This window comes from Afifella sp. IM 167, from assembly GCF_020144925.1.
In the GTDB taxonomy this organism is placed as follows: Bacteria; Pseudomonadota; Alphaproteobacteria; order Rhizobiales; family Afifellaceae; genus Afifella.
This window is the reverse complement of the sequence record NZ_NSLC01000012.1, coordinates 1-56,664: the sequence shown is the minus strand read 5'-3', so window position 1 is coordinate 56,664 and position 56,664 is coordinate 1. Positions and strand designations below refer to the sequence as shown.

General features: G+C 66.5%; 51 protein-coding genes and 1 other RNA gene (1 of these 52 only partly in view). 18 read left to right on the top strand and 34 right to left on the bottom strand.

Going from position 1 to position 56,664, the window contains the following annotated elements:
* From CLD20_RS18465 to CLD20_RS18450, 4 genes are all read right to left on the bottom strand, one after another.
* On the bottom strand, positions 1–120 hold the start of the coding sequence (locus CLD20_RS18465; RefSeq protein ID WP_224408144.1) for an ATP-dependent RecD-like DNA helicase. The gene continues 1,017 nt to the left of window position 1, outside the view; 120 of the gene's 1,137 nt are visible here — the first part of the coding sequence; its start codon is at positions 118–120; its stop codon lies beyond the left edge, outside the window.
* 145 nt (positions 121–265) lie between these two features.
* Positions 266–859: a LysE family translocator gene (locus tag CLD20_RS18460; RefSeq protein WP_224408143.1), complete on the bottom strand. Its 594-nt coding sequence runs from the start codon at positions 857–859 to the stop codon at positions 266–268.
* Between the two features lie 61 nt (positions 860–920).
* The gene (gene ilvN / locus CLD20_RS18455) at positions 921–1,517 is read right to left on the bottom strand and encodes an acetolactate synthase small subunit (RefSeq protein ID WP_370636940.1); all 597 of its coding nucleotides are present in this window, start codon (positions 1,515–1,517) and stop codon (positions 921–923) included.
* Positions 1,518–1,587: 70 nt separating this feature from the next.
* Complete coding sequence (locus CLD20_RS18450; protein WP_224408142.1) at positions 1,588–3,348, bottom strand: acetolactate synthase 3 large subunit; 1,761 nt, start codon at positions 3,346–3,348, stop codon at positions 1,588–1,590.
* Between the two features lie 320 nt (positions 3,349–3,668).
* On the opposite strand from CLD20_RS18450, the gene CLD20_RS18445 reads away from it, so the two are divergent.
* Positions 3,669–4,526 (top strand): hypothetical protein, encoded by an 858-nt coding sequence (locus tag CLD20_RS18445; RefSeq protein WP_224408141.1) that lies wholly within the window; start codon positions 3,669–3,671, stop codon positions 4,524–4,526.
* Here CLD20_RS18445 and CLD20_RS18440 read toward each other — a convergent pair.
* On the bottom strand, positions 4,523–4,906 hold the full coding sequence (locus CLD20_RS18440) for a response regulator (protein WP_224408140.1): 384 nt from the start codon (positions 4,904–4,906) through the stop codon (positions 4,523–4,525). The genes CLD20_RS18445 and CLD20_RS18440 overlap by 4 nt on opposite strands.
* A gap of 170 nt (positions 4,907–5,076) precedes the next feature.
* Between CLD20_RS18440 and CLD20_RS18435 the strand changes: the two genes are divergently transcribed.
* The gene (locus CLD20_RS18435) at positions 5,077–6,474 is read left to right on the top strand and encodes a CHASE3 domain-containing protein (RefSeq protein ID WP_224408139.1); all 1,398 of its coding nucleotides are present in this window, start codon (positions 5,077–5,079) and stop codon (positions 6,472–6,474) included.
* A 27-nt stretch (positions 6,475–6,501) separates the two neighbouring features.
* On the opposite strand, the gene miaA is transcribed toward CLD20_RS18435, so the two are convergent.
* The gene (gene miaA / locus CLD20_RS18430) at positions 6,502–7,446 is read right to left on the bottom strand and encodes a tRNA (adenosine(37)-N6)-dimethylallyltransferase MiaA (protein ID WP_224408138.1); all 945 of its coding nucleotides are present in this window, start codon (positions 7,444–7,446) and stop codon (positions 6,502–6,504) included.
* Here miaA and serB point away from each other — a divergent pair.
* Positions 7,445–8,356, top strand: a complete 912-nt coding sequence (gene serB, locus CLD20_RS18425; protein WP_224408137.1) for a phosphoserine phosphatase SerB — start codon at positions 7,445–7,447, stop codon at positions 8,354–8,356. The two genes, miaA and serB, sit on opposite strands and share 2 nt — an antisense overlap.
* Complete coding sequence (locus CLD20_RS18420; RefSeq protein WP_224408136.1) at positions 8,353–8,922, top strand: GNAT family N-acetyltransferase; 570 nt, start codon at positions 8,353–8,355, stop codon at positions 8,920–8,922. Before serB ends, CLD20_RS18420 begins: the two co-directional genes overlap by 4 nt.
* On the opposite strand, the gene CLD20_RS18415 is transcribed toward CLD20_RS18420, so the two are convergent.
* From CLD20_RS18415 to CLD20_RS18390, 6 genes are all read right to left on the bottom strand, one after another.
* The gene (locus CLD20_RS18415; RefSeq protein ID WP_370636939.1) at positions 8,909–10,468 is read right to left on the bottom strand and encodes a DegQ family serine endoprotease; all 1,560 of its coding nucleotides are present in this window, start codon (positions 10,466–10,468) and stop codon (positions 8,909–8,911) included. The genes CLD20_RS18420 and CLD20_RS18415 overlap by 14 nt on opposite strands.
* A gap of 62 nt (positions 10,469–10,530) precedes the next feature.
* Positions 10,531–10,716 (bottom strand): DUF2065 domain-containing protein, encoded by a 186-nt coding sequence (locus tag CLD20_RS18410; protein WP_224408135.1) that lies wholly within the window; start codon positions 10,714–10,716, stop codon positions 10,531–10,533.
* A complete protein-coding gene (gene hflC / locus CLD20_RS18405; protein ID WP_224408134.1) occupies positions 10,713–11,801 on the bottom strand; it encodes a protease modulator HflC in 1,089 nt (362 codons plus the stop codon). Before hflC ends, CLD20_RS18410 begins: the two co-directional genes overlap by 4 nt.
* Positions 11,798–12,943 carry an FtsH protease activity modulator HflK gene (gene hflK, locus CLD20_RS18400; RefSeq protein ID WP_224408133.1) on the bottom strand — a complete coding sequence of 382 codons (1,146 nt, stop codon included), beginning with the start codon at positions 12,941–12,943 and terminating at the stop codon, positions 11,798–11,800. The genes hflC and hflK overlap by 4 nt, the downstream gene beginning before the upstream one ends.
* Before the next feature lie 195 nt (positions 12,944–13,138).
* The gene (locus CLD20_RS18395; RefSeq protein ID WP_224408132.1) at positions 13,139–13,651 is read right to left on the bottom strand and encodes a dihydrofolate reductase; all 513 of its coding nucleotides are present in this window, start codon (positions 13,649–13,651) and stop codon (positions 13,139–13,141) included.
* The gene (locus CLD20_RS18390; protein WP_224408131.1) at positions 13,648–14,442 is read right to left on the bottom strand and encodes a thymidylate synthase; all 795 of its coding nucleotides are present in this window, start codon (positions 14,440–14,442) and stop codon (positions 13,648–13,650) included. The genes CLD20_RS18395 and CLD20_RS18390 overlap by 4 nt, the downstream gene beginning before the upstream one ends.
* Before the next feature lie 322 nt (positions 14,443–14,764).
* Here CLD20_RS18390 and ssrA point away from each other — a divergent pair.
* From ssrA to CLD20_RS18360, 6 genes are all read left to right on the top strand, one after another.
* Positions 14,765–15,157: a transfer-messenger RNA gene (gene ssrA / locus CLD20_RS18385) on the top strand.
* Positions 15,158–15,271: 114 nt separating this feature from the next.
* A complete protein-coding gene (locus CLD20_RS18380; protein WP_224408130.1) occupies positions 15,272–15,856 on the top strand; it encodes an SspB family protein in 585 nt (194 codons plus the stop codon).
* Between the two features lie 93 nt (positions 15,857–15,949).
* Positions 15,950–17,344 carry a class II fumarate hydratase gene (gene fumC / locus CLD20_RS18375; protein WP_224408129.1) on the top strand — a complete coding sequence of 465 codons (1,395 nt, stop codon included), beginning with the start codon at positions 15,950–15,952 and terminating at the stop codon, positions 17,342–17,344.
* 56 nt (positions 17,345–17,400) lie between these two features.
* Positions 17,401–17,610 (top strand): DUF4169 family protein, encoded by a 210-nt coding sequence (locus CLD20_RS18370; protein WP_224408128.1) that lies wholly within the window; start codon positions 17,401–17,403, stop codon positions 17,608–17,610.
* A gap of 8 nt (positions 17,611–17,618) precedes the next feature.
* Positions 17,619–18,401 (top strand): DUF1176 domain-containing protein, encoded by a 783-nt coding sequence (locus tag CLD20_RS18365; protein WP_224408127.1) that lies wholly within the window; start codon positions 17,619–17,621, stop codon positions 18,399–18,401.
* Between the two features lie 20 nt (positions 18,402–18,421).
* A complete protein-coding gene (locus tag CLD20_RS18360; protein WP_224408126.1) occupies positions 18,422–18,643 on the top strand; it encodes a ribbon-helix-helix domain-containing protein in 222 nt (73 codons plus the stop codon).
* A 21-nt stretch (positions 18,644–18,664) separates the two neighbouring features.
* Here the strand turns inward: CLD20_RS18360 and CLD20_RS18355 are convergent, their stop codons facing one another.
* The gene (locus CLD20_RS18355) at positions 18,665–22,480 is read right to left on the bottom strand and encodes an AsmA family protein (RefSeq protein WP_224408210.1); all 3,816 of its coding nucleotides are present in this window, start codon (positions 22,478–22,480) and stop codon (positions 18,665–18,667) included.
* A gap of 43 nt (positions 22,481–22,523) precedes the next feature.
* Positions 22,524–23,927: an FAD-binding oxidoreductase gene (locus CLD20_RS18350; RefSeq protein ID WP_224408125.1), complete on the bottom strand. Its 1,404-nt coding sequence runs from the start codon at positions 23,925–23,927 to the stop codon at positions 22,524–22,526.
* 114 nt (positions 23,928–24,041) lie between these two features.
* Here CLD20_RS18350 and CLD20_RS18345 point away from each other — a divergent pair, with 114 nt between their 5' ends.
* Positions 24,042–24,530: a thioesterase family protein gene (locus tag CLD20_RS18345; protein WP_224408124.1), complete on the top strand. Its 489-nt coding sequence runs from the start codon at positions 24,042–24,044 to the stop codon at positions 24,528–24,530.
* Positions 24,531–24,587: 57 nt separating this feature from the next.
* Here CLD20_RS18345 and CLD20_RS18340 read toward each other — a convergent pair whose 3' ends face one another.
* Positions 24,588–26,417 carry a chloride channel protein gene (locus tag CLD20_RS18340; RefSeq protein ID WP_224408123.1) on the bottom strand — a complete coding sequence of 610 codons (1,830 nt, stop codon included), beginning with the start codon at positions 26,415–26,417 and terminating at the stop codon, positions 24,588–24,590.
* Between the two features lie 496 nt (positions 26,418–26,913).
* Here CLD20_RS18340 and CLD20_RS18335 point away from each other — a divergent pair, with 496 nt between their 5' ends.
* The gene (locus CLD20_RS18335) at positions 26,914–27,579 is read left to right on the top strand and encodes a PRC-barrel domain-containing protein (protein ID WP_224408122.1); all 666 of its coding nucleotides are present in this window, start codon (positions 26,914–26,916) and stop codon (positions 27,577–27,579) included.
* Between the two features lie 93 nt (positions 27,580–27,672).
* Here the strand turns inward: CLD20_RS18335 and CLD20_RS18330 are convergent, their stop codons facing one another.
* From CLD20_RS18330 to CLD20_RS18320, 3 genes are all read right to left on the bottom strand, one after another.
* Complete coding sequence (locus tag CLD20_RS18330) at positions 27,673–28,314, bottom strand: cupin domain-containing protein (RefSeq protein WP_224408121.1); 642 nt, start codon at positions 28,312–28,314, stop codon at positions 27,673–27,675.
* Positions 28,315–28,391: 77 nt separating this feature from the next.
* On the bottom strand, positions 28,392–28,865 hold the full coding sequence (locus CLD20_RS18325; protein WP_224408120.1) for a GFA family protein: 474 nt from the start codon (positions 28,863–28,865) through the stop codon (positions 28,392–28,394).
* Positions 28,866–29,002: 137 nt separating this feature from the next.
* On the bottom strand, positions 29,003–29,893 hold the full coding sequence (locus tag CLD20_RS18320) for an alpha/beta fold hydrolase (RefSeq protein WP_224408119.1): 891 nt from the start codon (positions 29,891–29,893) through the stop codon (positions 29,003–29,005).
* Positions 29,894–30,181: 288 nt separating this feature from the next.
* On the opposite strand from CLD20_RS18320, the gene CLD20_RS18315 reads away from it, so the two are divergent.
* The 4 genes from CLD20_RS18315 (at position 30,182) to CLD20_RS18300 (ending at position 36,752) form a co-directional block, all read left to right on the top strand.
* Positions 30,182–32,578, top strand: a complete 2,397-nt coding sequence (locus CLD20_RS18315) for an ATP-dependent helicase (RefSeq protein WP_224408118.1) — start codon at positions 30,182–30,184, stop codon at positions 32,576–32,578.
* Between the two features lie 125 nt (positions 32,579–32,703).
* The gene (locus tag CLD20_RS18310) at positions 32,704–33,858 is read left to right on the top strand and encodes an FAD-dependent monooxygenase (protein WP_224408117.1); all 1,155 of its coding nucleotides are present in this window, start codon (positions 32,704–32,706) and stop codon (positions 33,856–33,858) included.
* A 69-nt stretch (positions 33,859–33,927) separates the two neighbouring features.
* Positions 33,928–35,895, top strand: a complete 1,968-nt coding sequence (locus tag CLD20_RS18305) for a sodium:proton antiporter (RefSeq protein WP_224408116.1) — start codon at positions 33,928–33,930, stop codon at positions 35,893–35,895.
* Positions 35,892–36,752: a 50S ribosomal protein L11 methyltransferase gene (locus tag CLD20_RS18300; protein ID WP_224408115.1), complete on the top strand. Its 861-nt coding sequence runs from the start codon at positions 35,892–35,894 to the stop codon at positions 36,750–36,752. The genes CLD20_RS18305 and CLD20_RS18300 overlap by 4 nt, the downstream gene beginning before the upstream one ends.
* A gap of 25 nt (positions 36,753–36,777) precedes the next feature.
* On the opposite strand, the gene CLD20_RS18295 is transcribed toward CLD20_RS18300, so the two are convergent.
* The gene (locus tag CLD20_RS18295; protein ID WP_224408114.1) at positions 36,778–37,002 is read right to left on the bottom strand and encodes a hypothetical protein; all 225 of its coding nucleotides are present in this window, start codon (positions 37,000–37,002) and stop codon (positions 36,778–36,780) included.
* Between the two features lie 186 nt (positions 37,003–37,188).
* Between CLD20_RS18295 and CLD20_RS18290 the strand changes: the two genes are divergently transcribed.
* A complete protein-coding gene (locus CLD20_RS18290) occupies positions 37,189–39,036 on the top strand; it encodes an aminopeptidase P family protein (RefSeq protein WP_224408113.1) in 1,848 nt (615 codons plus the stop codon).
* Between the two features lie 28 nt (positions 39,037–39,064).
* Here CLD20_RS18290 and CLD20_RS18285 read toward each other — a convergent pair whose 3' ends face one another.
* A complete protein-coding gene (locus tag CLD20_RS18285; RefSeq protein WP_224408112.1) occupies positions 39,065–40,006 on the bottom strand; it encodes a LysR substrate-binding domain-containing protein in 942 nt (313 codons plus the stop codon).
* Positions 40,007–40,152: 146 nt separating this feature from the next.
* On the opposite strand from CLD20_RS18285, the gene CLD20_RS18280 reads away from it, so the two are divergent.
* Positions 40,153–40,401 carry a DUF1127 domain-containing protein gene (locus tag CLD20_RS18280; RefSeq protein ID WP_224408111.1) on the top strand — a complete coding sequence of 83 codons (249 nt, stop codon included), beginning with the start codon at positions 40,153–40,155 and terminating at the stop codon, positions 40,399–40,401.
* A gap of 2 nt (positions 40,402–40,403) precedes the next feature.
* Here the strand turns inward: CLD20_RS18280 and CLD20_RS18275 are convergent, their stop codons facing one another.
* The 14 genes from CLD20_RS18275 to CLD20_RS18210 all read right to left on the bottom strand — a co-directional run.
* Positions 40,404–40,712, bottom strand: a complete 309-nt coding sequence (locus CLD20_RS18275) for an AzlD family protein (protein ID WP_224408110.1) — start codon at positions 40,710–40,712, stop codon at positions 40,404–40,406.
* Entirely contained in the window at positions 40,709–41,452 is a 744-nt protein-coding gene (locus CLD20_RS18270) for an AzlC family ABC transporter permease (protein ID WP_224408109.1), read from the bottom strand. The genes CLD20_RS18275 and CLD20_RS18270 overlap by 4 nt, the downstream gene beginning before the upstream one ends.
* Positions 41,453–41,521: 69 nt before the next feature.
* Positions 41,522–43,687: an NAD-dependent DNA ligase LigA gene (gene ligA, locus CLD20_RS18265; protein ID WP_224408108.1), complete on the bottom strand. Its 2,166-nt coding sequence runs from the start codon at positions 43,685–43,687 to the stop codon at positions 41,522–41,524.
* A gap of 18 nt (positions 43,688–43,705) precedes the next feature.
* A complete protein-coding gene (gene recN / locus CLD20_RS18260; RefSeq protein WP_224408107.1) occupies positions 43,706–45,379 on the bottom strand; it encodes a DNA repair protein RecN in 1,674 nt (557 codons plus the stop codon).
* Positions 45,380–45,394: 15 nt separating this feature from the next.
* Positions 45,395–46,255 carry an outer membrane protein assembly factor BamD gene (locus CLD20_RS18255; RefSeq protein ID WP_224408106.1) on the bottom strand — a complete coding sequence of 287 codons (861 nt, stop codon included), beginning with the start codon at positions 46,253–46,255 and terminating at the stop codon, positions 45,395–45,397.
* Positions 46,256–46,406: 151 nt separating this feature from the next.
* Positions 46,407–47,363, bottom strand: a complete 957-nt coding sequence (gene lpxC / locus CLD20_RS18250; protein WP_370636944.1) for a UDP-3-O-acyl-N-acetylglucosamine deacetylase — start codon at positions 47,361–47,363, stop codon at positions 46,407–46,409.
* 258 nt (positions 47,364–47,621) lie between these two features.
* Positions 47,622–49,427, bottom strand: coding sequence for a cell division protein FtsZ (gene ftsZ, locus CLD20_RS18245; protein WP_224408104.1), 1,806 nt, complete (start codon positions 49,425–49,427; stop codon positions 47,622–47,624).
* An 86-nt stretch (positions 49,428–49,513) separates the two neighbouring features.
* The gene (gene ftsA, locus CLD20_RS18240; RefSeq protein WP_224408209.1) at positions 49,514–50,827 is read right to left on the bottom strand and encodes a cell division protein FtsA; all 1,314 of its coding nucleotides are present in this window, start codon (positions 50,825–50,827) and stop codon (positions 49,514–49,516) included.
* A 5-nt stretch (positions 50,828–50,832) separates the two neighbouring features.
* Positions 50,833–51,747 carry a cell division protein FtsQ/DivIB gene (locus tag CLD20_RS18235; protein WP_224408103.1) on the bottom strand — a complete coding sequence of 305 codons (915 nt, stop codon included), beginning with the start codon at positions 51,745–51,747 and terminating at the stop codon, positions 50,833–50,835.
* Positions 51,735–52,667: a D-alanine--D-alanine ligase gene (locus CLD20_RS18230; protein ID WP_224408102.1), complete on the bottom strand. Its 933-nt coding sequence runs from the start codon at positions 52,665–52,667 to the stop codon at positions 51,735–51,737. The genes CLD20_RS18235 and CLD20_RS18230 overlap by 13 nt, the downstream gene beginning before the upstream one ends.
* A gap of 113 nt (positions 52,668–52,780) precedes the next feature.
* Positions 52,781–53,776, bottom strand: a complete 996-nt coding sequence (murB, locus tag CLD20_RS18225) for a UDP-N-acetylmuramate dehydrogenase (RefSeq protein WP_224408101.1) — start codon at positions 53,774–53,776, stop codon at positions 52,781–52,783.
* Positions 53,725–55,137 (bottom strand): UDP-N-acetylmuramate--L-alanine ligase, encoded by a 1,413-nt coding sequence (gene murC, locus CLD20_RS18220; RefSeq protein ID WP_224408100.1) that lies wholly within the window; start codon positions 55,135–55,137, stop codon positions 53,725–53,727. Before murC ends, murB begins: the two co-directional genes overlap by 52 nt.
* Entirely contained in the window at positions 55,134–56,246 is a 1,113-nt protein-coding gene (gene murG / locus CLD20_RS18215) for an undecaprenyldiphospho-muramoylpentapeptide beta-N-acetylglucosaminyltransferase (RefSeq protein WP_224408099.1), read from the bottom strand. Before murG ends, murC begins: the two co-directional genes overlap by 4 nt.
* A partial coding sequence (locus CLD20_RS18210) for an FtsW/RodA/SpoVE family cell cycle protein (RefSeq protein WP_224408098.1) occupies positions 56,243–56,664 on the bottom strand: 422 nt, incomplete at its 5' end. The genes CLD20_RS18210 and murG, both read right to left, overlap by 4 nt.

Genomic DNA, 56,664 nt, shown 5'->3' with positions numbered 1-56,664 from the left:
GGCGAGCGTCGTCTTGCCGGTGCCGGCATAGCCGAACAGCCGGAAGATCTGCTTGTCAGGCTTTTTCAGCCATTTGGAGACGGCCTTCAGCGCCGCATCCTGCTGGGGAGAGAACTGCATGGCCGTTCCCTAGGCGAGCCGTGCGAGGAACGCCAGCCTAGGGTTTTCACGGTCGGAACACAACAGGAACGAACGCCGCCATCCCCTCGACAGGACGACACCTTCCATCTGCCCTCCGCACCGCATGCCCGCGAGAGCCCTGCCCTCATTTCAGCATAGGCCAGAGCGAGGCGACAAGCGCCACCGCCATGGCGATGTTGAACCATTTGAGGCGGACGGGATGGTCGAGCCAGTCCTTCAGCGCCGAGCCAAAGCCGGCCCAGATGGTGGTGGAGGGAATCGTCACGAGGAAGAAGACCCCGACGACGATGGCGAGCGTCAGCGAATAATGCTCCGGGTCGGTATAGGCGGCCATCGCCGCCAGCCCCATCATCCAGGCCTTCGGATTCACCCACTGGAAGAGCGCCGCTTCGGTGAAGGTCAGCGGACCCCGCCCGGTGCTCTCCTCGTGCAGGGCACGCGAGGCCGCGATCTTCCAGGCGAGATAGAGGAGATAGGCCCCGCCCACGACCTTCAGCGCCAAATGCAGGGCCGGAAAGCGCTCCACCAGCGCGCCGACGCCGAGCCCGACCGCCGTCAGCAGCACGGCGAAGCCGATGAGAATGCCGAGAAGATGCGGGATGGTGCGCCGGAAGCCGAAATTCACGCCCGATGCCAGGAGCATCAGGTTGTTCGGGCCCGGCGTCATCGAGGCGACGAGGGCAAAGACGACGAGGGCGGAGACGATTTCCGTCGACATGGCGAAATTCCCGAAAGAACGTCAAAAGGTGACGTCCGCGGCCCTTCGCCCGCGGACGAGATCAGGAGGCTTCCGCGCCCCGCGACAGGGCGGCGACGCCTGTCCGGCATACCTCGACCAGCCCCATCGGCTGCATGATGGAGATGAATTGCTCCACTTTGGCCGAGCGCCCGGTCATCTGGAAGACGAAATGCTCCGTCGTCGCGTCGACCACCTCGGCCTTGAAGGCGTCGGCAAGGCGCAGCGCCTCCAGCCGGTTCTCGCCCCTGCCGGCGACCTTCACCAGGGCAAGTTCGCGCTCCAGCGGCTTTTCCTGGTTGCGCTCGCGGGCGACCTCCGAAAGGTCCGTCACCCGGTGCACCGGCACGATGCGGGCAAGCTGGTTCTTGATCTGCTCCAGCACGGCACGCGAGCCGCGCGTGACGATGGTGATGCGCGACAGGTGCTTTTCATGCTCCGTCTCGGAGACCGTCAGGCTCTCGATGTTGTAGCCGCGGCCGGAGAAGAGGCCGATGACACGGGCAAGCACGCCTGGCTCGTTGTCGACGAGCACGGTCAGCGTGTGCGCCTCTTCCGGATCCTGCCGGTCCTCGAAGAAATACGCCGAGGCAGGCGGTGTAACGGCGGGCTTGCCGGTAAGGGTGGCGGGTTGGCTCATGGTCTTCGTCTCGTCCTTGCGGCCCGGCGCTGCCGTCCGGGCGGTTGCTTCTGTGCGGCGGCAGCCGGCGTCACACGAGGGCCTTGCCGCCCGCAAAGGCGGCTTCGGCCTCGCTCTCGGCCTCGGCCGGCAGGATCATCTCATTATGCGCCTTGCCGGACGGGATCATCGGGAAGCAGTTCTCAAGGTTCGCCACCCGGCAGTCGAAGAGGACCGGCTGCTTGACGGAGATCATTTCGGCGATCGCGTCGTCGAGATCTCCCGGCCGCTCCGCCCGGATGCCGACGCAGCCATAGGCTTCGGCGAGCTTCACGAAGTCCGGCAGGGATTCGTTGTACGAATTCGACAGCCGGTTGCCGTGCAGGAGCTGCTGCCACTGCCGCACCATGCCCATGTAGCAATTGTTCAGGATGAAGATCTTGATCGGCAGGTTGTGCTGCACCGCCGTCGACATCTCCTGCATGGTCATCAGCACGGAAGCATCCCCCGCAATGTCGACGACGAGGCTTTCCGGATGCGCCACCTGCACGCCGAGCGCGGCGGGCAGGCCATAGCCCATCGTTCCGAGCCCGCCGGAGGTCATCCACCGGTTCGGCTCGTCGAAATGGTAGAACTGCGCCGCCCACATCTGGTGCTGGCCGACTTCCGTGGTGATGTAGGTGTCGAGCCCCTTGGTGGCCTGGAACAGCCGCTCGATCGCGTATTGCGGCATGATCACGTCGGCGTTCGGCCGGTAGGCGAGCGAACGGCGCGCCTTCCAGGTCTCGATCTGGTTCCACCAGGGCTTCAGTTCCGGCTTCGGCGCCTTCTCGCGCCACAGCCGCAGCATCTCGCCCATGACGTTGCCCACATCGCCGATGATCGGCACGTCGACGCGAACGTTCTTGTTGACCGACGAGGGGTCTATATCGACGTGGATCTTCTGCGATCCGGGCGAGAAGGCGTCGGTACGCCCGGTGATGCGATCGTCGAAGCGCGCCCCGATGCAGATCATGACGTCGCAATCGTGCATCGCCATGTTGGCCTCGTAGGTGCCGTGCATGCCGAGCATGCCGAGCCAGTTCTTGCCCGAGGCGGGATAGGCGCCGAGCCCCATCAGGGTCGAGGTGATCGGAAAGCCCGTGGAAGCGACGAGCTCGCGCAACAGCTGGCTCGCCTCCGGTCCGGAATTGATGACCCCGCCACCCGTATAGAAGACAGGCCGGCGGGCATTCGCCATCAGCTCCACGGCATGGGCGATCGCCTGCTCGTCGCCCTTGATACGGGGCTCGTAGCCCTTGTAGCTGGAGCGCCCCTCCCCGTCCGGCCCGTGATAGGTGCCGGTGGCGAACTGCACGTCCTTGGGAATGTCGACGACGACCGGACCCGGCCGCCCGGTCGTGGCGACCGTGAAGGCGTCGTGCATGATGCGCGGCAGATCGTTCACGTCGCGCACCAGCCAGTTGTACTTGGTGCAGGGCCGCGTGATGCCGACGGTGTCGCATTCCTGGAAGGCGTCGGAACCGATGAGATGCGTCGGCACCTGCGCGGTGATGCAGACGAGCGGGATGGAATCCAGCATCGCGTCCGTCAGCGCCGTCACCATGTTGGTCGCGCCCGGACCGGATGTGACGAGGACGACACCCGGCTTGCCGGAGGAGCGCGCATAGCCCTCCGCCGCATGGCCCGCGCCCTGTTCGTGGCGGACGAGGATGTGCTGGATGTCTTCCTGCTGGAAGAGCTCGTCGTAGATCGGAAGCGCGGCCCCGCCCGGATATCCGAACAGGTGCTTCACGCCATGGTCTCTCAGCGCCTGGAGGACCATTTCCGCGCCGGTCATTTCTTTACCCATCATCCTCTCCGATCAGCCATCTTCGGCCTACGCTTCCTTTCGGCAATAAAAAAGGCCCCCGAAGGAGCCTGAGAGCGCGCACCACCATGCCTCGCGGCGACCTACAAGGCCGCCCCGGCGGTGCGCAACGTTACGATAAGCGAGGCTTTCAACATGCGCCCGCTTCTATTCCGATCCCCCGAACCGGTCAAGCCGGCAGAATATATGGCGGCGCGACATTGCGGGCGCGGCACTCTGAAACGGGTTGTCGAGCCATTGCACAGGCTGCGGCCGATGATAGTAAAGCCTTCTCTCGCGCGCGGCGAGATGCCGGGGCAGGAATGGCGATCTTCGATTGCTTCATCTTCAATAACGAGTTCGATCTTCTCGATATCCGCTTGCGCGAAATGAGCGATGTGGTCGACCGTTTCGTCCTCGTGGAGACGAACGAAACGCACACCGGCTGTGCCAAGCCCTTCCATTTCGAGATGCACAGGGAACGCTTTTCGCCCTGGGCCGCGAAGATCGTCCATGTGAAGGTGACCTTCCCGAAGGAGCTGCCTCCCGCCCGCGGCAAGCGTGCCCGCGAAGGCGGCTGGGAGCGCGAGCATTTCCAGCGCGAGCAGATCCTGAGCGGCCTTGCCGAGGCAGCTCCCGACGATCTGGTCCTCGTTTCCGATGTCGACGAGATCGTGCGCGCGGACAAGCTGCGCGAGGCGGTCGGACGTGACATCGCCCGCGGCCGGCTCGTCATCTTCGAGGTGAGCTCGCACCGGTTCTTTCTCGACCGCTACTATCCGCAAGAAAATACCCTGCTCTGCTCGCGGATGATGGAGCGCCGGCACCTCGCCTCGCCACAGCTGATGCGCATGACGCAGGCGCGCGTCTCCAAGCGCCGGAAGTACCCGACCGTCATCGGTTCGGCTCTCGTGCGCGCGAAGAACTTCATCGCCACCGGCATCCCTCTGCCGGTCGCAATCGTGCCGGATGCGGGCTGGCATTTCTCCTCGATGGGCGGCATCGAAGCTTTCCGCGAGAAGCTGGCCTCGATCAGCGAGGGCAACATCGTCGCGCGCAACGGTGTGGAACTCGTCTGGCAGCGCTATTGGGAGAACCTGGCGCCTTATCCCCGCGAGCGCCTGCCGGCCTGCGTCGCTGGCGGCGGCTTCGACCACCTCCTGGCGAAAGATCCCGACTAGATTCCGGCCCTTTGCGGGATGCGCGCCGTCATCGCCGCGACCGCACCGGCAAGCACCTGAGGCGAGAGCGGCTTGTTCATCCGCGGCAGGCCGCGCAGGCGTCGCGGCCAGAGCCGGTCCTCCGAGGCGCGCCCGGAAAAGAAGGTGATCGGAACGCCCTTTTCGTGAAGCCGGCGCGCCAGCGGAAACACCTCGCCGTCCCGCAGCTTCACATCGAGCAGCGCGGCATCGGGAGCCTCGCTGCCGAGGGCATCAAGCCCTTCCACCACCCGCTCGAAGGGGCCGATGACCCGGTAGCCCGCTTCCTTGAGCGCGAGCTGAAGTTCCAGTGCCAGCAATCCCTCGTCTTCGGCAACGAGGATCGAGTGTGCGTCCTTCATGCGTGCATCCCGGCACGGCCCTTGCGGTCCGCATCGCTTTCCATCAGTGATAAGGGATCGAGAGCCGAAAAAACTGTACGCCCCGTCCTCGTCATCTTTGTCTGCATTAAAGACAAATGGCGTCGAAGCGTGTTGAGTTCCGCCCCAACATTGAACGGAACGAGGCTCGTGTGAGCGCTGAAGGAATCATGGACGCAACCATCCCGCCAAGTCGCTACCGGCGCCTGCGGGCAGCGTTTGGGCGCACGCGCAAGCGCATCCTGCTGACCAGGATGGGTCTCTTCTTCCTGCTCCTCGGCTCGGTCGCCGCGATTCTCTTCCTGACGCTCCGCGCCGACCGCACGGACGACTGGGTGGAGCATACGCTCCGTGTGCGCAGCGAGATCGAGGGCCTGCTCGGCTCGCTCCGTGAAGCGGAGGGTGCCCAGCGGGGCTACCTCCTCACCGGTGACGCGACCTATCTCAATCCCTACCGCCCGGCGGTGGCGCTACTGCCCGACCAGATCGACAAGCTGCATGCGCTTCTCTCCGACAATGTTGCCCAGACGGCTCGCCTCGAAGCGGCCGACGCTCTGATCCAGACCCGCATCGATCAGCTGGACGAGACCATCGAGCTCTACGCCGCCGGCCGGCAGGCCGAGGCGCGCAGCGAGCTCGAGCGCCAGGGGCGCTCGGTCTCCAACAGCATCGTCCAGCGCCTCAACGAACTCGATGCCGAGGAGGTGCGCAATCTCGTCCAGCGCGAGCAGAACCGGCGGGAGAATCGGGATCTCCTGCTCATCGCCATCATCGCCGCCCTTGTCGCGACGGGCGGTCTGGCGACCGCGCTCCTGCGCGCGGAGAAACTGCATGTCGCCGAGCTCAACGCCGCCAACGCTTCGCTGGAAGGACGCGTCAGCGCGCGCACGGCTGAGCTGGAAAACGAGCGCCAGCGTGTCGAGGCGCTCCTCAGCGACGTCAATCACCGCGTCGGCAACAACCTGTCGATGGTCTCCTCGATCCTCGCCCTGCAGGGCCGCAAGAGCGACAATGCGGAGGCGCGTGCCGTACTCGACGCCGCCCGCGAGCATATCGGCGCCATCGGCTCCGCGCAGCGCCGGCTGCATCTTCTCGCCGGCCGCGATTCGGTCAGGCTCGACACCTATCTGGAGCCCCTCCTGGAGGATCTGGAGGAGCTCCTGCCCGACGACCGCATCGCGCTGGAGCTCGATGCCGGACCGATGGAACTGCCCAGCAAGGACGCCGTCTCGATCGGGATCATCGTCAACGAACTCGTCACCAACGCGGTCAAGCACGCATTCCCGGACGAGATGCGCGGCACCATCCTCATTCGCGCGCAGCCGGACAGCAAAGCCGGCGGCATCGCGGTCGAAATCGTCGATGATGGCGTCGGCTATCACGTCGACAGCGCCGACGAGGAGATGGAGAACGAGGGCCTCGGCCGGATCATCGTCGCGTCCATGTCCCGCAGCCTCGGCTCGGAAATGAAGACCGCACCGGCCGATCCCGGCGCGGGCAGCGGAAGGCCGGGCACGAAGCACCGCCTCGTCATCCCGATCAAGGCATGAAGCCGACTGGCCTGACCCCGTCTCGCCCTAAGCTGTCTCGCCCGAAGCCGTGTGGGCCGCCGGCTCCAGCCGCTCCCAGCCCTCGCCGAGCTGGTGGCGCAGCCAGGTGAGCTGGCGCTTGGCATAGCGGCGGCTCTCGGTCTTCGCCGCCTCGACGGCCTCGCCAAGCGAGATGTTTCCCCGCAGATGTTCCGCCAGCGGGCGAACGCCGATCGCCTTCATAGCCGGCAGGTCGGAAGAAAGCTCCCTTGCAAGGAGCGAGCGCACCTCTTCGAGTGCTCCCTCCTCCACCATCGCTTCGAAACGCCGGTCGATCGCCGCGTAGAGCGCCTCGCGCGCCGGCAGGAGGACAAAGCGCGGTCCATCCGGCACGAGCGCCCTCTCGCGTCCTTCGCGCTGAAAGGCGAGGATGGAGCGCCCGCTCGCCCGGTTGACCTCCAGGGCTCGCACGAGCCTTTGCGTATCGCTCGGCCGGATCGCCGCGGCCGCCTGCGGATCGCACTCAATGAGCCGCCGCGCCAAGCCCTGCGCGCCCTCCCTGGCGGCAAGGGCCCGCACTTCCTCGCGCACGGCTTCCGGCACGTCGGGCATCGACGAAATGCCTTCGCTGAGCGCCTTGAAATAAAGCCCGGTGCCACCGACGAAGATCGCGGTCTCTCCCCGCTGGCGCACACCGGCGAGCACCTCTTCCACCTCCGCGATCCATCGTCCGACGGAATAGGCCTCGCCCGCATCGACATGGCCGAAAAGGTGATGCGCGACGCCGGCAAATTCCTCCCTTGCCGGCCGCGCGGTAAGGATGCGCAGATCGCCATAGACCTGCATGGAATCGGCGTTGACGAGACATGCGCGGCGACCGCCAGTGGCGAGGGCCGCGGCGAGATCGAGCGCAAGGCGCGTCTTGCCGCCTGCCGTTGGCCCGGCTATCAGCACCACCTCCCCTTCGCCGATTTTTGCTGGATCGATCCGCATGTCATCCGTCCTAACCCTGATCGCTTCGAAGGCGAAGGCGCCGCTTCCCGAAAGCCTCGTCGACGCTGTCGCGCAGGCGATGCGCGCCGAGGGCCTGGAACCCGGAAAGACGGACTGGCTCGCGCCGGAGGAGGCCGCCGACATCGCCTTTACCGGCGAGCGGGGCGCCGCGCTCGCTGCCGCCCGCAGCATCATCGGCGAAGCCCCGATCGACGCGGCCGCCCTGCCGGCCGAAGGAAGGCGCAAGCGCCTCCTCATCGCCGACATGGATTCCACCCTGATCGATCAGGAATGCATCGACGAACTCGCCGCCGAGGCCGGTATTGGCGAGAAGGTCGCCGAGATCACAGCCCGGGCGATGGCCGGCGAGATCAGCTTCGAGCCGGCGCTGCGCGAGCGGGTCTCGCTGCTGAAGGGGCTGCCGGTTTCCGTGGCACGTCGCCTGCTCGATACCCGCATCACCCTGAAGAAGGGCGGCGGGACGCTGGTGGCCACGATGAAGGCTGCCGGCGCGCATACGGTTCTCGTTTCCGGAGGCTTCACCATCTTCGCCGCCGAGATTGCCCGCCGGCTCGGCATCGACGAGTTCCACGCCAACCGTCTCGAGGAGAGCGGCGAGACATTCACGGGGTCGGTCGCCGAACCGATCCTCGGCCGCGACGCCAAGGTGAGCACGCTTCAGGCGACACTTGCCCGCCTCGGCCTTGAGGCGAGCGGCGCCCTCGCCGTCGGAGACGGAGCCAACGATGCGGGCATGGTGGAGCTTGCCGGGCTCGGTGTCGCGCTGCATGGCAAGCCCGCACTGTCGCGGATCGCCGACGCCGACATCCGGCACGGCGACCTCTCCTCGCTGCTCTACCTGCAGGGTTTCAGACGCGAGGAATTCACCGTCCCGGGCGCGCGCGCATGAGCCGGCTTCAGTCCGAGCGGCTGATCCTCCGCCCCTGGGAAGAGCGCGACCGGGACTTCTGGGCAGATCTCAACGCCGACCCGGAAGTCATGCGCTTCTTCGAGGCGACGCGCGATCGCAGGGAATCCGACATCGTCTTCGAGCGGCTGCGGGAGCATTTCGCGCGCAACGGCTTCGGCTTCTGGGTTCTGGAGAAGAAGGAGGACGGGACCCAGATCGGCTTCACCGGCCTGCATGTCGCCGATTTTCCGGCCCAGTTCACACCGGCGATCGAAATCGGCTGGCGGCTGAAGCGCCAGGAATGGAAGAAGGGCTATGCGAGCGAAGCGGCCCTCGCCTCACTCGCCCATGCCTTCGGCCCGATGGGTCTGGAGGAGGTCGTCTCCTTTGCCGTGGAAGGCAACGAGGCTTCCTTCGCGGTGATGCGCCGGATCGGCATGCGGCGCCGGCCGGACCTCGATTTCGACCACCCGTACCTGCCCGCCCACTCGCCGCTCCGGCGACACCTCACCTACGCCATCACCGCTGCCCAGTGGCAGGAATCGGAGGCGCCTACTGGGGCTTAGTGTCGTCCGGGCTCGTCTCTTCCGGCGTCGTCTGCGGGATCGTGTCCTCGTCCATGGCGTCGAGCCGAAGCGCCACGAAACGAAGATCCCCGGACGGGCTCGCAATCAGCATGAGGGCGGATTGCCGGTCCTGCCGGCGCAGCTCCGTCAGCCGCGCGGAGACGTCTTCCGGCGTGGAAACGGCCTCCTGGCCGACCTCCATGATGACATCGCCGGCCTGGATCTGGTGCTCTTCGGCAGCGCTGCCGGTCTCCACCTCGGCCACGAGCACACCCTGCGTCTCGTCGGGAATGCCGAAATCGGTGCGGGCCTCGGGCGTCAGCGGCTTCAGCGTCAGACCGAGCGCAGAGACGCTGCTGTCGGGATTTTCCTCCGGAGCGGCCTGCTCGTCGCCGCCCGTCTCGCCGGCCACAAGCTGCTCATCCTCTTCCAGGCGACCGAGCTTGGCCGTCACTTCCAGCTCCTGGCCCTTGCGCAGTACCGTCACCTTGACGTCCTTGCCGACCGGCGTGTCGGCGACGATGCCCGGCAGGTCACGCATCGAAGGCACGTCCCGGCCGTCGAACTTCACAACCACGTCGCCGGGCACGATCCCCGCCTCCGCCGCCGGTCCGCTTTCGGTGACGCCGGCGATCAGTGCCCCGCGCGCGGTATTCATGCCGAGGCTCTCGGCGATCTCGTCCGTCACCTCCTGGATGCGCACCCCGAGCCAGCCGCGGCGCGTCTCCCCGTACTGGCGCAGTTGATCGAGCACCGGCACGGCAATCTCGGCCGGCACGGCAAAGCCGATGCCGATCGAGCCGCCCGTCGGGGAAATGATGGCGGTGTTGATGCCGACCACCTTGCCGTCGAGATCGAAGAGCGGTCCGCCGGAATTGCCGCGGTTGATGGAGGCGTCCGTCTGGATGAACTTGTCGTAGGGCCCGGAATTGATATCGCGCTCCAGGGCCGAGACGATGCCGACCGTGACCGTGCCGCCAAAGCCGAACGGATTGCCGATCGCCATCACCCAGTCGCCGATCCTGAGCGCTTCGGAATCGCCGAAACTCACGGCCTTGAGGGGCTTCGGCGGATCGACCTTGAGGAGCGCGAGATCCGTCTTCGTGTCCCGGCCGATCACCTCGGCCTTCAGTTTGGTGCCGTCGGCGAAATTGGCGATGATCTCGTCGGCGTCGGCGATCACATGGTTGTTGGTCGCGATGATCCCCGACGGATCGATGACGAAGCCGGAACCGAGCGACTGAACCCGGCGCGACGGCTGTTCCGAATCGCCCCGGTTGCGGTTGAAGAAGTCCTCGAAGAACTCCTGGAAGGGCGAGCCGTCCGGCACCTCCGGCACGGGGATACCGCGCGAGACCTTCACACGCTGGGACGTCGAGATGTTGACGACCGAGCCGAGGAGCCCCTCGGCAAGATCGGCGAAGCTGTCGGGTGCCGGCCGCGCCTCAGCGGCGCCGAGGCCCATGCCCACGACGAGGATGCTCGCCAGGAAAAGCCTGCCCCCCGCCTCCCTGAGCCGGCCGATACGGGTGAGTGCCTCGCTCATGCGCAACCTCCTCGTGCCCGGATCGCGCCGGGCGCCTGATACCGCCATGCGGCCCGCGCCTCTCAGCTGCGGGCCATCCATACGATCGCTACCCCGAAGACGGCAGACACCAGCCCCACCGTCCGAAGCGTCTCGGCGGGGCTGGCGACGGCCTGTTCGGCGACGCGCTTCATGAACTCGGGAAATAGCGCGTAAAGCGCGCCTTCCAGTGCCAGGACGAGACCGAGGGCGGCAAAAAAGTCGGTCATTGCGCGCCGGTCGTGTCAGCCTCGCTCGGTGTGCCCGTCTCCGGAACGTTGGATTCCACCGGCGGCGGGGGCGGCTGCATCTCGGAAGGATCGGGCGCGCCCGGCTGGACGTTGGGATCCCGCCCGCCCAGCGGAGGAAGCGGCTCGGCCTTCACCTCCGGCGCGATCCGCGGCAGCGTGCTGGCGGCCGGCCCGGTCGGGGTGGCAAGCTGTCCGCCCGGCACGGCATCGCGGAAATAGCGGAAGAATTCCGAATCCGGCTTCAGCACGAGCGTCGTTCCGGTCCCCTCGATGGCGCGCCCGTAGGCCAGCATCGAGCGGTAGAATTCGAAGAATTCCGGATCGATGGTGAAGGCCTTGGCGAAGACGTTCGTGCGGGTGGCATCGCCCTCGCCTCGCAGGACCTCCGAATCGCGGTTTGCCTCGGCAACCGTGACCTGCGCCTCGCGATCGGCCTCGGCCCGGATACGGGCCGCTTCCTGCGTGCCTCGGGCTCTCAGCTCTGCCGCCTCGGCAAGGCGTTCCGCCTTCATCCGGTCGAAGGTCTGCTGGGAGACTTCCGGCAGAAGGTCCGTCCGCTTGATGCGCACATCGACGATCTCGATACCGAGATCGGCGGCGAGCGGGCGAAGCTGGTCGCGCACGTCCCGCATCATCTCGATACGCTGGTCGGACAGAGCCGCTTCGAAGGAGCGCTGGCCGTAGACCCGGCGCAGCGAGGCGTCGAGCCGCGTCTGCAGGTTCTGCTGGGCGATTTCCAGCGAGCCGGAGACGTTCTCGCGGAACTTCGTCGGCTCCACGATCCGGTAGGCGACGAAGGCATCGACGAGATAGCGCCTTCCGTCACGCACCTGCACGCGGATGTCCTCGATCTCGAAGGAAAGGATGCGATCCTCGATGATCTGCACCGTCTCCACGAAATTGGTCGGGACCTTGAAGTAGAGGCCCGGCTCCTTGATCACCCGCGTGATCTCGCCGAACCGCAGGACGAGCGCCTGCTCGCGCGCATTGACGACGAAGACCGACGAATAGACGAGGAACAGCACCACGACGACGACGGCAAGAAGGATCCACAAGCGTCTCATTGCGTGCCTCCCTGCTGCGTGGTGGAGGTGTTGGTCGACTTCCGCGGTCCGCCGGGCGTGCCTGCGTTCTTGTTCTGCAGCTCGTTGAGCGGCAGGTAGGGCACCACGCCCTGGCCGTCCTCACCCTGTTCAAGGATGATCTTGTTGGAATCGCGCAGGACTTCCTCCAGCGTTTCGAGATACATGCGCTTTCGCGTCACTTCGGGTGCCTGGCGGTATTCGTCGTAGATCGACAGGAAGCGCTGGGCCTCGCCCTGTGCCTCTGCGATCGTCGATTCCTTGTAGCCGCGGGCCGCTTCCCGGACCTGAGAAGCCTGGCCGCGCGCCTCGCCGAGACGGCGGTTGGCGTATTGCTCCGCCTCGCGCTGGAAACGGTCGAGATCCTGCTGGGCGCGCTGCACCTCCTCGAAGGCGTCGGCGACCTCGGCCGGCGGGTCGGCCCGCTCCAGCTGGATGCCGACGACGGTGATGCCGGCACCATAGGCGTCGAGCGTCGACTGCAGCTGCTGGCGCACCGCTTCCTCGACCTCGGCACGGCGCTCCGTGCGCACTTCCTCGGCGCGCGAGCGGCCGACATATTCGCGCATCGCGCTTTCCGCGATGCGGCGCACGAAGGCTTCCGGATCGGCGACGTTGAAGAGATATTTCTTGGGCTCGCTGACGCGCCAGATGACCGAGAAGACGACGTCGACGATGTTCTGGTCGCCGGAGAGCATCAGGCTGAGATCGCTGCCGCCGGCGCGCGTGCCGGAGCCGATGGTCTCGCGCCGCTGACGGATGTTGACGATCTCCACCGTCTCCACCGGCCACCAATGGAAATGCAGGCCAGGCCCGGCGACCTCGTTCTTCGGCTTGCCGAAGACGAGTTCCTGGCCGAGCTGGTCCGGCTGGACCTGATAGACGGCATTCGTCAGCCACACGGCGACGAGCACGATGGCGACAAGCGCCGCGATCGCCTGGTTGCCGCGTCCGCCGGAGGGGAACATCCGCCTCAGCCGGTCCTGACCACGGCGAATCAGATCTTCCAGATCGGGCTGCTGCGAGCCGCCACCTTGCGGCTGTTGCGGTCCGGACCCCCATGGTCCGCCGCGATTTCCTCCGGAGCCACCCCAGGGGCCGCCGTTATTATTGTTCCAGGGCATTCAGCCTCCTCGTTGCGCCCGGCCCCCGTGCGGGCACCGTCCACCCCATCGTTCGGCGCGGGTTATAGGCAACCGTAGCCGGCCCATCAACGGAGCGGGAAATGACAATGCAAAAAGCCCGGCGTCGGGAACGCAAGGCCCGAACCCACATGGGCATTCCGGGCAGAGGCCGCAAGAACCAAGACGGCGAAGCTTTCACGCTCTTTCCAGGATGGTGAAGACGGCGCCCGCCGTGTCGCCGCCGTCGGCCGGCAAGGCCTCGCGCGCATTTTCCCGCCATGCGGCGCGATCGAAGGCCGGAAAGGCGACATCCCCCGCCGGCTCGGCGTCGATCTCGGTGAAGTAGATACGGCGTGCAAGCGGCAGCGCCTCGCCAAACAGCGAGGCCCCGCCGATCACGCAGATTTCATCCGCCCCGAGACGAGCCGCCGCAGTTTGCGCCAGCGCGATGGCATCTTCAAAATCATGCGCGACCTCCACGCCCTCCGCCGAAAAGCCCCGCTCCCGCGTCACGACGATGTTCGCCCGCCCGTCGAGCGCGCCCGGAAGGCTCTGGAACGTCTTGCGTCCCATGACGATGGGCTTGCCCATGGTGGTCGAGCGGAAGCGTCTGAGGTCTGCCCTCACCCGCCAGGGCAGACTGCCTTCGCGCCCGATGATGCCGTTCTTCGCCACGGCGACGACGATGGCGACCGGCGTCTCGCTCAAACCGCCACCTTCGCCGCGATATGCGGATGCGGCTCGTAGCCGACGAGTTCGAAATCGCCATAGACGAAATCGAAGATCGAATGGACGTCCGGGTTGATGCGCATTTCCGGCAGGGCGCGCGGCGCGCGCGTCAGCTGCAGCTTCGCCTGCTCGACATGGTCCGAATAAAGATGCGCGTCGCCGAAGGTGTGGACGAAATCGCCCGCCTTCAGCCCGCTCACCTGCGCCACCATCATCGTCAGCAGGGCGTAGGAGGCGATGTTGAACGGCACGCCGAGAAAGACGTCTGCCGAGCGCTGGTAGAGCTGGCAGGAGAGCCTTCCGTCGGCGACGTAGAACTGGAAGAGGCAGTGGCAGGGCGGCAGCGCCATTTGTCCGACATCGGCCGGGTTCCAGGCGGTGACCATGAGGCGGCGTGAATCGGGATTGGAGCGGATATCCGCAACCACTTGCGAAATCTGGTCGATCTGCCGGCCGTCCGGCGCCGCCCAGGAGCGCCATTGCTGGCCGTAGACGGGCCCGAGATCGCCGTTTGCGTCGGCCCATTCGTCCCAGATGCGGACGCCGTTCTGCTTGAGATAGGCGATGTTGGTATCGCCGGCGAGGAACCAGAGAAGCTCGTGGATGATCGATTTGAGGTGCAGCTTCTTCGTCGTCAGCAGCGGAAAGCCGCCCGAAAGATCGAAGCGCATCTGGTGGCCGAACACGGAAAAAGTGCCGGTGCCGGTGCGGTCGTCCTTGCGCGTGCCTTCCTCCAGCACGCGGGCGAGAAGATCGAGATATTGCTGCATGGGAGAGTACCTTACGCGATTCTGGCGCCGCGGCACCGGCCGAAGACCGTTTCGTCCCCGGCCTTCACAGCCACTTTGCACCAGCATTTGGTTGAATCGGAACGGGAGCCGACGGTCGCAAATGCCTGACGCGACTCGCGATCGCTCAGCTCGCCTCTCGAGCGCCACGGGCCAGTTGGCGTCTTCCGTCTCCGTTATCGGCGGCTCTGTCCGCCGGCAATCGGGGATGCGTTTTCGCCCTATGGTTTACGACTTTCCTGCATCACGCACATGTCGGCTGCGGAAGCGATACCGCCCGCCCACAGAATGCCTTCGCGAGCCGCCTCTTTGAAATCGGACCGGAAGCGCATATATTCATCGGTGCCGGCGTCAGTCGGCTATAGCGATAAACGGCCTGCGTAATAAGCCTATCGGACCCGGGGGCGGTACCCGGCGCCTCCACCATCATCGGCCCAGGGCAACGCCTTGAACGGGCATCGAATTCTCGGCCAGGGGCCGCTGATGATGGGGGCGAAATAGGATCGACGAGGGTGTAAAGGCTACGCTTTCGCTCGGCATGGTTCCGCCGTTATCGGGCCAAAACCTGTAGTTGCGAATGACAACTATGCTGAGGCTCGTCTCGCTGCGTAATGCAGCCTGACTGCTTCAATTCAAGCCCTGGCGGTTAGCCCCGTCAGGCGGGGTCCGGAGGCACCTGGCAACAGAAGCCTCCATTTCCTTCCCCCTTCTGCCATTTCCCTGTCACACCTTTGAAAAAAGCGCGGCGGCGACGATGCGAAATGGTCCGTGCCGTATTGCTCGGCGACCGAGCAGGACCTACCTTCCGCGCATGGCGGCTGACCTCATCAGATACGACGTTCTCACCCAGGAAGCCCTGCGCGGCGTCATCCGCAAGGTAATCGCCGAAGTGGCGCAGACCGGCCTGCCGGGTGAGCACCACTTCTTCGTCACCTTCGATACGCTTCATCCGGGCGTGCGCATCTCCTCGCGCCTGCGCGCCCAGTATCCGGAGGAGATGACGATCGTCCTGCAGCACCAGTTCTGGGATCTTTCGATCACCGACACGACCTTCGAGGTCGGCCTTTCCTTCAATGGCGTGCCGGAGCGCCTTCTCGTTCCATTCCGGGCCATCAAGGCTTTCGTCGATCCGCATGCGAGCTTCGGGCTGAAATTCGACGTGCCGGAAACGGCCGGAAACGCCGTCCCGGCAGGGACCGCCAATACCGCCACGACGGGGACCGAAGAAATGGGCCCGCCGCTCGTCGGCGCCGTTCCCTCCCCGCTGAAGGAGGCTGCCGAGGCTGAGGCAGGAGCCGAAGGCGAGGAGCCGAAGGAAGCCCTCGCCAAGGATGAGGCCGGCAAGGAAGGCGCCGAGGTCGTCTCGCTCGACGCTTTTCGCAAGAAGAACGGCTGATCGGCGCTTTCCGGCGCGCGAATGGCGAGAAGCTCTTGCCCGTCGGCGCGGCGGATGGGAAAAGGCGCCAAACCTGCCGAGCCGAAGAGTAGAATGACCCAAGAAACCCGCACGGAGACCGATTCCTTCGGTCCGCTCGAAGTTCCCGCCGACAAGTACTGGGGCGCCCAGACGGCGCGTTCCCTGAAAAATTTCGAGATCGGCTCGGAGCGCATGCCAAAGCCGTTGGTCCGCGCCCTCGGCCTGATCAAGGGCGCCGCCGCGGAGGTGAACCGCGACCTCGGAAATCTCGATCCGAAGCTCGCCGGCGCCATCGGCCAGGCGGCACAGGAAGTCGCCGCCGGCAAGTTCGACGAGAACTTCCCGCTGGTAGTCTGGCAGACCGGTTCGGGCACCCAGACCAACATGAACGCCAACGAGGTCATCGCCAACCGCGCGATCGAGATCCTCGGCGGCACGCTCGGCACCAAGGACCCGGTCCATCCGAACGACCACGTCAACCGCAGCCAGTCCTCCAACGATACCTTCCCGACGGCCATGCATATCGCCGCCGCGGAGGAGATCGTGCATCGGCTCATCCCCGCGGTGGAGCATCTGCGCGAGAAGCTGAGCGCCCGATCGAAGGCGTTCGCCCACATCATCAAGATCGGCCGCACGCATACGCAGGACGCAACGCCCGTGACGCTCGGCCAGGAATTCTCCGGCTATGTGGCGCAGCTCCACTACGGCCTGGAGCGCATCCGCGAGGGCGTCGACTACCTCTTCGAGCTCGCCCAGGGTGGCACCGCGGTCGGCACGGGTCTCAACGCCCATCCCGAATTCGCCGAGCGCTTCGCCGCTTCCGTCGCCGAGGCGACGGGCCTTCCCTTCCGCACGGCCCCGAACAAGTTCGAGGCGCTCGCCGCGCACGACGCCTATGTCTTCGCCCACGGCGCGCTCAACACGCTCGCCGTCTCGCTCTTCAAGATCGCCAACGATATCCGCTTTCTCGGCTCCGGCCCCCGTTCGGGTCTCGGCGAGCTGATCCTGCCGGAGAACGAGCCGGGCTCCTCCATCATGCCGGGCAAGGTCAATCCGACGCAGTGCGAGGCCATGACGATGGTCTGCGCGCAGGTGATGGGCAACAACACCACCATCACCGTCGCCGGCAGCCAGGGCCATTTCGAGCTCAATGTCTATAAGCCCGTGATGGCCTACAACATGCTGCAGTCGATCGACATCCTGTCGGGCGCCTGCCGTTCCTTCGCCGACCATTGCGTCGCCGGCATCAAGGCGAACGAGGATCGCATCGACGAATTGATGCGCCGCTCGCTGATGCTCGTCACCGCGCTCGCGCCGAAGATCGGCTACGACAACGCCACCAAGGTCGCCAAGGAAGCCCACAAGAACGGCACCACCCTCAAGGAGGAGGCGACCCGCCTCGGTTTTGTCACCGAAGCGGAGTTCGATGAACTGGTGCGCCCGGAGAAGATGATCTCCCCGCACTGAGAAGGCGCCCGCAAGGCCGCGGAGCCGCTCATCGGGGCCTTTCAAGGGAGCTTTTCATGGCCGAGATCGTGAACCTCAGAATGGCCCGCAAGGCGAAGGCGCGGGCCATCAAGGAAGCGGCGGCCGAGGAAAGCCGGGTGCGGCACGGACTTTCCCGTGCGGAACGCCTCGCCGCCGACCGCGTTCGGCAACAGGAGACCCGCCATATCGAGGGCCACCGCCGGTTGCCGGCCGCCGGAGCGCCCGACGAGGCTCCAGAGGAATGAGACCCGAAATGCCGACTGCACTTCGTCTTGCGCCGCTCGCCTTGGCGCTCCTTTTCCCGGGTATCGCCTTCGCCCAGCAGAGCCCCAGCCAGGGCGTTCGCCAGATCCCGCTGACACCGAACCCGCCGGCCATGGAGCAGACCGCACCGGCGGCACCCGCCGCTCCGGCTCCCGCTCCCAATCCCGCGCCTCAGTCTTCCCAGCCTTCCCAAGAGCAGGCCGCGCCGACCCAGCAGCAGGCCGCGCCCGCCTCTGGCGAGGGCGCCTATTCCTGGCGTAGCTCGCTCACCGACACCGGCGCCTCCGCCTTCATCGCCGGCTGCGACCAATGCGATGACGTCCCGCTCGATGTCAGCTGCACGCTCTCCGGCAAGGACATCACGATACGCCCGACCATGGTGCTGGAAACCGGCAACGAGGGTGATCTCGTCGAAGTGGCCTTCGAGGTCGATCGCGACATCTTCCGCCGCGACGGACGCCTGCATCGCAGTGATCTTTACAACGGATTTCTGCCGGAAGTGTCGATCGAGGAATCCGACCCCCTGCTCTATGCCATGTCGCTCGGCAGCAACCTGACCGTCTCCATGGGACCGGAGCGCACCAATCTTACCCTCAAGGGCTCGGCCGCCGCGCTGCGCACCATGCGCTCCGCCTGCACCAAGCCTGGCTCGACCGGCGTGCCGGCGGATTCCGCCTCGCCGGCCCCCGCCATGCCCGACCAGTCGGTCCAGCCGCCGGCAGGCGTCATCATCAGCCCGCCACCGCCGCCGATTCCCGGCGTCAACGGCTGAGGCAGAGCGCGCAGGTCAAGGTGAAGAAGCGCTCCGTCGTCATCGCCGGTCACCGCACCAGCGTCAGTCTCGAAGATCCCTTCTGGGCCGAGCTGAAGCGGATGGCGGCCCAGGAGGGCAAATCGCTCGGGCAGATGATCGAGACCGTCGATGCCGCGCGCCAGAGTGAAAATCTCTCCTCCGCGCTCAGGATCGCGGTCCTCGCCCATGTCCAGCGCGAGGCGGGACGAGACGAGCCGTAAAGCCGAGGTCTGGCGGCAGGCTCAGTTGGCCGGAGGCAACAGGTCGAGCGGCTGGCCCGGCGATGGCGCCGCTGGCGGCAGCGGCTCTTCCAGGATGCGTCCGAGCCGCCGTGCAAACGCTTCCTGATCGTCCGGACTTCCCTGTGGCTGGGGCGCCGCCGGCACTTCCCCACCGAGCGCCTGCGGGTCCGTCGGCCTGGGCTGGGGCTGCGGCTGGACCGGAGCCCCGTCATTGCTGCTCTCGGCCGGCTGCTCGGCCTCTTCCGCCGCGGCTTCGGCGGCGGCCCGTACTGCGGCGCGCGCCGCCTCCCGCGCCTTCTCCGCTTCCTCGGCAGCCTTCTGCGATTGCTGTTCCTGCCGGGCGGCCTCCTCTTCCTTCGCCTTCTGCTCGGCCTCGGCCGCCGCTCTGGCGGCGTCCTCGGCTTCGCGCTGCTTGCGGTCGTCGGCCTCCCGCTGGCGCCTCAGCTCGCGCCGCAGCCGGTCGCCTTCCTGAATCTCCGCCTGCAGCTTCTCCACCCGCTGCACTTCCTGCTCGAAGGCCCGAACCGTCAGGAAGCCGAGGAAGGGCGTAACGTCGATCCGCCGCTGCGGATCGGAGAGCGGACCGGAAAAGAGGATACCGACCTCCGGCTCTGCCCCCGTCACCTTCTCCTCGCCCGGATCGACCTTCAGCGACCAGTCGGAGGAGAGCGTCATGCGATTGAGGTCGACCGAGGCGGAACCCAGCACCGTCGCCGTCCCGGCTCCGTCGAGCGTCAGGGTGGAGAGCCTCAGAATGCCCGAAGTGACAGCGAAGGAGCCGGTGGCGCGCTCGAAGGAGAGCGTTCCGGCGTCGAGATGGCCCTTGAAGGCCTCCGCAACGGGCTCGCGCTCCAGCTTCAGCCCGGCATCCGCCGCATGGATGATGGAGCCGAAGGCCTGCGGGTTCATGTAGCGCAGCAGACCGTCCCTGAGCGTGAAGGAGCCGCTGCCGTTCAGGCTGGAAAGGACGCCGGAATAGGAGCGCCCCCGCCCGGTCACCTCCATCGAGGCGGAGATCGTGCCATTGGCGACGGACCTTCCGTTTTTCTGCCAGGCGATTTCGGTGACAAGCGCGTCGGAGAGCGACAGACGCAGCGTGATCGCTCTGGCGCCGTCCCCGCCTCCCACGACGAGCGCCCCGCTCATCCGCCCGCCGGCAAAGTCGCCGTTGAAATCGTCGAGGCTGAGGCCGCCGGCACCGTCATAGCGATAGGCGAAAGAGACGTTCCGGAAGATCTTTCCGACGCCGCTCTCGGCCGTCTGCGCGTGCACGGCAAGGTCGAGCATCACGCCGTCCGGCAGCGCCGGAGCGAAGGCGTCCTTCGGCCAGCCATCTGCGCCGTAATCCGGGCTGACGCCGAGCGCGGAAGCTGCAAGCAGCGCCAGCGAGACCCTGTCCAGACGAAGCTCGCCCCCGATCCTGATCGCATCGCCCCCCCGGCCGGCGGTGAGATGGCCCCCCACCACACTGCCGTCGAACGCCGCCTGCGCGAGGTCGAAGTCGAGCACGCCGCGCGACAGTTCGAGCTGGCCGCTGGCGGAGAGCGCATGGCCTTCGCCGACGCCCGGCAACGCCACGCCGGCAAGGAGCAGCGCCGTGTCGAGATCGTCCGCATTGAGCGAGGCCGTGCCGGAAAGCGCCGGAGCCGTCCCGCCGGCATTGCCGCTGCCGTCGAAGGAAAAGCCGATACCGGCCGCCTCGCCGGTCGCCGAGACTGAGCCGCCTTCCTTCGCCGAGCCCTCCAGCGTGACGGAAAGCCGCGCCGGCCCGCTGCCGGGCAGCGGCACGACGTCGAACCCGAGTTGCGAGGCGAGTGCGGCCGTGTCGTCCGACTGGACGAGGAGGTCGGCGCGGCCGGCAAGCCGATCGGGCGAGGCAAGGCCGTCGCTTCCGTCGGCCGTGAGGGTGACGCGCGAGCCGCCGAAGGAGCCGGAAAGGTCGAGCGTGAAGGCCCCGTCCGGCTCGGCCGTCACCGCCATTGTCGCATCGACGGGCGACAGGGCGTCGGCGCGATCCTGGAGGCGCGTGGCGAGCATGCTCGACGGAAACAGACCCCGCGCGAAATCGGCCGCACCGGAGAGATTCTCCGCGCGCACATCGGCCGAGAGGCGGCCCTGCGGCTTGCCGAAAAGATCGTCGATCCGCCCGCTCGCGGTGATGTCGGCGCCGGCGAGGTCGGTGACGGAGAGCGCGGAAATGTCGAGGCTGTTGCCGGCCAGAACCCCCTCAAGCCTCGCCGACTGCGCCTCCGCCCCACCGGCCGAAAGCTGGTTGGCGGAGAGTGCCAGCGCGATACGGGCAAAATCGCCGTTCTTCAGATTGTCGCCCGCGAGCACGTGCAGGACCGCGCGCGCATCCTCCAGCGCAACCTTGTCGGCGGCCAGATCGACATCGGCAAAGGCTTCTCCCGTGCGCTCGAAACGACGCACCGACAGACTGCCGGAAAGCGTACCCTCCCCGACTTCCGCGTGCAGCGCACGCGCCGTCTGCTGGCGCGGCGAAAGGTCGAGATCGGCCTCAACGAGGAAACGATCGAGGCGCGTGGCCTCCCCTGCCTCGCCGCGCCACCAGGCGGCGAAGGCGGATGGCCGCTCGCAGACGATCTTGCCGTGGCCGCGGAAGGCGGGCTCTGCGGTGGCGAGATCGCCCGACACGTCGACGCGTGTCGCGCCGGGCAGGAGCGCGGAGAAGATATCGATCTTCCAGCCGTCCTCGCTCGGGCGGATATCGGTGCCGACGGCCTGGATGACGCTTCCGCCGACGACAAGGCCTTGCGCGTCGAGCGTGATGAGGCCCGGGATCGAAGGCACCGGCACGTCTTTCAGGCCGGCGAGCAGCCTCTCGGTCGCCGCGGCGATCTCGATTGGCTGGCCGGCGCCGCCGCCAAGGGCGCGATCGAGGTCGATCTGGCGGGTGTCGAAGGCGAGACGGAATTGGGGCTCTGGCAGGAAGGAGATGCTTCCCTCGCCGTTCACCTGCACGGCCTTCGCCTCCGGCCCGTAGGCCAGGCTGAATTCTTCCGAGGCGAGGCTCTCATGGCTGAGTTTGAACTTGCCGGACGTCTTAAGGAGCGCCAGCGGCGAGACGCTCGCCGGATCGGCGCCCTCCTCCGGCTTGAGGCCTGACAGATCGAAGGTGCCTTCATAGGCGGGTCCATCCTCGCCGAGGAGGCGCACCTCGCCGCTGGTGGACAGGGTGAGCGGCCTGCCCGCCGGAATGAGGAGCATCTTGAGCGGCACCGTGCCGCCGGAGGACAGCCGGCCCGCGGCAAGGTCGATGCGGTATCGCTCGCCGCCGAGCACGAAGCCGCCTTCCAGCCGGCCCGGCCCTTCGAGCGTGCGGGCCCGGACCTCGGCCCTGACGTCGCCGAGCCGCCATGACGCGCCCCGCCGGCTGTCTCGCACCGTCACCTCGCCGTCGCGGATCGCCATCTCGCCGAGCGAAACCTGCCCGGCATTGAAGCCGCCGAGACTGACCCGGCCGCCATCGGGAGCGAGATCGGCAATGTCGACGGAGAGCCGAGGGCGCTCCAGATCGACGGAGATGACGTTGATCTCGCCCTTGAGGAGCCCCGTCAGCTCCACCTTGGCGCGCATTTCATCGAGTGTCAGGAAGGGTGCGTCCGCCGGCCCGATGCGAACATCGCCAAGGCTGAGGGTCGGCGTTGGCAGGATCGCGAGATCCGCCTCCCCCCCGACGGAAACGGGCACGCCCAGCGAGGCCGAGACCTTTTCCTCGAACTGGTGACGGTAATTGTCCCAATCGATCACGTAGGGCGCGATCAGCGCGGTGAAGAGCACCGCGATGATGGCCAGCCCGACCGCGATATAAAGCCTGCCCAGAACGCTCTCCCTTCGGCTAGAGCCGCATGATCTTGCCGGGATTCATGATGTTCTGCGGATCGAGCGCGCGTTTGACGGCGCGCATCACATCGAGGGCTGGACCGAGTTCTCGCTCCAGATAGGGCTGCTTGCCCTGACCGATGCCGTGCTCGCCCGTACAGGTGCCGTCCATCGCGATCGCGCGGGCGCTGATGCGCGCCGAAAGATCGCGCGCCTTCTCCACTTCCGCCGGATCATTCATGTCGATCAGGGCCGAAACGTGAAAATTGCCGTCGCCGGCATGCCCGACGATCGGAGCGATCAGGCCGAGTTCGGCGATATCTTCCATCGTCTCGCGCACGCAATCGGCAAGCCGCGAAATCGGCACGCAGGCGTCGGTCGCAAAAGCACGGGCGCCGGGTCGCAGCGCGCTGGCCGCCCAATAGGCGTCGTGACGGGCTTGCCAGAGCTTTGCCCGCTCCTCCTCGCGCGTCGTCCAGGAGAAGCTGCCGCCACCGAACTCGGCGGCGATCTCCCCGAAGCGCTCCGCCTGCTCGGCCGCGCCCGCCTCCGTGCCGTGGAACTCCACGAAGAGCGTCGGCATCTCCGGATAGTCGAGCTTGGAATAGGCGTTGCAGGCCTTCATCTGCAGCGTGTCGAGAAGCTCGATCCGCGCCACGGGAATGCCGTGCTGGATGGTGGCGATGACGGTGTTGCAGGCCGCTTCCACATCCGGGAACGAGCAGACGGCCGCCGAGATCGCCTCCGGAATCCCCTGCAGGCGCAGCGTGATCTCGGTAATGACGCCGAGCGTGCCTTCCGCGCCGACATAAAGCCTTGTGAGGTCGTAGCCGGCCGACGACTTCTTGGCGCGCTGGGCCGTGCGGATCACCGAGCCGTCCGGCGTCACGACCTGCAGCCCGAGCACATTGTCCTTCATGGTGCCGTAGCGCACCGCGTTGGTGCCGGAAGCACGCGTGGAGGCCATGCCGCCGAGGCTCGCATCGGCGCCAGGATCGATGGGGAAGAACAGCCCCGTATCGCGCAGATATTCGTTGAGCTGCTTGCGCGTCACGCCCGGCTCCACGACGCAGTCGAGATCCTCCGGATGGACCGCCACGACGCGGTTCATGCCGGAAACGTCGATGGAGATGCCGCCGCAGGGCGCGTTCAGATGGCCTTCCAGCGAGGTGCCGGTGCCAAAGGGCACGATGGGCACATGGTGGTCGGCGCATATTCGCACGATCTCCGAGACCTCCTGCGTGGAGGTGGCGAAGACGACGGCGTCGGGCGGCTGGTTCTGGATCCAGGTCGTCGTGTGCCCGTGCTGCTCGCGCACGGAACCCGACGTCGAAAGACGCTCGCCGAAGCGCTGCGCCAGAATGGCGACGGCGGTGGCGATACCGTCCTCGTTACGGGTAAGCGGTTCTGCGATGGCCATTGCGCGGCTCCTCGTCGGAGCGATTCTCCAATCTTGCCAGAGTTCTGGCAGCATGCTGCCCTGCCCGGGCCAGAACAAGGGCGCCCCCTGCCGCAATGAGGAAAAAGCCCAGACATGTCCAGCATATTTGCAGCACCCTTCCGCTCATCGCAGATGCGGGTTGAAGAAGCGTGGATCGACGACAACGCCCATATGAACGTGGCGTACTATGTCCTCGTCTTCGACAGGGCGATCGACGAGGTCTGCGAGGAACTTGGCATCGACGCGGCCTACAAGATCGAGCGCAAAGCCTCGATCTTCACCGCGGAACTGCACGTCAACTATCTGAAGGAGCTCGTTCTCGGCGCGCCGCTTTTCGTGACCTGGCAATGCCTGGCCGCCGACGAGAAGCGCATGCGCAGCTATCTGGAGCTCTTTCATGCCGAGGAGGGCTACCTCGCCGCGAGCTCCGAGCAGCTTCATATCCATGTCGACCTTCAGGCCCGCCGCGCCTCGCCTTTTCCGCCGGAGGTGCGCGCCCGGCTGGACGGCGCCGTGAAGGCGCATGCCGCGCTGCCCTGGCCGAAGCGGGCAGGCGCGGCGATCGACTTGAAGAAGCGCTGATCCATCAGGGGCCTGGCACGGCCGCCTGAATCAGTTTGCGAGCCGCCCGGGGCAGGCTCAGGAATAGTGGTTGCGCACGACCGCCCCGGCGATCTCCGGCGAATCGATGATGCCGACGACATCCTCCGGCCGCGGCACGCCCGCTCCGGGCCGCACCACGATGGCGAAGGTGCGCTGGCGCCGGCTCATTCGGGTGATGATGGAATTGAGGATGTTTTCCTCGGGCGCCACCACGAAATCGTCGGAGACGATATCGCCGAGCGTCTGGTCGGCCCGGATCGATGGCGCGTAGAGCACCGAGCCGAAGCGCGCATAGCCGGCGATGCGGCCGTTTTCCGTCACGACGACATGCTTGCGCCCGCCCTCCCCGACGATACAGACCGCCTCCGCCACGCTGGTGGAGGCCGGCAGGACGACGAAGTTGCGGTTCATCAGGTCGCGTGCCTGTTGCACCAGGTACATGTTGGTGTGGCGCACGGACGGAATCGGCCGGCCGCGGTTCCTGAGCTTGATGGTGTAGATGTCCGCCGTGATCAGCCAGCGGCGAATGCCCACGGAAAGCGCGACCGCCAGCACCAGCGGCACGATGACGTTGTAGTCCCGCGTCATCTCGAAGATCATGACGATCGCCGTCATGGAGGCGCCGGTCGCGCCGCCGACGAGGGCGCCCATGCCCACGACGGCGAATTCCGCCATGTTGAAACCCTCGCCTGGGAAAATCCAGGCGCCGAGCGCGCCGACCGCGCCGCCGAGCGTCGCGCCGATGAAGAGCGAGGGCGAGAACACGCCGCCCGAGGCGCCGGCGCCGAGGCTGACGCTCGTCGCCACCAGCTTGCCGATCATCAGGGCGACGAGCATGAGCAGCGTGTAGGTGTAGTCGTTGCTGCTGACGATCTCCTGGATCGTCGCGTAGCCGACACCTGCCGTATGATACTGCCCGGTCGTCAGGAAGAAGGCGTAGAAGATTACGCCGATGATCAGCATGCCGATCATGTTGCGCGTGTAGTCGTTGCCCGGCAGCTTCGGAAAGATGTCCTCGCAGAAGGCGAGGAAGCGGATGAAGGCCCATGAGGCGACGCCCGCCACGAGGCCGAGGAAGGCAAAGCCGAGAAGTTCCGCCACGTTGATGGCGTGCTGGGGGTCGACCGCCGAGAGCGGCACGAGGAAGGCGGGATCGAGACCGAGCGCGATGCGCCCGATATAGGTCGCCGTCGCGGTCGCCACGACGACCGGCAGGAAGGTGCGCCCTGAGACTTCCGGCAGGAGAAGCTCCACGGCGAACAGCACGCCGCCGAGAGGCGTGTTGAAGGTCGCCGCGATGCCGGCGCCCGCGCCCGCCGCGAGCATGGTGATCTTCTGCCAGCGTGGCAGCCTCAGCCGGCGGGCGATGGTGGAGCCGAAGGAGGCGCCGATCTGGATGATCGGGCCTTCGCGGCCGACCGAAGCGCCCGAGCCGATGGAGATCGCCGAGGCGAAGGATTTCACGATGGCGACGATGCCGCGCACGTCGCCGTTGTTGTGATAGACGGCGTACATGACCTCCGGCACGCCGTGACCCTTGGCTTCAGGGGCGAACTTCTTGACGAGGAAGACGACGAGAAGGCCACCGATGACGGGCGCCAGGATCACCCACGGCCCCCAAGGGCTCGCCGGCTCGAAATGATTGGCGTCGTAGTAAAAGCCGATGCGCCCGTTGAAGGCGAGGTTGTGCACGAAGGCGATCATGAAGCGGAAGAGCACCGCTCCGACGGCCGCCACCACGCCGATCGTGACGGCAACAAGACAGAGGGCGGGCAAGCTGAGGACGCGTTCCTGCTCCTCTTCCGTGCCGGCTCCGGCGACTGGCGTTGAAGTGGATTGCTTCGCCTCGGCCGAAATGTCCGTCACGGTTCTTCTTCTTCCTCTCTGTCGCGCTTCCATTCGGAGCGTCGGACTGAAAGGTCGAAAGGGGCATTTCTGCCGCGGACACCGGGGAAGCGCCCGTGTCCTGCACCCAAGCGAGCCATATGGTCAAGGTCGCCGCGCGACTTTATTTAACATGGACATCTTCCATTTTCCCGCCCGAGCAAAGGCCTTGGCAAAGGCGGGCGCGCCCCTGCCTCCCCTGTGGCTCCCCTTGCGCCTCCTCTCTGGCTGCATAGGTCCGACAAGCCTGGACCAACACGCCCAGCGATGCCACATCGCCCCTCAGAAACGGTAGCCGACGAAAAATATTGATACTCACACCTATAGGTTGCCGTCGCCGTGATGCAGGCCGCTTGCCACAATCTGCAACACGAAGTGAAAGAACCTCCACTCCGCCTGAGCATTTCCTTCCTTGTCGAATGAAACGATATCCTCACAAGAGGAATCATGTCTTAATTGTGACACGGGAGTTTTGGTCATGTTGAAGAATCTTCTTGCGACGACTGCCGTCTCGGCCCTGCTGATCACTGGCGCGCTGGCGCAGTCGAACACCTCCGAGCCGGAGAAGGCTCCGGCAACCGAGCAGATGTCGCCGGACCAGGCGCCGGCCGAGCAGATGTCGCCGGACCAGGCGCCGGCCGAGAAGATGGAGGCCCCTGCAGCCACGGACGAAAAGCCGGCCGGCGACACCGCCGCGGCCGCTCCGATGGATCAGGAGACGTTCCTGACCGAGCAGACGGAGGACCAGATCCAGGCCAGCCGCTACATCGGCCAGACCGTCTACAATCGTCAGGACGAAGCCGTCGGCGATATCAACGACCTCATCTTCACCAAGGATGGCGGCGTCGACGCGGCCGTGATCGGCGTCGGCGGGTTCCTCGGCATCGGCGAGAAGCAGGTGGCGACCGCCTTCGACGCGATCGAGGTCGAAACGGCGCCCGACGGCGAAATCCGCCTCGTCATCGATGGAACGAAGGAGCAGCTTGAGGCCGCCCCTGAGTTCGTCTCCCTTTCCGAGCAGCGGGCGGCAGCCGAGGCCGCGGCCCAGCAGCAGGAGATGAAGGAGCAGCAGTCCGGCACCATGGCGCCGACGACGACCGCTCCCGCGGGTGGGGCGTCGGGCGACGCGGCCCAGCCGCAGTAAGGCAACGGCAGGATATCAGAAGCACGAGGGCCGCCTCCCGGGCGGCCCTCTTTCTTGCTTGTCTGGCGCTTCGCTAGCTGCCGCAACGACCGCTCAGCCGGCCTTGGCCTCATCCGCCGGCTCTTCCTCTTCGGGGGGCGCTTTTTCCACCCCGGCTTCGTCCGTCTCGATCTGGTCGCCTTCCGGATGCATCGGCGCCGCCTCCGGCGGCAATGGCCAGTAATCGTGGAGCGGCCCCTCGCGCCCGAAGACCGGATCGGTCGCCGGAATTGCGACCGCCGCGACCTTCTCCTTGGCTTCCTCGAAATCGATCTCTTCCGGCTTGGTGATGTCGCCTTCCTGCCCCGGCGGATAGGCGCCGACGATGGAAAAGTCATCGCTGGCATCGAGCAGCCTGTGGCCGACACCCGCCGGGATGACGATCACGTCGCCCGCGACGATTTCCCCCTCGATGCCGTCCTCGCCGCCAAGGCCGACCTTCGCCCGCCCGGCGACACAGGCGAGCACTTCATGTCCCTTGGTGTGGAAGTGCCAGAACGGATAGATCGGCCACACCCAGACGCCCTGCCAGCGGTTGCGCGTCAGGATCGTCTCCGCCGCCCCCGCCATGCGGACCGGCTCGTCGAGGCCGCCTCGATAGATGAGCAGCGGCAGCGAGCTGTTCGGAATGCCGCCGGAGGGACCGAAAACGTGGTCCTCGACCGCGACGCTGGGGTTGAGGTCGTGCGTGGCCATATCTGTCTCCGCAATTGTTGCGCTTACGGGCACAATGCGGAGCGGCCCAATGGGGTTCGATCGGGCCGGAGGCCGACTCAGGCGGAGCCGCGCAGCGCCTGCCGCCGCTCAAGGCTTGGCGCGGGCCAGAGCTCGCGCATGTCGTAGTATTCCGCGAAGGCCGGCACATCCGCGGGCAGCCGCACCCAGGGCACCTTCGAGCGGGTGTAGATATGCACGTCGGGCACGATGGCGTGCGGCTCGTCGAGCGTGGCGACGCGCAGAAAGACCAACACCTTGCGTCTTCCGTAGTCGCTCCACAGCGCCGTCTGGCATTGAGGGCAGCGCCAGACGTCGTGCGGTCGCCCGCTGTCGGTCGGCAACGCGACGGCGACCGGCTCGCCGGCAAGGAGCACTACGCGCTCGCGCTCGATGATCCCGTTGATGACAAACGCGCTCCCCGTCTGCCTCTGGCAGTCGAGGCAGTGGCAGCAATGCACGAACATCGGCTTCGACGTCAGGCGGTAGCGCACCTGCCCGCAGGCGCAGCCGCCCTCGAAATTCCCGCTCATCCCCCGCCTCCCGGCCTCGCTTGGGCCGACCATAGCCAGGAAGGCGGCGGTTCGCGAGCGCACGGCTACCATATCCGTTTCTCGGGACCGCCCCCCTCAAGCAGGCGGCGATCCCTCCGATCGCTACGCAGGTCAGCTCAGGATTTCGCCCGGTCCATCAGCTCGGTCAGCTCGCGGTTGAAGCGCGGGGCATCCTCCCAGAAGGGCGAATGCCCGACACCCTGATAGACCGACAGCCTAGCGTCCGGCACCATTTTCGCCGTGTATTCGCCAAGGCCGAGACCGAGGATGGCGTCGTCGTCACCGTGGGTGACAAGCGTCGGCACCGTTACCGCCTTCAGCGCCTCCTCGTATGGAGCCGGACGGCGCAGCCAGCCGCGAATCTTGATCGGCACCATCATGTTGAAGCCGAGCATGGTCTCGAATTCGGAAACGGTCGGCTGGATGGTGAAGCAGGCATGGATGAAAGCCTTCGTCGCCTCGATGTTTTCTTCCAGGTTCTCCGTGAGCGCCTTGCCGAGAAGCGGCATGGAGCGGCCGACAAGGTCGGGATTGCCGTTGCCGGCGCTGCCGACGAAATCGAGCCCGGATAGATGATCCGTGCCGTATTTTCGCAGGTAATCCATCATGATCCGGCTGCCGTAGGACCAGCCGACTAGGACCGGCTTCTTCAGCCCCGCGGCCTTGATGACCGCATCGAGTTCGTCGGCAAATTTCTCGGAGCTGTTGTAGAGCTCGGGATCGAGGATCTTGTCGGAACTGCCGTGACCGCGGAAATCATAGGTGATCATGCGGTAGCGCTTGGAAAGCTCGGGATCGCGAACCTGCTTCACCCATGAGAGATGGCTCTGCATGAAGCCATGGATGAAGACGATCTCCTGGCCGTCCGGATTGCCCCATTCCTGGGCCGCGATGGTGACGCCATCGGGCGTCTCCACCGCGAAGTCCTTCGGGGCTTGGGCGTGAGCGGGCACGGCTGCCAGCAGGGACGCCCCGACAACCATCATCGTCGCTGTCCTGGAAAGCATGTCTTCCTCCCTTTTTGATGCCCTCTCATCGGGGCGCGAGCAAGGTTGTCCCCCTCCAAAACAGCGAGTCAATCAAAATGACGGAACGTTTCGTTCCGCTTTTCGAATCGCAGGCAAGATCAAGCGAGGGCTGAAAGCGATCTCGACAGGCTCGCGGCGAAAGCAGACAGGACGCGAAGACGACGTTCCGGGATGAACGGCACCACGGAGCCGAAACGCACCCGTGCGCGACCGCCCTCGCAACCGTTCCCGCTTTGCCCTATTTTCCCTTGAGCGAATCGAAGCTTGATGACGAACCCCGAACCCGGCCGGAACGAACCGTTTTCCTCAGAACCGCCTGCGCCACGCGCCGGCGGCATTGCCGCGCGCGCCGCCGCGCAGGTCTCTTCCCCCGCCCGCTATCTTTCCGGCCTCAATCCGGAGCAGCGCGACGCGGTGGAGACGATCGAGGGCCCGCTTCTCGTGCTGGCGGGTGCCGGCACCGGCAAGACCCGTGTTCTGACCACCCGCATCGCCCATATTCTGGCCTCTCGCAGGGCCTTCCCCTCGCAGATCCTGGCGGTCACCTTCACCAACAAGGCCGCGCGCGAGATGAAGGCTCGCATCGGCGCTCTCATCGGCGAGGAGCAGACGGAGGGCATGCCCTGGCTCGGCACCTTCCACTCGATCGGCGTCAAGATCCTGCGCCGCCACGGCGAACTCGTCGGCCTCAGATCCGATTTCACCATCCTCGACACCGACGATCAGGTCCGCCTGATGAAACAGGTGATCCAGGCCGCCAACATCGACGAGAAGCGCTGGCCGGCCCGCCAGCTCGCCAGCCTCATAGACGGGTGGAAGAACCGCGGCTTGTCGCCTGACAAGATTCCGGATTCGGAAGCCTACGCTTTCGCCAACGGCGCCGGCCGCGACCTTTATTCGGCCTATCAGGAGCGGCTGAAGACGCTCAACGCCGTCGATTTCGGCGACCTTCTGACGGAGTGCCTGCGGCTCTTCCGCGAGCAGCCGGATGTCCTGAGGACCTTCCAGGAGCGCTTCCGCTACATGCTGGTGGACGAGTATCAGGACACCAACGTCGCCCAGTATCTCTGGCTGCGGCTCCTCGCCCAGCGGCCGGAGGGCGAAAGGCCCAACATCTGCTGCGTCGGCGACGACGATCAGTCCATTTATGGCTGGCGCGGCGCCGAGGTGGCCAACATCCTGCGCTTCGAGAAGGATTTTCCCGGCGCCAAGGTAATCCGCCTGGAGCGCAACTACCGCTCCACCGGGCATATCCTCGCGGCTGCTTCCGGGCTCATCGCCTGCAACGAAAGCCGCCTCGGCAAGACCCTTTTCGCCGCCACCGACGACATGGGCGAGCCGGTTCGCGTCGCCTCCGGCTGGGATTCCTCCGAGGAGGCCCGCGCCATCGGCGAGGACATCGAGAGGAAGCAGCGCGAAGGCACCTCGCTCGACGAGATCGCCGTTCTCGTGCGCGCTTCCTTCCAGATGCGCGAGATGGAGGATCGCTTCCTCACGCTCGGCCTGCCCTACCGCGTCGTCGGCGGCCCGCGCTTCTTCGAGCGCATGGAGATACGCGATGCGCTGGCGTATCTGCGCGTCACCGTCAATCCGGCTGACGGCCTGGCCTTCGAGCGCATCGTCAACACGCCCAAGCGCGGCCTCGGCGCCGCCACCATCCAGCTCCTGCACGCCCATGCGCGCCGCCGCGACATTCCGCTGATGGCGGCCGCGGCGGAGCTGGTGGCGACGGAAGAAATCAAGCCGAAGCAGCGCCAGACACTCGAAGCCCTCGTCAAGAGCTTCGCGCGCTGGAGCGAGGCGATGGGGCACACCCCGCATCCCGAACTCGCCGAGATCATCCTGGAGGAGTCCGGTTATATCGAGATGTGGCAGCGCGATCGCTCGCCGGAAGCGCCGGGACGGCTGGAGAATCTCAAGGAGCTGGTCAACACGCTCGGCGAATACGATTCCCTGCCCGCCTTCCTGGAGCATGTCTCGCTGGTCATGGATTCGGAGAATGGAGAGGCGGAGGAGAAAGTCTCGCTGATGACGTTGCATTCCGCCAAAGGGCTGGAATTCGATGTCGTCTACCTGCCGGGCTGGGAGGAAGGGCTTTTTCCGCATCAGCGCGCCCTCGACGAGAGCGGTCTGGCGGGCCTCGAGGAAGAACGGCGCCTCGCCTATGTCGGCCTGACGCGCGCCCGCCGTCACGCGACGATCTTCTTCGTCGCCAACCGGCGCACGCACGGTCTGTGGCAGTCGACCCTTCCCTCGCGTTTCGTCGACGACCTCCCGCAGGACCATGTCGAGGTTGCCGAGCCGGCGAGCTACGGCGGCTATGGCAGCTCCTACGGAGGTTATGGCGGCGGCGCCTACGGTGCCTCGCGCTTCGATGAAGCTTTCGGCTCGGCCTACCGCACGCCCGGCTGGCAGCGCGCGCAGACCAATCGCGGTCGCGCCGACCCCAGGAACCGCACGGGTCGCGGCCCGCTGACGCTCGAAGGCGAACTGGTGGCGAAATCGGTGATCGGTGGCGCGAGCGCCTATTCGGTCGGCGAGCGCGTCTTCCACCAGAAATTCGGCTACGGCACCATCTTCACCATCGACGGCAACAAGCTGACGGTCGATTTCGAGAAGTCTGGCAGGAAACGCGTCGTCGACAGTTTCGTCGAAGCCACCTGAGGGCGGGCGCAGACCCCAGCGGCGTCGATTGCCGAAGACGCTAGGCCGGGACAAAGCCGACCGTCACGCTATCGGCCCCAGGTTGTACCCGCTGAACTACTCGCCTCCAGTCACGTTTCGCCCCTATGGCGGAAAACTCGAAGATCCTGATCGTCGGAGCAGGGCCTACCGGTCTTACGGCCGCCGTGGAGCTTTTTCGGCGTGGCTATCATCCCCGCATCATTGACGAGGCGAGCCAACCAGCGACGCAATCGAAGGCGCTTGCCGTCAATCCGAGAACCCTGGAATTGCTGGAGCCGGCCGGGATCACGGAGAGGCTGATCGCCGCCGGCAACCGGCTCCACCGGCTTCGCGCCCATCACGAGGGGCGCAGGGCACTTGAGGTCGACCTGTCGCACATCCCGCACCGGTTCGACTTCATGCTCATCCTGCCGCAGGCGGGGACGGAAAAGATTCTCGCCGGAAGGCTCGAAGAACTCGGCGGCCGCATCGAATGGGATACGGCGCTGAAGGACGTGGAGATCGCAGATGGCAAAGCCCGCTACCTCCTCGCCTCCCCGGCGGGCGAAGAAACGGGCGAGGCCGATATTCTCCTCGGCGCCGACGGAGCGCATTCGCGCGTGCGCCACGCCGCCGGCATCGGCTTTGCCGGCGAAAGCTTTCCCGCCGGCTTCGGCCTCGCCGATATAGGCTTTCCCGGCGGCATCGACCCGCATGAGGCGCGCATCAGCCTGCGCGACGGCTCGGCGCTCGCTTTCCTCCCTTTCGGCGAGAACAAGGCGCGCCTCATCGGCACCTGTCCCCACATCCTGAAGAACGCGCCACAGGAGGCTTTCCTGCCCGATTTCAGGGCGGAGGGAACGGAGATCCTCTGGGAATCCGACTTCAAGGTCTCCTTCCGCCACGTGGAGCGGTTTCAGAGGGGACCGCTTTTCCTTGCCGGCGACGCCGCCCATATCCACTCGCCGGTCGGAGGGCGCGGCATGAATCTCGGCATCGAGGACGCCGCCTGGCTCGCCTTCCTCATCGCGGAAGGTCAGTCCGAAGCATTCACCCGGCACCGCCTGCCGGTCGCCCAAAGGGTCGTCGGCCTGACCCGCGACATGACGCGCCAGATCCTTCTCGGCGGCCTGCCGGCGACCCTCCTGCGCCGTTTTCTCGCGCCGGCGCTGATGTCCGTGCCCGCGATCGAGCGCAACGCCCTCAAGAGCATCGCCGGCCTCGACACGCCCTCGCCGCCCTGGCTCGACGCGGCGCGCGATCGGCCCGTACCGAACTAGGCAGATAGTCGAGCAAGCTTGAAAACCCTGCACCGCGCCCTCTAATGCGGGTCTTCTTTCGGGGGCCATATGGAACACTTGATCACCAAGATTGCCCTGATCGGCGCCGCCGGCATTGCCGCCCAGTGGCTGTCCTGGCGGTTTCGCCTGCCGGCGATCGTCATTCTCTCGCTTTCAGGCCTCCTCCTCGGCCCCGTTCTCGGCCTCATCGATCCCGCCGCCGATTTCGGTGAGTTTCTCCGTCCGTTGATCGCGGCGGCGGTCGCCATCATCCTCTTCGAGGGCGGGCTGACGCTGCATTTCAACGAAATCCGCGAGACATCGACCGGCGTCCGCCGCCTCGTCCTCATCGGAGGCCCGCTCGCTTTCCTCTTCGGCACGGTCGCCGGACACTATCTCGGCGATCTGAGCTGGGCGACCTCCTCGGTCCTCGGCGGTCTTTTCGTCGTCACTGGCCCCACCGTGATCATGCCGCTCCTGCGCCAGGCGCGCCTCGCCCAGCGGCCGGCCTCCCTTTTGCGCTGGGAAGCCATCATCAACGACCCGGTCGGCGCCATGCTCGCTGTTCTTGCCTTCGAGACGACGCTCGTCATCCGCTACGAGCACGGCCTCGGCGACTTCGCCATCTCCATCGCAATCGCTTCCGTCGTCGCGATCGTGGGCGCCTGGCTCCTCGGCCGGCTGCTCGTGACGATCTTCTCGCGCGGCCTCGTGCCCGAATATCTGAAGGTGCCGCTCATTCTTGCGGCGGTTCTCGTCGCCTATGCGGCGACCGACGCCCTGATGGCCGAATCCGGGCTCGTTGCCGTCACGGTCCTCGGCATCACCCTCGGCAACTCGCAGATCGCCAGCCTCGACGAGCTGAAACGCTTCAAGGAGACGATGACCGTCCTCCTCGTTTCGGGCGTCTTCGTCCTTTTGACCGCCACGCTCACCATGGCGGACCTTCAGGCGCTCAACTGGCGGATCGCCGCCTTCATCGCGGCTCTCCTCTTCATCGTCCGGCCGGCCTCCATTCTCATCGCCACCATCGGCTCTGGGCTGAAGCTGTCGGAGCGGCTTCTTCTCGGCTGGATCGCGCCGCGCGGAGTCGTCGCCATCGCCGTCGCCGGCCTGTTCGGCGCCGAGCTTGCGGGCATCGGCGTGGAAGACGGGCCGATGATGGTGCCGATCACCTTCGCCGTCGTCTTCGTGACGGTGGTGCTCCACGGCTTCACGCTTCCCTGGCTGGCGCGCCATCTGGGGCTCGCCGCGGAGCTGAGGCCGGGCATCCTTGTCGTCGGCGCTTCCGAATTCACCAAGGCGCTGACCGACCGGTTGCGCGAGATGAAGATTCCGACGCTGATCGCCGATCGCAACTGGTCGCGCCTGCGTCACGCAAGACTGTCGGACACGCCGACCTACTGGGGCGAAATCCTGTCGGAGCCGGCCGAGCATGCCGTTGCCTTCAACCACTACGACTACCTGATCGCCGCGACCGACAACGACGCCTACAACGCCCTGGTCTGCACCGATTTCGGCCCCTTCTTCGGGCGCACGGACGTCTTCCAGATCGGCCGCGAGCGCGATGAGGATTCTGGATCTTCCAAGAACATGGCGGTGACCATCGGCGGGCGGCCGCTCATGCCTTCCGGCGCATCCTACTGGGCGCTGGAGCAGCGGCTCGCGACGGGCTGGCTCATTCAGGCGACCCCGCTCACCAAGGAATACACGTTCAAGGCCTATCAGGCGGACCGTGGCGAGGGGCTGGAGATCATCTTGCATGTCGCGCCGGACGGGAGCATCGCCTTTGGCGAGCAGGCCCGCGAACGGGCCGAGATGAACCGCGGCCGCATCCTCGCCATGGTTCCGCCGGCAGCAGAGAACGAAGATCCGAAGATGAAGAAATCCGTCCGCCGCAAGGCGCAGCGCGAATCGGAAAAGCCGCTCCACGCCCGCACCGCCGCCGGCGGGCGAACGCTGCGCGAGGAAGGCGGCGAACCCGCCGCCACGGAGGGCAAGAGGGACGACACCTCGCCCAAAGAGGACGGGGCATGAGCTGGCGCGCGAGCCGGCTCGGCACCCGCGCCGAGAGCGAGGAACTGACCGACCGCCTCGAAGCCGAGCTCGCCGAGGAAGGCGCGGTGATCTCCCTCTTCGAGGCCGGCGAGCAATGGCGGCTCGACGTCTACCATGAGGGCGGCGAGGCGGCCCTGAAAGCGGACCTTGCCGCCGCGCTCGGGGCCATCGCCGGCGAGTTCTCCTACGCCGAGCTTCCGGAGGCGGACTGGGTGGGGGAATCGCTGAAGGGCCTTGCGCCCGTTCCCGCCGGCCGCTTCCTCGTCCATGGTGCGCATGACCGGCAGAGACTGCCGGCCGGGCGGATCGCGATCGAGATCGACGCCGGCCAGGCTTTCGGAACCGGGCACCATGCGACGACGCTCGGCTGCCTGACGGTCCTCGACGAATTGTCGAAGCGGTGGCAGTTCGAAAGGATGCTCGACCTCGGCACCGGCACAGGGCTTCTGGCCATAGCGCTCGCCAAACTCACCCGCCGCCCGGTGCTGGCGAGCGACATCGATCCGCTCGCTGTGCGCATCGCCGGCGAGAACGCCGCGCTCAACGGCGCCGGCCACCTTGTCACGACGATCGTCGCCAACGGCCTCCGTCATCCGAAGATCGCGGCAGGCGCGCCCTACGACCTTGTCGTCGCCAACATCCTCGCCGGGCCCCTGATCGCGCTCGCGCCGTCGGTGAAACGGGTTGTCGCCCCCGGCGGCACCGCGGTTCTGTCGGGCATTCTCGCCCACCAGGCCTCCCGCGTCACGGCGGCATGGCGCGGCCAGGGATTTGCCCTTCAGGCCGCGCGCCGTTTCGGCGAGTGGAGCGTGCTCGTCCTAAGTCGCCGCGACTGAGCGGCAGGGAAAGCCGCGGAGAAACTTAAAGGCGGTAGTGGCTCGCCACGTCCCTCGATATCTCCGAGCGGCGATAGCCCAGCTGTTCCAGCTCGTCGTCGTCGAGACGCGAGAGATATAGGTTCACCTCGCGCTTCGCCTGCTGGAGGCGGGAATGCATGACGGCGCGCGACAGGCGAGAGAAGAAGCCGGTCCGCTCGCCGCGGCCCTCCGGCAGGACGCGGTCGGTAACGAAGATGGTGCTCGACATGATCGTCCTTTCACTCTGGAGCTGTTCTCCGCCACCGAAGATAAGCCCCTCGCCGGGCTTGGTAATGCGTGCCAGCGCAAAGCCGTTTTGCATTTTTTGCAAGCGCGAACAAAAATGCGGCAACGCACCATGATGCGGCAACGCGATCTGGTGGTGCGGGCCCCGGCAGCCTGCTAAGGGAGCGCCATGTTTCAGCATTTCGAACACACCGGCGATGCTTCACGCTCCGCCGAGCGGCTGGCGGCGCTACGCGCCCACCTCCGCGAACAGGGCCTTTCCGGCTTCATCGTCCCCCGCTCGGACGAGCATCAGAGCGAATACGTGCCGCCCTCGGCCGAAAGGCTCGCCTGGCTGACGGGCTTCACCGGCTCGGCCGGAACGGCGATCGTGCTGGAGGAGGAAGCCGCCCTGTTCATCGACGGCCGCTACACCGTCCAGGCGGCGAACCAGGTCGACAGGGCCGCCTTCACCCCGGTCTCGATCCACGAGACGCTGCCATCCGACTGGCTCGCGGAACATGCGCGCAAGGGCGCGCGCATCGGCTTCGATCCCTGGCTCGTCACGCGCGGCCAGCGCAAGAGCTTCGAAAAGAAGCTGCAGCGCGTCGGCGCCGAACTGGTGCCGCTCGCCGAAAATCCGCTCGACGCGGTCTGGGGCGACCGCCCCGCCCCGCCGACCGGCGCCGTCCGGCTTCAGCCGGAGGAATTCGCCGGCAAGAGCGCTGCCGACAAGATCGGCGAGATCGGCGCAAGGCTTGCGGAGAAGGATGTCGACGCGGCCATCCTGGCCGACCCCGCCTCCATCGCCTGGCTGTTCAACATCCGCGGCAGCGACGTGCCGCATACCCCGCTTGCCCTCTCCTTCGCCATCGCCCGCAAGGACGGCACGCCCGAACTCTTCATCGACGGGCGCAAGCTGTCGAACACCGTCCGCGACAGCCTCGCTTCCGTCGCGAGCCTTCGCGAGCCTGGCGCGTTCGATGCCGCGCTGCGCTCCTTCGCCGAGGGCGAAAAGGTGCTCTACGACGCGCAGGGCGCCGCCGAGGCGATCGCGCTCGCCATCGAGGCCGGCGGCGCGCAAGTGGTCGAAGGCTCGGACCCCGTCCTCCTTGCCAAGGCGAAGAAGAACGCCGCCGAAGTCGCCGGCTCACGCGCCGCGCATATGCGCGACGGCGTCGCCGTCGCCCGCTTCCTCGCCTGGCTTGGCGGACAGGCGCCGGGCAGCCTGACGGAGATCGATGCGGCCAGGCAGCTGGAGACGATCCGCAGCGAGACCGCCGAGGCGGAAGGCTCCAAGCTGGAAGACATCTCCTTCGATTCCATCTCGTCCACGGGTCCGAACGGCGCCATCAACCACTACCGGGTCACGGAGCGCACCAATCGCAAGCTGGAAGAAGCCGAGCTCTATCTCATCGATTCCGGCGGCCAGTACCGCGACGGCACGACCGACATCACCCGCACCATCCTCGTCGGCAATGCGCCGGCCGACCGGCTCACTCTCTTCCGCGACCGCTACACGCGCGTCCTCAAGGGCCATATCGCGCTCGCCATGGCGCGCTTTCCGAAGGGCACGTCGGGTGCGCAGCTCGATGCGCTCGCCAGGGTCTCGCTATGGGCGGCCGGGCTCGATTTCGACCACGGCACCGGCCACGGCGTCGGTGCCTTCCTCTCCGTCCACGAGGGGCCGCAGCGCATCGCCAAGACCGGGCACTCGGCGCTCGAGCCGGGCATGATCGTTTCCAACGAGCCCGGATACTACCGGCCGGGCGATTTCGGCATCCGGCTGGAAAACCTGCTCATCGTCCGCGAGGGCGAAGTGCCGCCGGGCGGCGACCGCGAAATGCTCTCCTTCGAGACGGTGACGCTCGCCCCGTTCGAGCGGCGGCTGATCGACACCGCCCTTCTGACGCCCGGCGAAATCGCCTGGCTCGACTGCTACCACACGCGCGTGCGCGGCAGCCTTTCCTTCTTCCCGGGATTTTCGGACGAGGAACGGCAATGGCTCGCCGATGCCTGCCGGCCCATCGTGGGGTGAGAGCCGAAGGCAAAGCGGGGGCGGCGGCTCAGGCGGAGAGGGCTGAGATCGGCGCTTCGGGAAAAAGCGCGGCGGCCGCCGCCTCCCCTTTCACGATGCGCATCAGCCAGCGCGCCACCTGGCGTGCCGGCACGCTGAGTTCGGCATCCTCGCGCCAGGCGAGATAGTAGGCATAGCCGCTTTCGTCGGCGGTGCCGAAGGGCGCCACCACGCGCCCATCCTCCACCAGCCGGTCGATCATCGGCCGCCTGCCGATGCCGAGCCCGACCCCGCCGGCGGCCGCCTCCACGATCTGCTCCGTGCCGTCCAGCGCCAGCGCGTTGTCCAGCGAAGGGGGGGTAATTCCCCGCGCCTGCGCCCATTCGCACCATTCCTCGCGGTGCGCGGCGTTGACGAGAAGACGCACCGATTTCAGGGCCTCTTCCGGGTCGGCGCCCTCCGGCACGAAGCCCGGCTTGCAGACCGGAAAGGTCTGCTCGTCGAAAAGGTGCGTGGCAACGATGCCCGGCCAGTCTCCCTTGCCGTGGCGGAGCGCCAGATCGATCTGTTCGCGCCGCATGTCGACGATGCGGTTGGAGGGCGAAAGCTGCAGATAGACTTCCGGCAGCGCCTGCTCCAGATCGACGAGGCGCGGGATCAGCCACATCGTCACCAGCGAGCTCGGGAGCGTCAGCGAGACCCGGCAGCACGGGCCGGAAAGCCCCTCCGTCGCCTTGCGGATGGCGGCGAAAGCCGGATCGATCTCGGCGAAATAGGTCTGGCCGGCCAGCGTCAGCTTCACGGCGTTCCCCCGCCGCTCGAAGAGCTTCGTGCCGAGATACTCCTCCAGTTTGCGCACCTGGTGGCTGATCGCCGATTCCGTCAGGCCGAGGGCTGCCGCCGCCTCGCGGAAGCGGCCGAAATGCGCCGCGGCATGGAAGCTCCTCAGCGCATGCAGGGGCGGCAGCGGGGGAAGGCTCGGTTCCTGCATCGCTCTCTCCCTAGGCGTACTTGAACGACGCTCATGCTCGCATGCGCCTTGCGCGTTCGAACTCTCAGCCGTGTCTCGCTACCTTACCCTTCATCGGTTGGGCAGCCAAGACCGGACAGCCTGACCTTCAGTCATGGAGAACGTGAATGCGATTCATCAGCGAAATGCGCAAGGCCCGTCGTCGTCGTCAGGCGGCTCATGATCTGAGGGGCCTGTCACCCGATCTTCTCGCCGATATCGGCATCGAGCCGGACCATGTCGATGAAGCCGCGCAGGCGATGGCGGCGGGCGGCACCAGCGGCCGCGGCATTAGGCCGGAGCCCGACCGTCTCCTCTATAAGGCGGCGCTGTTCATGCCGCTGGACTGGCCGCAACTGCGGCGTCTGCCGTTCTGAGGTCAGCTCCCCAGAAGTGCCCGCAGCACGAAAAGCGAACCGACGCCCACGATGAGTGTCACCGGCATGGAAAAGCGCAGCGAGGCGAGGATGGTGAGAATGGCGGCGAGTGTTTCGGCAGCGCCCGTCGCCAGCGCCATCGGCACGATCAGCGTGGTCATCACTGCGGCCGGGACGGCGTCGAGCGCCGCTTCCACCCGCGGCGACAGACGCCCGAAGCGCGAAAGGATGACGTCGCCTCCGATCCGCGTCGCGTAGGTGACGAGGCCGCAGGCGAGGATGAGGAGGAGCGGCTGCCATTCCCCGCTCATGCCGCCGCCTCATCCTCGTCGGAGCGCGCGCCCGTCCCGCCGGCGAGGAGCACCGCCACCGAAATACCGGCGAAGGCACCCGCCCCGATATGCCAGGGCGCTCCGGCGAAGTACCAGGTGGGGAGGGCCGCCAGCGCGCTTGCCGCGATCACCCAGAAGGCATTCGGACGGCTGCGGAAACGCGTGACCAGGAAGATGAAATAGGCCGTCATCACGAAATCGAGGCTGAAGCGCCCTGGATCGCCGATGCCCGAGCCGAAGGCGGCACCAACGCCGGTTGCGCCGACCCAGGCAAGATAGAGCGGCCCGGAAACCGCGACGTAATAGGCCGCCGAAAGCCGCGGCCCGGCCCGGTATTCCGACAGCGCAAAGACCGGATCTGTCAGCCCGGCAAAGGCGAGGAGCCGGCCCGAAAGCGGCCAGTGCCGCGTTCGCCGCCCGAGCGCCGCCGAGTAGAGGATATGGCGGAAATTCACCGCCAGCACCGCCAGAACGATTGTCCAGAAGGGCAGCGGCGTCCCCCAGAGCTCCAGCGCCACGAATTGCGAGGCACCGGCATAGAAGACGGCGCTCATCGCCACGACGCGCCCGAACGGCATGCCGTCGCTCGTCGCGATCGCCCCGAAGAGCATGCCAAAGACGCAGTTCGGCAGAAGCACCGGCGCCATGTCCCTCAGCCCGAGAAGGATCTGCGTACGTCTGGAGGAAGGTTCGGCGGGAGCGAGCATGCGGCGGACCATATGTCAGAGATCCTGACCTGTCCCGTCAGCTTTCCTGAAGCGAAGCTTGCGGTTCGCTGAAGCGCGCCCTCACCCGCTGGCGAGCTTCAGCCAGGCTTCCTCGTCGATCACTTCGACGCCGAGCTCGGCCGCCTTCTTCAGCTTGGAGCCGGCGCCGGGTCCGGCAACGACAAGGTCGGTCTTGCCCGAGACGGAGCCTGACACCTTGGCGCCGAGGCGTTCGGCCTGCGCCTTCGCCTCGTCGCGCGTCATCTTCTCCAGCGAGCCGGTGAAGACGACGGTCTTGCCTGCCACCGGCGAGGAGGAGGCCACCTTCTCCGCCTCGCGCGGCGTCACTTGCTTCAGGAGCTTCTCGATCTCCTCAAGATTGTGCTCCTCGGCGAAGAACTGCGTCACCGCCTCGGCGACGACCGGTCCGATGCCGTCGATGTCATTGAGTTCCTGCCAGGCCGCGCCGGCCTGATCCGCAGCCGCCTTTGCGCCTTCGATAAAGGGCTCCGCCGTGCCGTAATGGCGGGCCAGCCGGCGGGCGTTGGTCTCGCCGACATGGCGGATGCCGAGCCCATAGATGAAACGGGCAAGCGCGATGTCGCGCCGCTCGTCGATGGCGGCGAAGAGGTTCGCCACGCTCGTTTCGCCCCAGCCCTCGCGGTCCTTCAGCTTCTTCAGCGAGCCCTTGTCGCGCTCGGCGAGCGTGAAGATGTCGGAGGGATGGCGGATCAGCCCGTCGCGCCAGAAAGCCTCCACCTGCTTGGAGCCGAGCCCCTCGATGTCGAAGGCATCGCGCGACACGAAATGCTTCAGCCGTTCCATCGCCTGCGCGTCGCAGATGAGCCCGCCGGTGCAGCGGCGCACGGCATCCGTGCGGCCGGTCTTGGGATCGTGCTCGCGCACTGCGTCGGAGCCGCAAATCGGACATTTCTGCGGAAAGACATAGGGTTTGGCGCCCTTCGGCCTGCGCGCCAGATCGACGTCGAGAACCTGCGGGATGACGTCGCCAGCGCGCTGGATCGTGACCGTATCGCCGATCCTGATGTCCTTGCCGCCGCGGATTTCCTCGCCGTCGCGGCCGATCCCCTTGATGTAGTCCTCGTTGTGCAAAGTGGCGTTCTGCACCACGACGCCGCCGACCGTGACCGGGGCGAGCTTGGCGACCGGCGTCAGCGCACCGGTGCGCCCCACCTGGATCTCGATATCTTCCAGCACCGTCGTCGCCTTCTCGGCAGGAAACTTGTGCGCGATCGCCCAGCGCGGGGAGCGCGAGACGAAGCCGAGCCGCTCCTGCAGGGCGAGCTCGTTGACCTTGTAGACGACGCCGTCGATATCGTAGCCGAGCCGCGCACGCTCGGCCTCGATCTCGCGATAATGGGCAAGGGCCTCCTCCACGTCGGCGCAAAGCTTCATGAACGGGTTCGTCGGTAGCCCCCAGTCGCGGAAAGCCTCCATGGCGCCGGACTGCGTGTCGGAGGGCAGCTTCGTCGTCTCTCCCCAACCATAGGCAAAGAAGCGCAGCGGCCGGCTTGCGGTGACGGAAGGGTCGAGCTGGCGCAAGGAACCGGCGGCCCCGTTTCGCGGATTGGCGAACTGCCGGTCCCCCTCCTCCGCCATGCGCGCATTCAGGGCGGCAAAATCGGCATGGCTCATATAGACCTCGCCGCGGATCTCGATGACCTCGGGCGCGCCCTTGCCGAGCTTTTCGGGAATGTCCTCGACGGTCCTCAGATTGGCCGTAACGTCCTCGCCCTCCGTGCCGTCGCCGCGGGTCGCACCGCGTACGAAGACGCCGTTCTCGTAGCGCAGCGAGGCGGAGAGCCCGTCGATCTTCGGCTCTGCAAGAAGGGCCAGGGCGCGCCCGTCCTTGAAGCCGAGGAAGCGGCCGATCCGGGCAACGAATTCGTGCACGTCCTCGTCGTAGAAGGCGTTGTCGAGCGACAGCATCGGCACGGAATGCCGGACCTTGGCGAACCGCCCCGAGGGTCGGGCACCGACTTTCTCGGAGGGCGAATCGCTTCGCTTCAGTTCCGGAAAGCGCGCTTCGATGGCGAGGTTTCGCTGGCGCAGCGCGTCGTAATCGGCGTCCGCTATCGCCGGCGCGTCATCCTCGTAGTAGCGCTTGTCGTGCCCCGCGATCTCCTCGGCCAGGCGCTTCAGCTCCGCCTCGGCCTCCTCGATCGTCAGCGCCTCGACCGACGTTTCGGGCGTCCCCTCGCCGGCCGCCCCCTGCTTCTTCGCCATCTAGACCTTCTTCACCATCTATACCGCCTCGCCGACGATCAGCCGCTCGGCGGCCGCCCTTGCCTCTTCGGAAATGGTGGCGCCGGCGAGCATGCGGGCAATTTCCTCGCGCCGCTCGTCCTTCTCCACCCGGTTCACTTCCGTCGCCGCCCTCTTGCCGCCCTCGGCAAGGCTCTTGGAGATGACGAAATGGCCTGCCGCGCGCGCGGCCACCTGCGGCGCATGGGTGACGGACATCACCTGGACCCGCTCCGCGAGCCGCGCCAGACGCTTGCCGATCGCCTCCGCCACGGCGCCGCCGACGCCGGCATCGATCTCGTCGAAGACGAGGGTCGGCGCCGAGCCGCGATCGGCGAGCGCCACCTTGAGGACGAGAAGAAAGCGCGAGAGTTCGCCGCCGGAAGCCACCTTCATGATCGGCCCCGGTGCCGTGCCCGGATTGGTCTGCACCTCGAAGGAGACGGCGTCGATCCCATCCGGCCCGCGCCGCTCCCTGTCGCGGTCGATGGCCACGATGAATCGAGCCGCTTCGAGTTTGACCGCCGGCAATTCCTTCGCGACCGCATCTTCCAGATGCTTCGCCGTCTCGGCGCGTTTTTCCGAAAGCAGCTCGGCGGCCTCCACATAGTGAAGATCCGCTTCGCTCACCGCCTTTTCCAGCGCCGCGAGCCGTTCGGTTCCGCTCTCGAAATCGTGGAGCTTGGCCGCGAACTCGGCCGCCACGCCCGGCAGCGCGTCGGGCTCGCAGCGGTATTTGCGGGCGGCCGCGCGAATGGCGAAGAGGCGTTCCTCGATTCGCTCCAGCTCGCCGGGATCGTGGTCGATCTGCTGCAGGGCCTCCGTCAGCCCGGCGCGCGCATCCTCGATCCGGTCGAGCGCCTCGCCGAGCGCGCCCACGATCTGGTCCATGATCTCCGGCATGTCGGCCTGCTTGCGTTCCAGCCGCCTCAGGAGGCCGGCCAGATCCGGCACCGGCGAGGCGGAGCCACCCAGCAGATCCTGCGCATCTGAAAGGTCGCCGGCGATTTTTTCCGACTGCATCATGAGCCGACGGCGGTCGGCGAGCCGTTCCTCCTCGCCGAGCTCGGGCGAGAGCTGCTCCAGTTCCCCCACGGAGGCGCGCAGATAATCCGCCTCGCGCTCGGCCGCCTCGATGGACGCTCGGAGCTCGGCCGTATCCTTCTTCGCCTTGCGCAGCGCCTCGGCGCGCCGGGCGACCTCGGCGCGCTCCGGCTCCAGCCCGCCGAAAGCGTCGACAAGCCGGCGATGCTCTTCGGCGGAGACCATGGCGCGCTCGTCGTGCTGGCCGTGGATCTCCACCAGCAGGTGGCCGATCTCGCGCAGCAGAGAGACGGAGACCGGCTGATCGTTGATGAAGGCGCGGCTGCGCCCATCTGCAGATTGCTGGCGCCGGAGGATCAGAGGACCCTCCACCTCGATGTTGTTCTCCTCGCACATGAGCACGGCCGGGTGCGTCGGCACCGGCTCGAAGACGGCGGTGACGTGGCCCTGCGACTGTCCGCTGCGCACGAGTGCGGCGTCGCCGCGCGCGCCAAGGGCGAGGGCCAGAGCGTCGAGAAGGATGGATTTGCCGGCGCCGGTCTCGCCCGTCAGGACGCTGAGACCGGGATCAAAGTCGATGGACAGCCGCTCTATGAGAACGATGTCGCGGATGGTCAGGTTGGCCAGCATGGCCGGGGGAGGATATCAAGCAGACTTGCCCGACCGAAAGGCCCGCGAGATCCACGATCCCTGACTTTCGGATGGTTCCACGCCCTTTCCGGCCAGAAGCCGGTAAGAATCCTGGTACCATTGGCTGTCGGGGAAATTGTGGCCGAGCACGGCGGCAGCCGTCTGCGCCTCGTTGACGATACCGAGCGCCAGATAGGCCTCCACCAGCCGGTGCAGCGCCTCTTCGACGTGGCGGGTCGTCTGGTAGGCGGTGATCACCGTCTTGAAGCGATTGATCGCGGCGAGATATTCCTGCCGCTCCATGTAGTAGCGGCCCGTCTGCATCTCCTTGCCGGCAAGCTGGTCGCGCCCGAACTCGATCTTGCGGCGCGCATCGTCGGCATATTCCGAATCGGGATATTTGCGCAGGATCTCGCCATAGGCGAGCAGCGCGCGCTGCGTCATCTCCTGGTCACGCGTCACGTCCGGGATTTGCCGGTAGTACGATTCGGCGATGATGTACTGTGCGTAGGCGGCGTCTTCGCTCGCGGGGAACAGCGTCACGAAGCGCTTGGCCTCGTTGACCGCCTCCTGGTAATCGCCGCGCTTGTAGTTGAGATAGGCCGACAGGACCATCGAGCGGCGCGCATATTCCGAATAGGGATGCTGCTTGTCGACCTCGGCAAACTTCTTCTTGGCGTCCGCAACCTCGCCCTCGTTCATCAGAGCGAGGCCCTCGTTGTAGAGGCGATCCGGCGGCTCGGTCGTCTCCTCGTCCAGCTCGACCGTCTTTGTGCCGAAGAGCGAGCAGGCGCCGAGCGGCGCGGCCAGCACGGCGACGAGAAAGCCGGCGGCGAGGATGCGGGAGGAGCGTGAGGCGGCGTCAGTCAGGGTCATACATCCACACGGGGGCACTAGAGGCACCGCGCCTCCATATCGAAGAAAGGGCCGGCTGCAAAGGCATTGCGGCGATGCTGGCCCTGCGTTGCGGACCAGCCCGCTCGCGCACAGCCCTCACCACCAAAAAGTGGCCCAGTTGTGATGACGTTCAGGAAAGCTCGGGAGCGAAGGCCGGAGCCCAGTAGGCGGCCATCGCCTCACCCTGCTCGGCGCGGCGCGGGCGGTTGTCGCTGGCGACCAGACGACTCCAGGCGGAGCGGTCCGACATCAGCGCATCGAGCGCCATGGCGTTGACCTTGTGGCCGCCGCGATAGGACCGGTAGTGGCCGATGATCGGCGCGCCGGCGAGCGACAGGTCGCCGATGGCGTCGAGAAGCTTGTGGCGGACGAATTCGTCCGGATAGCGCAGCCCCTCCGGGTTCATGACCTTGCCGTCGGAGATGACCACGGCATTGTCGAGGGAAGAGCCAAGGGCAAGGCCCTTCGACCAGAGCAGCTTCACATCCTTCATGTATCCGAAGGTGCGGGCGCGGGCGATCTCCCGGCGGAAGCTCTGTGGGGTGACGTTGATGCTCTGCTTCTGCCGGCCGATCGCCGGGCAGTCGAAGTCGATCTCGACGGTGAAGCGCCGGCTATCCTGGGGAATGAACTCGGCCCAGGAGGAGCCGTGCTCGACCCGCACCGGCTTCAGGACACGGATGGCATGCGCCGGCGCGTTCTGCGCTACGATGCCCACCTCATCGATCGCCTCCACGAAAGGCATCGAACTGCCGTCCATGACCGGCACTTCGCCGGCGTCGATTTCGATGATCAGATTGTCGATGAAAAAGGCGGAGACCGCCGCCATCAGATGCTCGATCGTGGCGACGGAAACGCCGGAAGGATCGGCGAGGATGGTGCACAGCTCCGTACCGCCGAGCGAGGAAGAACGGGCCGGGATCGAAATGTCGTTGCCGTTCGCGTCGCGGCGCTGGAAGACAATGCCCGTCCCGGGCTCTGCCGGACATAGCCGGAGCGTCACGGACTTGCCGCTATGCGTGCCGACGCCGGTAAGCTCCGCCTCTTGGCGCAGCGTTCTCTGCGATCCGTACCACGGATGTACCATCAACCCCTGCCCTTCCACGGTGCCGTCCGGGCCTGCGCTCGCATGCCCGATGCCGTCCCCACACAGCCAGCGCTCCGATATGGCGGAAGCTACCAGCAAGCGTCACATTTTCGCCAATCAAGCTTTCTTACCCTTTGTTACCATTTTCTCTTTCGTCTCACAGGACGAAATATCTTCGTTTTCCAATAGCTTAGAACTGAAAAAGGCCCCGGCGAAAATCTCGCCGGGGCCCTTGATCACGCAAAATGTCGCCGTGTTTCAGCTGGTCTGGCGCCGCAGAAAGGCCGGGATTTCCAGCTGGTCGTCCTCGTTATGCGCCGAAGCGGGCGCGGGACGGCCGTGCGGGTCGAGCCCGCCGCGGGCCGCGGTCTCCTGCGTCCGCCGCTGCTGCGGACGGCCGAAGGTCTCGGCGACCGACGGGCGAGCCGGGGCGCGCTCGGCCGGTGCCTGCTCCATCCGCGGCTCGACTTCCATGCCGCGCTGCTGGCGCATGGCCGTCTCGTCCTCGCCTTCCGCATGCTTGGAAAGACCGTGGGTGATGCGCGCCAGGAGCGAGCGCGGACGACGATCCTCACCGGCCGGTGCCGCCTCGTGGCCGTCACGGCTGGCATGGATCTGCCGCTGTGCGATCGCCGGGAAATCCTCCACCTTCGGCATGCGTGCCTGAGTGGAGAGCGGACGCTCGGCGGCCGGCGGCACGAAAGCCTCCTGGCGCCGGACCGGCGCGTCGCGGGCGACGTCCATGTCGCTCTCCGGCTCGCGTGGCGCGATCAGCGAGGGCTCCGGACGGAACGGGCCGATCTTGATAGCGCGCTCCTGGCGCTCGCCGGCACGGGCGGCCGGTGCGGGCTGGCCACCCTGGCGGCCGGCAGGCGCCGGCGCGGTGCGAACGCTCTGGTTGCCGTTGACCGGCGCATGGCGGGGCATCGCGAGCTCACGCTCCAGATCCTGCGCCATCGCCTCTTCGAAGCTCGCCACGTCGGCATGAGCGGCCGGCTGGGCCGGACGGCCACCCTGACCACCGGAGCCGCCGACGCTCTTCAGGCGCCGGGTGAGCTCCTGCATGCGCTCCTCGTTGTCGTTCTCCACGGAGCGCTCGGCCTGGTCGATGCCGGTCGCCACGACGGAGACGCGGATGACGCCCTCCAGGCTCTCGTCGAAGGTGGCGCCGAAGATGATGTTGGCGTCGCTCTCGACTTCCTCGCGCACGCGGCTGGCAGCCTCGTCCACCTCGAAGAGGGTCATGTCCTTGCCTCCGGTGATGGAGATCAGGAGACCCTGCGCGCCGCGCATGGAAACCTCGTCGAGCAGCGGATTGGCGATCGCCTTCTCCGCCGCCTCCACGGCGCGCTTGTCGCCGGAAGCTTCGCCCGTGCCCATCATGGCCTTGCCCATGGAGCGCATCACGGAGCGAACGTCGGCGAAGTCGAGATTGATCAGCCCGTCCTTGACCATCAGGTCGGTGATGCAGGCGACGCCCGAATAGAGCACCTCGTCAGCCATGGCGAAGGCGTCCGCGAAGGTCGTCTTCTCGTTGGCGATGCGGAAGAGGTTCTGATTCGGGATGACGATCAGCGTGTCGACGTGCTGGGTAAGCTCGGAGATGCCGGCATCGGCGAGGCGCATGCGGCGCTGCCCCTCGAACTGGAACGGCTTGGTAACGACGCCGACGGTCAGGATGCCCATCTCACGCGCGGCCCGCGCCACGATCGGAGCGGCACCCGTTCCCGTGCCGCCGCCCATGCCGGCCGTGATGAACACCATGTGGGCACCGGAGAGGTGGTCATTGATCTCGTCGATCGTCTCCTCGGCCGCGGCACGACCGATCTCCGGCTGCGAGCCGGCACCGAGCCCCTCGGTCGCCGCCACGCCCATCTGCACGACGCGCTCAGCGCGCGACATGGTCAGCGCCTGCGCGTCCGTATTGGCGACGACGAAGTCGACGCCCTTCAGGCCAGCTTCGATCATGTTGTTGACCGCGTTGCAGCCTGCGCCGCCGACACCGAACACGGTGATCCTTGGCTTCAGCTCGGTCAGGTCCGGCATATGCAAATTGATACCCATCGTCTCGTCCTTTCGCCGCTCTCCGCGCGCCGGCCATCCCTACTCGCCTGCGCCGATTACTCTTTCGCGACGCCGTAGCGCCGCACTCAGAAACTTTCGCGTATCCATCGCCCCATCCGGGCGAAGTATCCGTCCGTGCCCGTGGCCAGGAGCCTGCCCGGCCGGCGGGTACGAAACTGTTCGATCCGTGCCACCTGCGGGTAGACGACGAGGCCGACCGAGGTGGCGAAGGCAGCCCCCTTCACCGCTTCCGGCAGACTGCCGACGCTGCTTGGCCTGCCGAGCCGCACATTACGGCCGAGCACCCGGCGTGCCGTCTCGGCAAGGCCGGTGAGCTGGCTTGCGCCGCCGGTCAGAACCACCCGCTTTCCAACGACCTCGCCGAAACCGGACGTGTCGATCATCTCGCGCGCCATCTCGAGGGTCTCCTCGATGCGCGGGCGGATGATGCGCGTGAGGGTGGAGCGCGGCACCGCGTTCGGGGCGTCTCGCTCGTCCTCACCGACCGGCGGGATGGTCAGGATGTCCTTCTCGTCGGAGATGGAGGGCAGCGCCGAGCCGTGGCGCGCCTTCAGCCTCTCCGCATCCGCAAGGCTGGTGGAGAGCCCGCGGGCGATATCCATGGTGACGTGGTTGCCGCCGACTGGAACGGAGGCGGCGTGGATGAACTGTCCTTCATAGAAGATGGAGAGGCTCGTCGTGCCGCCGCCGAAATCGATGCAGGCGACCCCGAGCTCGGCCTCGTCGTCGACGATCACCGAGAGGCCGGAGGCATAGGGCGTCGCCACCACCGTCTCCACTTCCAGATGGCAGCGATTGACCGCCAGTTCCAGGTTGCAGAGCGGCGCGTCGTCGGCCGTCACCACATGCATGTCGACGCCGAGTTCGTTGCCCAGCATGCCGCATGGATCGGAGATGCCCCGATGGCCGTCGAGCGAATAGCCGATCGGCAGCGAATGGATAACCATGCGCCCGTCGGCGATGGAATTGACGCAGCCCGCACCGAGCACCCGCTGAATGTCGGCCGAGCTGACGGCCGAGCTGCCGAGATCGATGGAAGCTGAAAAATTCTCCGAGCGCAGACGTCCGGCAGAGATATTCACGATCACGGAGCCAATCGTCATGTCGGCCATGCGCTCGGCCTGGTCGACGGCGATCCGGATCGCCTTCTCGGCCTCGTCGAGATCGACGACGGTGCCGGACTTGATGCCGCGCGAGCGCGTCAGGCCGAAGCCGATCACCTCCGCATCATGCGTTCGCTTCAGGGAGAGCTCGCCCTCCGCCGGCTTCAGCCTTGCGATCAGGCAGGCGATCTTGGACGAGCCGATATCGAGCACGCTGACGACGGCCGCGCGGCGCGGCGACAGCGGCTTGATGCGCGAACCGGCATTGTCGTTGATGGCGTTCAAATCTCGCCTCCCGCCTTGGCCAGCCTGCGGATGACGGATTCGTTCTCCTTGGTGATCGTCTCGGCGACGTTCTCCGTCAGGCCGAAGCGGACACGATCCTTCAGGCGCAGGTCGATGACGGCGATTTCGCGGGCAAGGACGTTGTCATCCGACTGGAGCCGCTCCAGGCGCGCGAAGGCGTCCGACACGCCGCCCTCGGGCAGCTGCACGGTGATGCCGTTGTCGGTGACGATGTTCCAGCGCCGCTCCGAGACGAGGACGCAGCTCCGCACCCGGCGGGCAAGGTCCGGATGCTGGTCGAGCGCAGCGAGGAACTCCGGCGCACGCTCGTTGGCGCCGCGGCCGACGATGAAGGGAAGACCGGAAAATCGCGCATCGTTGTAGCCGGTGATGACGATGCCGTCCTTGTCGATCAGCGAGATGACCTCGTCGTTCTGCCAGAGGGCGTAGGGCACGCGCTCCACCAGCGTGATGTCGAGACGGCTCGGATAGAACTTGCGGATATCGGCCGTCTTCACCCAGGGAAGGTCTGCGAGGCGCTTGCGCGCGGTCTTCGCGTTGAAGCCGATGAGAGAGCCGCCGTTGATCTCGAGCGTTTCCAGAACCGTCAGCTCGGAAGTTTCGCGGTTGCCGGAGATGCGGATCGTATCGATGCCGAAGAAGGCGGCCGCGACAGTGCGATCGAGAAGCGTCGCCATATGGCCGCCGACGACGAGCCCGTAGAGAATGGTGGCGCCGAGAAAGGAGATGGCCGCGATCTGCCCGTAGGGCTTCTGTCGGCGCGTCTGCATCTTCTCCATGATGCGGCGAAGGCGCGGCGGCACGAGATGGCGCACGCGCTCGCCGAGCGAGGCGCCGAGCGCATCGATGCGCGCGCCCTGATCAGCCAGCCATTCGCCTATCGTCGGCACGATGCGTCCTCCACCATCCAGGTCACCAGATCCCCGAAATCCCGACCGGCATGGGCGGCCATTTCGGGCACCAGAGAGGTAGGCGTCATGCCAGGCTGGGTGTTCACTTCCAGCCAGATGAGATCATCGTTTTCCTCGCAGTACCGGAAGTCGCTGCGGGAAACGCCGCGGCAGCCGATGGCACGATGCGCCTCCAAGGCGAACCTGCGGATATTTTGGTAAACAAAGGGTTTAATTTCCGCCGGCAGGATGTGTCTGGAGCCGCCAGCAGCGTATTTTGCGTCATAATCATAGAAACCGTGGCCGAGCGGCACGATGTCGATGATGTCGAGCGCCTCCTCCTCGCCGGGGGCCCCCATCACCGCGCAGGTGAGCTCCTTTCCGGGCACGAAGCGCTCCACCAGCACCTCCTCGCCGAAGGTCCATTCCTCCCCCATAAGCGATTGCGGGGGGTGCCGCTGGCCTTGCGGAACGATGATGACACCGAAGGAGGAGCCCTCGCCGATCGGCTTCACCACATAGGGCGGCGACATGACATGCTCGCGTGCGGCCTCGGCGCGCGTGACGACTTCCTGCTCGGCCACCGGCACGCCGGCGCGTTCGGCGACGGCTTTGGCCTTGACCTTGTTCATGGCGAGCGCCGAAGCGAGCACGCCCGAATGCGTGTAGGCAATCTCCAGAATCTCCAGGACGCCCTGGATCCTGCCGTCCTCGCCGAAAGGCCCGTGCAGGGCGTTGAAGGCGACGTCCGGGCGAAGCTCGGAAAGGACGGTGGCGATGTCGCGCCCAACATCGATGCGGCTCACCTGGAAGCCGCGTTCCTGCAGCGCGTCGGCGCAGGCCGTCCCGGAGGAAAGGCTGACGGGCCGCTCCGACGACCAGCCCCCCATGAGGACGGCGACGTGCTTGCTTCCTGCCATTCCCGTTCCCTCTCCCCGCCGACGGCGTCGTCCCTGTTCGGTTCACCATCCTTGAAGGGAAAAGGTTAGAAATCGTTAACTATGGGCGATGGGTGGGAGGCGAAGAGGCGGTTTCAGTCTTCGCCCAAAAAGGGCTCCACTTCGCCCGTCTTGCCGAAGCGCCCCAGGCGCCGGATCTCCCATTCCAGCCGCTCGCCGGAATGGTGGAAGACGCGTGCGCGCACCGTCTCCCCGAGGAGCTCCAGGTCGTAGCCGGTGGCCTCCGCCTCGTTGATGAGGAAGTTGCAGTGGAGCTCCGAAACCTGAGCGCCGCCCACCCGCAGACCGCGGCAGCCGGCCGCATCGATCAGCTTCCAGGCGCTCTTGCCCGGCGGGTTCTTGAAGGTGGAGCCGCCCGTGCGGGTCTTGATCGGCTGGACGGTCTCACGGTGCGCCTGCACTTCGTCCATGGCGGCCTGGATCTCTTCGCGGGGCGCGGGCGTGCCCTCGAAAAGGGCCTCCACGAAAACAAAATCCTTCGGCGCGGCGGAGTGCCGGTAGGCATAGCCCATCTCCGCGCCGGAAAGGACATGCCGCTCGCCGCGCCGGTCGATGGCGACCGCTTCGATGAGGCGGTCTCGCGTCTCCGCGCCGTTGGCGCCGGCGTTCATCCTGAGGGCCCCGCCGAGGGCGCCGGGTATCCCGTGATAGAAGGCAAAGCCGGAAAGGCCGGCCTCGAGCGCGGCCTTGGCGAAGAGCTTGTCGGGAAGCGCGGTTCCGGCCCTCAGGCGGCTTCCCTCCACCGCGACCTTGCCGAAGCCGCGGCCGGAAAGCCGCAGGACGACGCCTTCTACGCCCCCGTCGCGGATGAGGAGATTGGAGCCGAGCCCGATGACGGTGACCGGCACGTCCTCGGGCAGCGCCCGCATCAGGAAGGCGAGGTCTTCCGCATCGGCGGGCATCGCCAGCACTTCAGCCGCCCCCCCCGCCCGGAACCAGACGATCGGCGCGAGCGGCTCGTTTTCCTTCAGCGTTCCCCGGAAACCGGAAAGCCGGTCGCCGAGCGAGCCGATGAGGCTCAAGCCGCCTTCTCCAGGCTGGCGAGCTGGTCGGGGAGCGCATTCGCCCATTTGGTGATGGACCCCGCGCCGAGGCATAGGACGAAATCCTTCGGCAGGGCGATCTCGGCGATCAGCGGCGCGAGCGCATCTTCGCCATCGAGCGCGCGCACATCGCGATGTCCGCCGGCCCTCAGCCCGTCGACAAGGCTGTCGCGGTCGGCACCCTCGATCGGCTCCTCGCCGGCCGCATAGACGTCTGCGACGATGACCGTATCGGCCTCGTTGAAGCAGGCGCAGAACTGGTCGAACAGGTCATGAAGGCGCGAATAGCGGTGCGGCTGGACGACGGCGATCACGCGCCCATCGGCGCTCTCGCGCGCCGCCTTGAGAACGGCGGCGATCTCCACCGGGTGGTGGCCGTAATCGTCGTAGATCGAAACGCCATTCCAGCTGCCCGTCAGGGTGAAGCGCCGTTTCACGCCGCCGAAGCTGGCGAGCCCCTTGCGGATCTGCGCTTCGCTGACGCCGAGCTGCCGGGCGACGGCGATTGCGGCGGTGGCATTGGAAACGTTGTGAATGCCCGGCATCGGCAGTTCGAGTGAATCGAGATTCTCGATCTCGCCACTCAGCCTGTCGCGCCGCTCCACCGAAAAATGCGAGCGCCCCGGCGTGAAGGTGACGGAATGGAAGCGGACTTCCGCCTGCGGATTGGCGCCGTAGGTGACGACGCGCCGGTCCTCGATGCGCTTGACCAGCCCCTGCACCTCCGGATGGTCGAGGCAGAGGACACCGAAGCCGTAGAAAGGCACATTCTCCACGAAGGCCGTGAAGGCTTCGCGCACCTTCTCGAAGGAGCCGTAATGGTCCAGATGCTCCGGGTCGATATTGGTGACGACCGCGACATCCGCCGGCAGCTTGACGAAGGTGCCGTCGCTTTCGTCGGCCTCCACCACCATCCATTCGCCCTCGCCCATGCGCGCATTGGTGCCGTAGGCGTTGATGATGCCGCCATTGATGACCGTCGGGTCGAGCCCGCCGGCATCGAGCAAGGCCGCCACCATGGAGGTGGTGGTGGTCTTGCCATGCGTGCCGCCGATAGCAACGGCCGATTTGAGGCGCATCAGCTCGGCGAGCATCTCGGCCCGGCGCACGACCGGCAGCGCGCGCGCCCGCGCCTCCTTCAGCTCCGGATTGTCCCGCTTGATCGCGGAGGAGACGACGACCACGACCGCCTCGCCAAGGTTCTCGGCGCGGTGGCCGATGGCGACGCTTGCCCCCTTCTCGCGCAGCCGCGCGACATTGGCGCTATCGGCAACGTCCGATCCCTGCACACGGCAGCCCTGGTTGATCAGCACCTCGGCGATGCCGCTCATGCCAATCCCGCCAATGCCGACGAAATGTATTGCACCTATGTCATAGGGCATTTTCATGATTGTATTCCTCGCTCCGAGAGCGCTTCGACCGCGTCGGCAAGTCTTTCCGCCCCGTCGGGGCGACCGGCCTTGCGTGCCGCGGCAGCCGCCTCCGCGAGCCGGTCGGGACGCGCTATCAAATCGGCCAGCGTCGATGCAAGCTTTTCAGGCGTCAGTGTCTTCTGCTCCATCAGCCAGCCGCCGCCGATATCGTCGAGGAGACGGGCATTGGCTGCCTGGTCCTGGTCGAGTGCATGCGGCAGCGGCACGAGGATGGCGGGCCGCCCGATGACGGCGAGTTCGGAGACGGTCGAGGCACCTGCCCGGCTGATGACGAGATGTGCCGCCGCGATCCGCCCGGGCAGATCTCCGAAGAAGGGCTCCAGATCTGGCGTGATCCCGGCCGCGGCATAGTCCGCGCGGGCGGCCTCCAGATCCTCTGGCCGGCATTGCTGGACGAGGTCGAGCCGCGCGCGCAGCTCTTCGGGCATCAGCCGCACCGCCTGCGGTACGAGTTCTGAGAAAACCCGCGCGCCCTGGCTGCCGCCGAAAACGAGCAGGTGGAACTTTCCCTCGGAACCCAGCGGCTCGTAGGGACGCTCGGCCGCTGCCAGCACCATCGCGCGCACGGGATTTCCGGTAAAGACGACCTTCTTTGCCGCCTCGGCGCCCTTGGGGTCGGGAAAGCCGGTGGCAAGCGCCGCCCCCGCCTTGAGGAGAAAGCGGTTGGCGCGTCCGAGCACGGCGTTCTGCTCATGCACCAGCGCCGCCACACCGAGGCTGCGGGCGGCGACGAGCGGCGGCACGGTCGGATAGCCGCCAAAGCCGACCACGATGTCGGCCTTGAGCCGCGAAATGATCTTGCGGGATTGCAGGACGCCGCGGCCGAGCTTCATCACCGAGATGGCCGCCTTCAGCGGATTGCCCGCCGTGATCGTTGCCGCCTCGATCGCCGAGAAATCCTCCGCCGGCACGCCGGAGATATAGGCACCCGCCCTCTTGTCGGTGGCGATCGCCACCCGCCAGCCGCGCTTCAGCAGCGCTTCGCGCAGCGACAGCGCCGGAAAGAGGTGTCCACCCGTGCCGCCGGCCGCCAGAAGCGCCGTCTTGCCGGAGCCCCCGCTCATACCTGTCCGAGCGCCGTCCGATGCGGCACGACGGTGACCTTGCGCTCCACCCGCTCGCGCGACAGGGCGAGGATGAAGCCCATGACGAGCGCGCTCGAAAGCATCGCCGAGCCGCCATAGGAGATGAAGGGCAGCGTCATGCCCTTCGCCGGCAGAAGCCGCAGGTTGACGCCCATGTTGATGAAGGCCTGCAGCCCCACCTGGATCGAGAGCCCGGCGATCGCCATCCGCTCGAAGGGCTGCTTGCGCCTCAGCGCATGCATCAGGCCGCGCATCAGGATGAAGCCGAAGATGGCAATGAGCGCCAGGCAGAGAATGATGCCAAATTCCTCCGCGATCACCGCGAAGACGAAATCGGTATGGGAATCCGGCAGGATGCGTTTCATCACCCCCTCGCCCGGTCCCGCCCCCGACCAGC

Excerpts from the sequence above, each read along its gene's own strand:
- CLD20_RS18275 (WP_224408110.1), bottom strand. The coding sequence starts at position 40,712 with ATGAGCGGGGAATGGCAGCCGCTCCTCCTCATCCTCGCCTGCGGCCTC.
- lpxC (WP_370636944.1), bottom strand. The coding sequence starts at position 47,363 with ATGGTACATCCGTGGTACGGATCGCAGAGAACGCTGCGCCAAGAGGCG.
- CLD20_RS18315 (WP_224408118.1), top strand. The coding sequence starts at position 30,182 with ATGACGAACCCCGAACCCGGCCGGAACGAACCGTTTTCCTCAGAACCG.
- CLD20_RS18230 (WP_224408102.1), bottom strand. The coding sequence starts at position 52,667 with ATGGCAGGAAGCAAGCACGTCGCCGTCCTCATGGGGGGCTGGTCGTCG.
- CLD20_RS18345 (WP_224408124.1), top strand. The coding sequence starts at position 24,042 with ATGTCCAGCATATTTGCAGCACCCTTCCGCTCATCGCAGATGCGGGTT.
- CLD20_RS18370 (WP_224408128.1), top strand. The coding sequence starts at position 17,401 with ATGGCCGAGATCGTGAACCTCAGAATGGCCCGCAAGGCGAAGGCGCGG.
- CLD20_RS18440 (WP_224408140.1), bottom strand. The coding sequence starts at position 4,906 with ATGAAGGACGCACACTCGATCCTCGTTGCCGAAGACGAGGGATTGCTG.
- CLD20_RS18350 (WP_224408125.1), bottom strand. The coding sequence starts at position 23,927 with ATGGCCATCGCAGAACCGCTTACCCGTAACGAGGACGGTATCGCCACC.
- CLD20_RS18410 (WP_224408135.1), bottom strand. The coding sequence starts at position 10,716 with ATGACCGACTTTTTTGCCGCCCTCGGTCTCGTCCTGGCACTGGAAGGC.
- CLD20_RS18450 (WP_224408142.1), bottom strand. The coding sequence starts at position 3,348 with ATGGGTAAAGAAATGACCGGCGCGGAAATGGTCCTCCAGGCGCTGAGA.
- CLD20_RS18330 (WP_224408121.1), bottom strand. The coding sequence starts at position 28,314 with ATGGCCACGCACGACCTCAACCCCAGCGTCGCGGTCGAGGACCACGTT.
- murC (WP_224408100.1), bottom strand. The coding sequence starts at position 55,137 with ATGAAAATGCCCTATGACATAGGTGCAATACATTTCGTCGGCATTGGC.
- CLD20_RS18310 (WP_224408117.1), top strand. The coding sequence starts at position 32,704 with ATGGCGGAAAACTCGAAGATCCTGATCGTCGGAGCAGGGCCTACCGGT.
- ilvN (WP_370636940.1), bottom strand. The coding sequence starts at position 1,517 with ATGAGCCAACCCGCCACCCTTACCGGCAAGCCCGCCGTTACACCGCCT.
- CLD20_RS18390 (WP_224408131.1), bottom strand. The coding sequence starts at position 14,442 with ATGCAGCAATATCTCGATCTTCTCGCCCGCGTGCTGGAGGAAGGCACG.
- CLD20_RS18415 (WP_370636939.1), bottom strand. The coding sequence starts at position 10,468 with ATGAGCGAGGCACTCACCCGTATCGGCCGGCTCAGGGAGGCGGGGGGC.
- CLD20_RS18285 (WP_224408112.1), bottom strand. The coding sequence starts at position 40,006 with ATGCAGGAACCGAGCCTTCCCCCGCTGCCGCCCCTGCATGCGCTGAGG.
- CLD20_RS18445 (WP_224408141.1), top strand. The coding sequence starts at position 3,669 with ATGGCGATCTTCGATTGCTTCATCTTCAATAACGAGTTCGATCTTCTC.
- recN (WP_224408107.1), bottom strand. The coding sequence starts at position 45,379 with ATGCTGGCCAACCTGACCATCCGCGACATCGTTCTCATAGAGCGGCTG.
- serB (WP_224408137.1), top strand. The coding sequence starts at position 7,445 with ATGTCATCCGTCCTAACCCTGATCGCTTCGAAGGCGAAGGCGCCGCTT.
- CLD20_RS18335 (WP_224408122.1), top strand. The coding sequence starts at position 26,914 with ATGTTGAAGAATCTTCTTGCGACGACTGCCGTCTCGGCCCTGCTGATC.
- ligA (WP_224408108.1), bottom strand. The coding sequence starts at position 43,687 with ATGGCGAAGAAGCAGGGGGCGGCCGGCGAGGGGACGCCCGAAACGTCG.
- CLD20_RS18270 (WP_224408109.1), bottom strand. The coding sequence starts at position 41,452 with ATGGTCCGCCGCATGCTCGCTCCCGCCGAACCTTCCTCCAGACGTACG.
- CLD20_RS18365 (WP_224408127.1), top strand. The coding sequence starts at position 17,619 with ATGCCGACTGCACTTCGTCTTGCGCCGCTCGCCTTGGCGCTCCTTTTC.
- CLD20_RS18295 (WP_224408114.1), bottom strand. The coding sequence starts at position 37,002 with ATGTCGAGCACCATCTTCGTTACCGACCGCGTCCTGCCGGAGGGCCGC.
- CLD20_RS18320 (WP_224408119.1), bottom strand. The coding sequence starts at position 29,893 with ATGCTTTCCAGGACAGCGACGATGATGGTTGTCGGGGCGTCCCTGCTG.
- CLD20_RS18300 (WP_224408115.1), top strand. The coding sequence starts at position 35,892 with ATGAGCTGGCGCGCGAGCCGGCTCGGCACCCGCGCCGAGAGCGAGGAA.
- CLD20_RS18325 (WP_224408120.1), bottom strand. The coding sequence starts at position 28,865 with ATGAGCGGGAATTTCGAGGGCGGCTGCGCCTGCGGGCAGGTGCGCTAC.
- CLD20_RS18255 (WP_224408106.1), bottom strand. The coding sequence starts at position 46,255 with ATGACCCTGACTGACGCCGCCTCACGCTCCTCCCGCATCCTCGCCGCC.
- murB (WP_224408101.1), bottom strand. The coding sequence starts at position 53,776 with ATGGGCGAATGCGCTCCCCGACCAGCTCGCCAGCCTGGAGAAGGCGGC.
- fumC (WP_224408129.1), top strand. The coding sequence starts at position 15,950 with ATGACCCAAGAAACCCGCACGGAGACCGATTCCTTCGGTCCGCTCGAA.
- CLD20_RS18290 (WP_224408113.1), top strand. The coding sequence starts at position 37,189 with ATGTTTCAGCATTTCGAACACACCGGCGATGCTTCACGCTCCGCCGAG.
- CLD20_RS18280 (WP_224408111.1), top strand. The coding sequence starts at position 40,153 with ATGCGATTCATCAGCGAAATGCGCAAGGCCCGTCGTCGTCGTCAGGCG.
- miaA (WP_224408138.1), bottom strand. The coding sequence starts at position 7,446 with ATGCGGATCGATCCAGCAAAAATCGGCGAAGGGGAGGTGGTGCTGATA.
- murG (WP_224408099.1), bottom strand. The coding sequence starts at position 56,246 with ATGAGCGGGGGCTCCGGCAAGACGGCGCTTCTGGCGGCCGGCGGCACG.
- CLD20_RS18380 (WP_224408130.1), top strand. The coding sequence starts at position 15,272 with ATGGCGGCTGACCTCATCAGATACGACGTTCTCACCCAGGAAGCCCTG.
- ftsZ (WP_224408104.1), bottom strand. The coding sequence starts at position 49,427 with ATGGGTATCAATTTGCATATGCCGGACCTGACCGAGCTGAAGCCAAGG.
- hflC (WP_224408134.1), bottom strand. The coding sequence starts at position 11,801 with ATGAGACGCTTGTGGATCCTTCTTGCCGTCGTCGTCGTGGTGCTGTTC.
- CLD20_RS18305 (WP_224408116.1), top strand. The coding sequence starts at position 33,928 with ATGGAACACTTGATCACCAAGATTGCCCTGATCGGCGCCGCCGGCATT.
- hflK (WP_224408133.1), bottom strand. The coding sequence starts at position 12,943 with ATGCCCTGGAACAATAATAACGGCGGCCCCTGGGGTGGCTCCGGAGGA.
- CLD20_RS18460 (WP_224408143.1), bottom strand. The coding sequence starts at position 859 with ATGTCGACGGAAATCGTCTCCGCCCTCGTCGTCTTTGCCCTCGTCGCC.
- CLD20_RS18420 (WP_224408136.1), top strand. The coding sequence starts at position 8,353 with ATGAGCCGGCTTCAGTCCGAGCGGCTGATCCTCCGCCCCTGGGAAGAG.